The organism is Amycolatopsis arida (genome assembly GCF_900115565.1).
GTDB lineage: Bacteria > Actinomycetota > Actinomycetes > Mycobacteriales > Pseudonocardiaceae > Yuhushiella > Yuhushiella arida.
Genome location: NZ_FOWW01000001.1, coordinates 423,448 through 479,650, shown reverse-complemented (window position 1 = coordinate 479,650; position 56,203 = coordinate 423,448). Strand labels below are relative to the sequence as shown.

General features: G+C 70.3%; 58 protein-coding genes, 1 tRNA gene and 2 pseudogenes (2 of these 61 running past the window's edge). 48 read left to right on the top strand and 13 right to left on the bottom strand.

From position 1 onward, the window contains the following. The 4 genes from BM051_RS02315 to BM051_RS02305 all read left to right on the top strand — a co-directional run. Positions 1–312: the 3' portion of an ArsR/SmtB family transcription factor gene (locus tag BM051_RS02315; RefSeq protein ID WP_092527179.1), read on the top strand. The gene continues 51 nt to the left of window position 1, outside the view; only the last 312 of its 363 coding nucleotides appear in the window; its start codon lies beyond the left edge, outside the window; the stop codon is at positions 310–312. A gap of 101 nt (positions 313–413) precedes the next feature. After that, a complete protein-coding gene (locus tag BM051_RS29570) occupies positions 414–638 on the top strand; it encodes an SRPBCC family protein (protein ID WP_243859551.1) in 225 nt (74 codons plus the stop codon). After that, the gene (locus tag BM051_RS29565) at positions 538–765 is read left to right on the top strand and encodes an SRPBCC family protein (protein WP_243859508.1); all 228 of its coding nucleotides are present in this window, start codon (positions 538–540) and stop codon (positions 763–765) included. Before BM051_RS29570 ends, BM051_RS29565 begins: the two co-directional genes overlap by 101 nt. A 31-nt stretch (positions 766–796) precedes the next feature. Beyond that, complete coding sequence (locus BM051_RS02305) at positions 797–1,390, top strand: TIGR03086 family metal-binding protein (protein WP_092527176.1); 594 nt, start codon at positions 797–799, stop codon at positions 1,388–1,390. A 70-nt stretch (positions 1,391–1,460) separates the two neighbouring features. Here BM051_RS02305 and BM051_RS29560 read toward each other — a convergent pair whose 3' ends face one another. Further along, on the bottom strand, positions 1,461–1,823 hold the full coding sequence (locus tag BM051_RS29560) for a hypothetical protein (RefSeq protein WP_243859507.1): 363 nt from the start codon (positions 1,821–1,823) through the stop codon (positions 1,461–1,463). On the opposite strand from BM051_RS29560, the gene BM051_RS29555 reads away from it, so the two are divergent. Then, a complete protein-coding gene (locus tag BM051_RS29555; RefSeq protein WP_243859506.1) occupies positions 1,812–2,369 on the top strand; it encodes an ATP-binding domain-containing protein in 558 nt (185 codons plus the stop codon). The two genes, BM051_RS29560 and BM051_RS29555, sit on opposite strands and share 12 nt — an antisense overlap. Positions 2,370–2,531: 162 nt before the next feature. Here the strand turns inward: BM051_RS29555 and BM051_RS02295 are convergent, their stop codons facing one another. Then, a complete protein-coding gene (locus tag BM051_RS02295; RefSeq protein WP_092527170.1) occupies positions 2,532–2,939 on the bottom strand; it encodes a MerR family transcriptional regulator in 408 nt (135 codons plus the stop codon). 49 nt (positions 2,940–2,988) lie between these two features. On the opposite strand from BM051_RS02295, the gene BM051_RS02290 reads away from it, so the two are divergent. The 7 genes and pseudogenes from BM051_RS02290 to BM051_RS02260 all read left to right on the top strand — a co-directional run bounded on the left by BM051_RS02290 (position 2,989) and on the right by BM051_RS02260 (position 10,280). Further along, positions 2,989–3,873: an NAD(P)-dependent oxidoreductase gene (locus BM051_RS02290; RefSeq protein ID WP_092527167.1), complete on the top strand. Its 885-nt coding sequence runs from the start codon at positions 2,989–2,991 to the stop codon at positions 3,871–3,873. Between the two features lie 686 nt (positions 3,874–4,559). Next, positions 4,560–6,884, top strand: coding sequence for a tetratricopeptide repeat protein (locus tag BM051_RS02285; protein ID WP_279587047.1), 2,325 nt, complete (start codon positions 4,560–4,562; stop codon positions 6,882–6,884). Further along, positions 6,881–7,213 (top strand): annotated as a pseudogene (locus BM051_RS30590) (FAD-binding oxidoreductase); the annotation flags it as partial. The gene BM051_RS02285 and the pseudogene BM051_RS30590, both read left to right, overlap by 4 nt. A gap of 10 nt (positions 7,214–7,223) precedes the next feature. Next, positions 7,224–7,397: pseudogene (locus BM051_RS30585) on the top strand (FAD-binding protein); the annotation flags it as partial. A gap of 250 nt (positions 7,398–7,647) precedes the next feature. Next, a complete protein-coding gene (locus tag BM051_RS02270; RefSeq protein WP_092527159.1) occupies positions 7,648–8,328 on the top strand; it encodes a GGDEF domain-containing protein in 681 nt (226 codons plus the stop codon). Positions 8,329–8,751: 423 nt separating this feature from the next. Continuing rightward, positions 8,752–9,594 carry a helix-turn-helix domain-containing protein gene (locus BM051_RS02265; protein WP_092527157.1) on the top strand — a complete coding sequence of 281 codons (843 nt, stop codon included), beginning with the start codon at positions 8,752–8,754 and terminating at the stop codon, positions 9,592–9,594. Between the two features lie 74 nt (positions 9,595–9,668). Continuing rightward, positions 9,669–10,280 (top strand): dihydrofolate reductase family protein, encoded by a 612-nt coding sequence (locus tag BM051_RS02260; RefSeq protein WP_092527156.1) that lies wholly within the window; start codon positions 9,669–9,671, stop codon positions 10,278–10,280. 274 nt (positions 10,281–10,554) lie between these two features. On the opposite strand, the gene BM051_RS02255 is transcribed toward BM051_RS02260, so the two are convergent. Beyond that, the gene (locus BM051_RS02255; protein ID WP_166677693.1) at positions 10,555–11,808 is read right to left on the bottom strand and encodes a glycosyltransferase family 4 protein; all 1,254 of its coding nucleotides are present in this window, start codon (positions 11,806–11,808) and stop codon (positions 10,555–10,557) included. Between the two features lie 88 nt (positions 11,809–11,896). On the opposite strand from BM051_RS02255, the gene lpxA reads away from it, so the two are divergent. The 5 genes from lpxA to BM051_RS30245 all read left to right on the top strand — a co-directional run bounded on the left by lpxA (position 11,897) and on the right by BM051_RS30245 (position 15,496). Further along, complete coding sequence (lpxA, locus tag BM051_RS02250; RefSeq protein ID WP_279587042.1) at positions 11,897–12,727, top strand: acyl-ACP--UDP-N-acetylglucosamine O-acyltransferase; 831 nt, start codon at positions 11,897–11,899, stop codon at positions 12,725–12,727. Then, positions 12,714–13,766 (top strand): UDP-3-O-(3-hydroxymyristoyl)glucosamine N-acyltransferase, encoded by a 1,053-nt coding sequence (gene lpxD / locus BM051_RS02245; RefSeq protein WP_166677692.1) that lies wholly within the window; start codon positions 12,714–12,716, stop codon positions 13,764–13,766. Before lpxA ends, lpxD begins: the two co-directional genes overlap by 14 nt. Beyond that, the gene (locus BM051_RS02240) at positions 13,763–14,590 is read left to right on the top strand and encodes a UDP-3-O-acyl-N-acetylglucosamine deacetylase (protein WP_092527138.1); all 828 of its coding nucleotides are present in this window, start codon (positions 13,763–13,765) and stop codon (positions 14,588–14,590) included. Before lpxD ends, BM051_RS02240 begins: the two co-directional genes overlap by 4 nt. Before the next feature lie 108 nt (positions 14,591–14,698). Next, complete coding sequence (locus BM051_RS29550) at positions 14,699–15,049, top strand: hypothetical protein (protein ID WP_243859505.1); 351 nt, start codon at positions 14,699–14,701, stop codon at positions 15,047–15,049. A 321-nt stretch (positions 15,050–15,370) separates the two neighbouring features. After that, complete coding sequence (locus BM051_RS30245) at positions 15,371–15,496, top strand: hypothetical protein (protein WP_279587041.1); 126 nt, start codon at positions 15,371–15,373, stop codon at positions 15,494–15,496. 127 nt (positions 15,497–15,623) lie between these two features. On the opposite strand, the gene BM051_RS02230 is transcribed toward BM051_RS30245, so the two are convergent. Together BM051_RS02230 and BM051_RS02225 are read right to left on the bottom strand one after the other, a co-directional pair. Then, positions 15,624–15,696, bottom strand: a tRNA-Arg gene (locus BM051_RS02230). A 51-nt stretch (positions 15,697–15,747) separates the two neighbouring features. After that, positions 15,748–17,187: a phytoene desaturase family protein gene (locus BM051_RS02225; RefSeq protein ID WP_134046128.1), complete on the bottom strand. Its 1,440-nt coding sequence runs from the start codon at positions 17,185–17,187 to the stop codon at positions 15,748–15,750. A 199-nt stretch (positions 17,188–17,386) separates the two neighbouring features. Here BM051_RS02225 and BM051_RS02220 point away from each other — a divergent pair, with 199 nt between their 5' ends. Beyond that, on the top strand, positions 17,387–18,301 hold the full coding sequence (locus BM051_RS02220) for a cation diffusion facilitator family transporter (protein ID WP_092527135.1): 915 nt from the start codon (positions 17,387–17,389) through the stop codon (positions 18,299–18,301). Between the two features lie 461 nt (positions 18,302–18,762). Here the strand turns inward: BM051_RS02220 and BM051_RS02215 are convergent, their stop codons facing one another. Together BM051_RS02215 and BM051_RS02210 are read right to left on the bottom strand one after the other, a co-directional pair. Then, positions 18,763–19,467, bottom strand: a complete 705-nt coding sequence (locus tag BM051_RS02215) for a DUF305 domain-containing protein (RefSeq protein ID WP_243859504.1) — start codon at positions 19,465–19,467, stop codon at positions 18,763–18,765. A gap of 3 nt (positions 19,468–19,470) precedes the next feature. Next, the gene (locus BM051_RS02210) at positions 19,471–20,322 is read right to left on the bottom strand and encodes a thioredoxin-like domain-containing protein (protein ID WP_092527132.1); all 852 of its coding nucleotides are present in this window, start codon (positions 20,320–20,322) and stop codon (positions 19,471–19,473) included. A 128-nt stretch (positions 20,323–20,450) separates the two neighbouring features. On the opposite strand from BM051_RS02210, the gene argS reads away from it, so the two are divergent. From argS to rho, 6 genes are all read left to right on the top strand, one after another. Next, positions 20,451–22,106, top strand: coding sequence for an arginine--tRNA ligase (gene argS / locus BM051_RS02205; protein ID WP_092527129.1), 1,656 nt, complete (start codon positions 20,451–20,453; stop codon positions 22,104–22,106). Positions 22,107–22,109: 3 nt separating this feature from the next. After that, the gene (lysA, locus tag BM051_RS02200; RefSeq protein WP_092527123.1) at positions 22,110–23,549 is read left to right on the top strand and encodes a diaminopimelate decarboxylase; all 1,440 of its coding nucleotides are present in this window, start codon (positions 22,110–22,112) and stop codon (positions 23,547–23,549) included. Next, positions 23,546–24,847 carry a homoserine dehydrogenase gene (locus tag BM051_RS02195; RefSeq protein WP_092527121.1) on the top strand — a complete coding sequence of 434 codons (1,302 nt, stop codon included), beginning with the start codon at positions 23,546–23,548 and terminating at the stop codon, positions 24,845–24,847. The genes lysA and BM051_RS02195 overlap by 4 nt, the downstream gene beginning before the upstream one ends. 6 nt (positions 24,848–24,853) lie before the next feature. Beyond that, on the top strand, positions 24,854–25,927 hold the full coding sequence (thrC, locus tag BM051_RS02190; RefSeq protein ID WP_092527119.1) for a threonine synthase: 1,074 nt from the start codon (positions 24,854–24,856) through the stop codon (positions 25,925–25,927). Beyond that, positions 25,924–26,805: a homoserine kinase gene (gene thrB / locus BM051_RS02185; RefSeq protein ID WP_092527117.1), complete on the top strand. Its 882-nt coding sequence runs from the start codon at positions 25,924–25,926 to the stop codon at positions 26,803–26,805. The genes thrC and thrB overlap by 4 nt, the downstream gene beginning before the upstream one ends. 383 nt (positions 26,806–27,188) lie before the next feature. Then, the gene (rho, locus tag BM051_RS02180) at positions 27,189–29,294 is read left to right on the top strand and encodes a transcription termination factor Rho (protein ID WP_092527115.1); all 2,106 of its coding nucleotides are present in this window, start codon (positions 27,189–27,191) and stop codon (positions 29,292–29,294) included. Positions 29,295–29,386: 92 nt separating this feature from the next. Here the strand turns inward: rho and BM051_RS02175 are convergent, their stop codons facing one another. Beyond that, positions 29,387–29,941, bottom strand: a complete 555-nt coding sequence (locus BM051_RS02175; RefSeq protein WP_092527113.1) for a CHAP domain-containing protein — start codon at positions 29,939–29,941, stop codon at positions 29,387–29,389. A 221-nt stretch (positions 29,942–30,162) separates the two neighbouring features. Between BM051_RS02175 and rpmE the strand changes: the two genes are divergently transcribed. Then, positions 30,163–30,387, top strand: coding sequence for a 50S ribosomal protein L31 (rpmE, locus tag BM051_RS02170; RefSeq protein ID WP_092527111.1), 225 nt, complete (start codon positions 30,163–30,165; stop codon positions 30,385–30,387). Positions 30,388–30,492: 105 nt separating this feature from the next. Further along, positions 30,493–31,563, top strand: a complete 1,071-nt coding sequence (prfA, locus tag BM051_RS02165) for a peptide chain release factor 1 (RefSeq protein ID WP_092527108.1) — start codon at positions 30,493–30,495, stop codon at positions 31,561–31,563. Between the two features lie 82 nt (positions 31,564–31,645). On the opposite strand, the gene BM051_RS02160 is transcribed toward prfA, so the two are convergent. After that, positions 31,646–32,419, bottom strand: coding sequence for an alpha/beta fold hydrolase (locus tag BM051_RS02160; protein WP_092527105.1), 774 nt, complete (start codon positions 32,417–32,419; stop codon positions 31,646–31,648). Positions 32,420–32,622: 203 nt separating this feature from the next. Here BM051_RS02160 and prmC point away from each other — a divergent pair, with 203 nt between their 5' ends. From prmC to BM051_RS02095, 13 genes are all read left to right on the top strand, one after another. Beyond that, positions 32,623–33,507, top strand: coding sequence for a peptide chain release factor N(5)-glutamine methyltransferase (gene prmC, locus BM051_RS02155; protein WP_092527101.1), 885 nt, complete (start codon positions 32,623–32,625; stop codon positions 33,505–33,507). A gap of 4 nt (positions 33,508–33,511) precedes the next feature. Further along, positions 33,512–34,162 (top strand): L-threonylcarbamoyladenylate synthase, encoded by a 651-nt coding sequence (locus BM051_RS02150; RefSeq protein WP_092527100.1) that lies wholly within the window; start codon positions 33,512–33,514, stop codon positions 34,160–34,162. Positions 34,163–34,247: 85 nt separating this feature from the next. After that, positions 34,248–35,411 carry a glycosyltransferase family 4 protein gene (locus BM051_RS02145; protein ID WP_092527099.1) on the top strand — a complete coding sequence of 388 codons (1,164 nt, stop codon included), beginning with the start codon at positions 34,248–34,250 and terminating at the stop codon, positions 35,409–35,411. Next, entirely contained in the window at positions 35,408–35,881 is a 474-nt protein-coding gene (locus BM051_RS02140) for a Cg1360 family ATP-synthase-associated protein (protein ID WP_092527098.1), read from the top strand. Before BM051_RS02145 ends, BM051_RS02140 begins: the two co-directional genes overlap by 4 nt. A 293-nt stretch (positions 35,882–36,174) precedes the next feature. Beyond that, entirely contained in the window at positions 36,175–36,963 is a 789-nt protein-coding gene (gene atpB / locus BM051_RS02135) for a F0F1 ATP synthase subunit A (RefSeq protein ID WP_092527097.1), read from the top strand. 64 nt (positions 36,964–37,027) lie between these two features. Then, positions 37,028–37,279, top strand: a complete 252-nt coding sequence (locus tag BM051_RS02130; RefSeq protein ID WP_092527095.1) for an ATP synthase subunit c family protein — start codon at positions 37,028–37,030, stop codon at positions 37,277–37,279. A gap of 31 nt (positions 37,280–37,310) precedes the next feature. Further along, entirely contained in the window at positions 37,311–37,871 is a 561-nt protein-coding gene (locus BM051_RS02125) for a F0F1 ATP synthase subunit B (RefSeq protein WP_177216876.1), read from the top strand. A 6-nt stretch (positions 37,872–37,877) separates the two neighbouring features. Next, a complete protein-coding gene (locus tag BM051_RS02120; protein WP_092527090.1) occupies positions 37,878–38,699 on the top strand; it encodes a F0F1 ATP synthase subunit delta in 822 nt (273 codons plus the stop codon). Positions 38,700–38,755: 56 nt separating this feature from the next. After that, the gene (atpA, locus tag BM051_RS02115) at positions 38,756–40,396 is read left to right on the top strand and encodes a F0F1 ATP synthase subunit alpha (RefSeq protein ID WP_092527087.1); all 1,641 of its coding nucleotides are present in this window, start codon (positions 38,756–38,758) and stop codon (positions 40,394–40,396) included. 11 nt (positions 40,397–40,407) lie between these two features. Then, entirely contained in the window at positions 40,408–41,343 is a 936-nt protein-coding gene (locus BM051_RS02110) for a F0F1 ATP synthase subunit gamma (protein ID WP_092527075.1), read from the top strand. Between the two features lie 3 nt (positions 41,344–41,346). Next, positions 41,347–42,768: a F0F1 ATP synthase subunit beta gene (gene atpD / locus BM051_RS02105; RefSeq protein ID WP_092527072.1), complete on the top strand. Its 1,422-nt coding sequence runs from the start codon at positions 41,347–41,349 to the stop codon at positions 42,766–42,768. 125 nt (positions 42,769–42,893) lie between these two features. Further along, the gene (locus tag BM051_RS02100; RefSeq protein ID WP_092527069.1) at positions 42,894–43,259 is read left to right on the top strand and encodes a F0F1 ATP synthase subunit epsilon; all 366 of its coding nucleotides are present in this window, start codon (positions 42,894–42,896) and stop codon (positions 43,257–43,259) included. 25 nt (positions 43,260–43,284) lie between these two features. Next, positions 43,285–43,719, top strand: a complete 435-nt coding sequence (locus BM051_RS02095; protein ID WP_092527066.1) for a DUF2550 domain-containing protein — start codon at positions 43,285–43,287, stop codon at positions 43,717–43,719. A 714-nt stretch (positions 43,720–44,433) separates the two neighbouring features. On the opposite strand, the gene BM051_RS02090 is transcribed toward BM051_RS02095, so the two are convergent. Both BM051_RS02090 and BM051_RS02085 read right to left on the bottom strand, forming a co-directional pair. Beyond that, positions 44,434–45,027, bottom strand: coding sequence for a cob(I)yrinic acid a,c-diamide adenosyltransferase (locus tag BM051_RS02090; RefSeq protein WP_092527063.1), 594 nt, complete (start codon positions 45,025–45,027; stop codon positions 44,434–44,436). 67 nt (positions 45,028–45,094) lie between these two features. Continuing rightward, entirely contained in the window at positions 45,095–45,985 is an 891-nt protein-coding gene (locus BM051_RS02085; RefSeq protein WP_092527048.1) for a glycosyl hydrolase, read from the bottom strand. A 129-nt stretch (positions 45,986–46,114) separates the two neighbouring features. Here BM051_RS02085 and murA point away from each other — a divergent pair, with 129 nt between their 5' ends. From murA to BM051_RS02070, 3 genes are all read left to right on the top strand, one after another. Next, positions 46,115–47,389 (top strand): UDP-N-acetylglucosamine 1-carboxyvinyltransferase, encoded by a 1,275-nt coding sequence (gene murA, locus BM051_RS02080; protein WP_092527045.1) that lies wholly within the window; start codon positions 46,115–46,117, stop codon positions 47,387–47,389. A 58-nt stretch (positions 47,390–47,447) separates the two neighbouring features. Next, entirely contained in the window at positions 47,448–47,747 is a 300-nt protein-coding gene (locus tag BM051_RS02075; RefSeq protein ID WP_092527042.1) for a Uma2 family endonuclease, read from the top strand. Between the two features lie 145 nt (positions 47,748–47,892). Beyond that, on the top strand, positions 47,893–48,318 hold the full coding sequence (locus tag BM051_RS02070) for a pyridoxamine 5'-phosphate oxidase family protein (protein WP_243859503.1): 426 nt from the start codon (positions 47,893–47,895) through the stop codon (positions 48,316–48,318). 142 nt (positions 48,319–48,460) lie between these two features. Here BM051_RS02070 and BM051_RS02065 read toward each other — a convergent pair whose 3' ends face one another. Both BM051_RS02065 and BM051_RS02060 read right to left on the bottom strand, forming a co-directional pair. After that, positions 48,461–49,363 (bottom strand): trypsin-like serine protease, encoded by a 903-nt coding sequence (locus tag BM051_RS02065; protein ID WP_092526999.1) that lies wholly within the window; start codon positions 49,361–49,363, stop codon positions 48,461–48,463. A gap of 106 nt (positions 49,364–49,469) precedes the next feature. Continuing rightward, positions 49,470–50,096: a LysE family translocator gene (locus BM051_RS02060; RefSeq protein WP_092528405.1), complete on the bottom strand. Its 627-nt coding sequence runs from the start codon at positions 50,094–50,096 to the stop codon at positions 49,470–49,472. A gap of 131 nt (positions 50,097–50,227) precedes the next feature. Here BM051_RS02060 and BM051_RS02055 point away from each other — a divergent pair, with 131 nt between their 5' ends. The 6 genes from BM051_RS02055 to BM051_RS02030 form a co-directional block, all read left to right on the top strand. Beyond that, positions 50,228–52,243, top strand: a complete 2,016-nt coding sequence (locus BM051_RS02055; RefSeq protein WP_279587040.1) for a protein meaA — start codon at positions 50,228–50,230, stop codon at positions 52,241–52,243. 356 nt (positions 52,244–52,599) lie between these two features. Next, positions 52,600–53,451, top strand: a complete 852-nt coding sequence (ehuB, locus tag BM051_RS02050; RefSeq protein WP_243859502.1) for an ectoine/hydroxyectoine ABC transporter substrate-binding protein EhuB — start codon at positions 52,600–52,602, stop codon at positions 53,449–53,451. Between the two features lie 11 nt (positions 53,452–53,462). Further along, the gene (gene ehuC, locus BM051_RS02045) at positions 53,463–54,176 is read left to right on the top strand and encodes an ectoine/hydroxyectoine ABC transporter permease subunit EhuC (protein WP_177216875.1); all 714 of its coding nucleotides are present in this window, start codon (positions 53,463–53,465) and stop codon (positions 54,174–54,176) included. Continuing rightward, positions 54,176–54,835 carry an ectoine/hydroxyectoine ABC transporter permease subunit EhuD gene (gene ehuD, locus BM051_RS02040; RefSeq protein WP_092526991.1) on the top strand — a complete coding sequence of 220 codons (660 nt, stop codon included), beginning with the start codon at positions 54,176–54,178 and terminating at the stop codon, positions 54,833–54,835. Before ehuC ends, ehuD begins: the two co-directional genes overlap by 1 nt. A 29-nt stretch (positions 54,836–54,864) precedes the next feature. Then, positions 54,865–55,665: an ectoine/hydroxyectoine ABC transporter ATP-binding protein EhuA gene (ehuA, locus tag BM051_RS02035; RefSeq protein ID WP_092526988.1), complete on the top strand. Its 801-nt coding sequence runs from the start codon at positions 54,865–54,867 to the stop codon at positions 55,663–55,665. Positions 55,666–55,702: 37 nt separating this feature from the next. Then, positions 55,703–56,203, top strand: partial view of an enoyl-CoA hydratase-related protein gene (locus BM051_RS02030; protein WP_092526986.1) — the 5' portion only. It continues 273 nt past the right edge of the window; the window shows 501 of its 774 coding nt (coding positions 1–501); it begins with the start codon at positions 55,703–55,705; its stop codon lies beyond the right edge, outside the window.

The window sequence follows — 56,203 nt, the reverse complement described above, 5'->3', positions numbered from 1 at the left end:
GCCAACCCCACCCGGCGCGACGTGCTCGATCTGCTGCTGCACGGCCCGCGGACGGTGTCCGACATCGCCTCCCGCTTCGACATGGCCCGGCCCAGCGTGTCCGAGCATCTCAAGGTCCTCCGCGACACCGGTCTGGTCACCGAGACCAAGCGGGGCCGGCACCGCTACTACGCCGTCAACCCGGGCCCACTGTACGAACTGCGGCAGTGGCTCACGCCGTACGAACGCTTCTGGCGGGACCGGCTTGCCAGCATGGGTGACGTGCTGGACGAGCTCGGCGACAAGGAGCGGAGGAAAGTCCGCGAACCGTGACCGACGACCTGACGAGCATCCGCGTCGACCAGTTCTTCCCGCATCCGGTCGAGCGCGTGTGGCACGTCCTCACCACGCCGGAACTGATCGAACGGTGGCTCATGCCCAACGACTTCGTGCCCAGGGTGGGACACCGATTCACCCTCCGGTCGGTCCCCATCGGACCCGTGGATTTCTCCGGCGTGGTGGCGTGCGAGGTCCTCGAGCTCGTTCCGCCCCGAGCGGTTGAGCATCAGCTGGGCCGACGCCGCGGATGTCGACTCGTTCAGCACCACCGTCACCTGGAACCTCCAACCGGAGGGCCGGGGCACCAGGATGGTGCTTGAGCACACCGGGTTCGACCCGGACAACCCGACGCACCAGCTCTCCCGGCGCATCATGAACGGCGGCTGGCGCAGCCATGTCCTCCGCCGACTCACCCGGGTGCTGGACGACCGGTCCGTTGCCCCCTGAATCCTTTCGGACAGTCGAAGGTTGATCCACCATGTCACTTTCCCCTGCCGCGGACCGGTTCCGGCGAACCGCCGCGGGTTTCCTGGCCCGCGTCGAGGCCGTTCCGGCGGGCCGCTGGTCCGCCCCGACCCCGTGTCCCGGCTGGACGGCGCGGGACGTGGTCGCGCACGTCGTCAACGAGCAGCGGCGCATGCTCGCCGCGGTGACCAGGACGGAACCGCTCCCGCTGCACGGTGTCGACGTCGCCGAGATCGGGGCGATACCGGCGGTGGCGCCCGACGCCGACCTCGCGGCCGCGTGGCGGGAGATCGGCGACGGGCTGACCGCGGCGATCGACGATCCCGACTGCGCGGACGTCCCGCTGCCCATGCCGATGGGGGAGCAGCCCTTCGCCACCATCGTCGAGCTGCGCCCCGAGGACCCGCTCATCCACACCTGGGACCTGGCCAGGGCCACCAATCTCGACGAGCGGCTCGAGCCCGACGTCGTCGCGCACGTCTTCGAGCTGCTGAAGCCGCTCGACCAGCTGTTCCGGCAGCCGTGGGCGTTCGGCCCCAGGACACCCCCACCGGCCGGGACCGACCTGCAGACCGAGTTCCTCTGCTTCGTGGGACGCCGTCCCTGACCCTGCCGCACGCGAGCCGGACCTCGCCTCCGCGACGGTTCGCCGGCCGGCACGGGCCCCATGGCTGGGCCTAGCCGACGTAGGTCGCCAGACCGTTCTCCAGGAGGTCGAAGGCCGTCTCGGCACGGGCGACCGCCGCGGGGTAGGTGTCGTCGGCGCTGCGTCCGGCGCGGATGTCCCTGGCGTTGTGGTTGGCGAGGATGCGCTGCGTGCCGAAGACCTGCGCGGCCACGAGGCGTGCGACGAACTCGTCGCTCAGCCCGCCGGAGGTGAGCAGCTCGTCGGCGAGGTCTCGCTCCCGGTCGAGCATGTACCCGGTCAGGCGGGCCATCAGGGTCGGCGTGGTGTACAGCAGGTGGTGGAACGTGCTGGCTCGTGGGGTGTCGTTCAGCAGCCCGCCGCCGTCCAGGGCTGGGCGACGGTGCTCACGCACCTCGGCAGGCCGGACGGCCAGGTCGAGGAACTGACTCGCGGCTACCGGGTACCAGCCCAGGTCATCGACTACGCCGCCCGGCTCCTGCCACACATCACCCCGGAGCTACGCCGCCCGGCGTCGTTCCGCCACTCCGCTGACGCCCTGCGCCTCACCCGAACCACGCCCGAGGAGACGATCGCGGCGACCGTCACGGCCTGTGCGACCGCGCTGGCCGGGGAGGGTTCGGTCGGACTCACCGCCGTCGACGGCGACATCCCCGAACTCCATCGCGCCCTGTCCGGCAGCGGGTTCCGACACACCGTCCTGGGCAGCAACGGAGCAAGCCTCCAGGCAGAACGTCTCACTCTCACGCCGGTCAGCCTCGCCAAGGGACTCGAGTTCGACATCGTCCTCGTCGTCGAACCGGCCCGCATCGCCCGAGCGGAACACCGCGGTCTGCAGCGCCTCTACGTCGCCCTGACCCGAGCCGTCAGCAACCTGCACGTCATCCACGCCCATCCCCTGCCGGAACTCCGAGAACGGGAACCCGCGACGGCTCCCTAGCCCGACACGGGACTTCCGGATCGGCACGGCAGCGCGTGTGGGTGGCGCACGGCCATCGGCCGGAATGCTGGAGCCTGGCCACTCAGTGGCCACAACCAGTCGGTACTGGACCGCACACCGCCGGGCAACCGAGAAGGCCGCTCCGACTGGTGTTCGCGCTGCTCACGCGGGGGCGGCCTGCTGTTCGGCATCGTCGAAGGGTGGGTAGCTCTCGCTGCCCATTCGCTCGGCCGCACCGATGTAGCGGGCAAGAGCGTCGCGGGACTGAGCGAGCCTGTCCAGCTGCTCGTCCAGTCGTCGCAGCCGTGACCGCATCGCGGCCAGCAACTCGGGACACCCGGGCAGCTCCGGGGCCTCTCCCACCGCGCAGGGCAGCAGGTACGCGATGTCGTCGGAGGACAAACCGGCTCCGAGCAGGTGCCGGATCTGCCGCACCCGCAGTACGGCGGTCTCGCCGTACTCGCGGTAACCGTTCGCTCCGCGGTCCGCCTCCAGCAGGCCCTGGGCTTCGTAGTAGCGCAACTGGTGGGCGTTGACGCCCGTCCGGCGACTCAGTTCCCCGATCCGCACCGAAACCTCGCTTGACCTTCACACCGGTATCAACGTTGACGATGCTCCCATGAACCACAGCACCGACACACCCGTGGCAGTCATCGGACTCGGACTGATGGGCCAGGCACTCGCCGGCGCGTTCCTGAAAGCCGGGCATCCCACAACCGTGTGGAACCGCACGACCTCCAAGGCCGACCACCTGGTGGCGGAGGGTGCACGGCTGGCGCCAACGGTGGGCGACGCGCTCGAGGCCGGTTCCCTGACGATCATCTGCGTCACCGACTACCAGGCCGTGCGCGAGCTGCTCGGCGGGACTGGCATCGAGCTGAACGGCACGATGTTGATCAACCTGACCTCGGGCAGCTCGGCCCAGGCTCGGGAAGCCGCCCGGTGGGCCGAGCAGCGCGGTGCCCGTTACCTGGATGGGGCGATCATGGCGATCCCGCGGGCGATCGGGACCACCGAGGCGGTGATCCTGCACAGCGGGCCGCGGTCGGACTTCGAGGCACACAGGTCGACACTCGGCGCGCTCGGCACCGTCACCTACCTTGGTGCGGACCATGGGCTGGCGTCCCTGTACGACGTGGCAGGCCTGGCCATGATGTGGAGCGTCCTGAACGCCTGGCTCCAGGGCACTGCCCTGCTCGGGACGGCCGGTGTCGACGCCGCGACGTATGCGCCGTTCGCGCGGCAGATCGCCGCCGGTGTGGCCGAATGGCTGCCTGGGTATGCCGAGCAGATCGACAGCGGCTCCTTTCCGGCGGAGGTGTCGGCCCTGGAGACCGACGCGCGGGCGATGGCACACCTGATCGAGGAGAGCGAGGCGGTGGGTGTCAACGCCGAACTGCCCAAGTTGATCAAGGCGATGGCCGACCGCTCGATCGCCGCCGGACACGGTGGGGAGCAGTATCCCGTGCTGATCGACGAGTTCCGCACACTCCGCGACGACTGACCGATTCCACACCGAAATCCACCGTCTGGCATCCGGCTCGGCGAGCTGGGCCGAATCGGCCGAACTCCGGGTTCGCGGGCGGTCGGGCGTGGCGTGAACGAGACCACCAACAGCCAACCGGTAGAGGTCTTCGGGTGCCAGCGTTCAGGCGTTGGTGTTTCCCATGATCCGGGCGCTCTCGGCGGGGCACTACGCAGAAGGATGGCGGCTGACCAGGGAGTTCTTACCGGCCGATTGGTGATCGAGGGCGCTTTCGCCGTGGGTCCGCCGGGGGTGAGGCAACCGGGTCCGGCCCCTACCAGGGCCGACCCAACTTCCCTCATCCGGGGCATCGTGGCCAGACTAGCGGTGGCAATCAGAGGTACGAGGCTCTCCCTCAGACCGACTTTCGACGCCCCCACCGCACCATCCGGGATGCTCATGCAATCCCAGGACCACCAGGCTGATCAAGCACCGGAGTCTCTTACATGATCAGGACCAACCTCCCCCAACCGCGGCACACGATTCAACCCAGCAAGAATAGGGTACGATGACACAGGGGAACGGCTCTCCTCCACGGTCATGCGAATCCGACACTCACGTGATCAACAGAGCCACCCCGTCACGAGGATGATCGACTTTGCCGGACCCCTGGCTGGATAGGGTAGGGAAAACCCAAGTTCGTGGGTTTGTATCCGCCTCTCAACATGACAGGTGATAGGACGGAAGTTGTCGATAAGGTGACGACCGGCGCAGGAGACTCGGGTCGACGGCGGAGCGACGGTAGGCGGCCGTCCTTCGGTCGCGCGCTGCGGCAGGTTCGGACCGACCGGGGGATGTCGCTCACCGAACTGTCCCGCAAGGTCTCCTACAGCAAAGGCTACCTGAGCAAGATCGAGAACGGTGACAAGCCCCCGACCTACGAGCTGGCGCGGGCCTGCGACGCCGCGCTCGGCACCGGGGGGCAGCTGCTCGGCCTGGTTCCGCGCCTGCAGCGGGGGCTAATGACCTTCCTGCCTTCGCAACTCCCGGCCGAGGGCGCGGACTTCGTCGGCCGGGACCGCGAGCTGCGCCTGATGGAGTCCTTTCTGGCCGACGGATCGACCGTCGTGGTGGTCAGCGGAGCACCCGGAGTGGGCAAGACCGCGCTCGCGCTGCGCTGGGCGCATCAGGTGCGGGATCGGTTTCCGGACGGGAGTTTGTTCACGAACCTGCGTGGTTACGACCCGAGCAACGAACCGATCGAACCGACGGAGGTCCTCGACTCATTCCTGCGAGCGCTGAACGTCCCGCTGGACTCGATCCCCACCACCATGGAGAGTCGGGCTTCGCTGTTCCGGACGATCCTCGACCGGAAAAGGGTCCTGCTGGTGCTGGACAACGCCTACTCGGTGCGCCAGGTCCGGCCGCTGCTGCCGAGTTCACCGAATTGCCTGGTGATCGTGACCTCCCGGCGTTCCCTGCCCGGTCTGGTCGCCAGGGAGGGCGCGCGCCGGGTCGTGCTGGAACCCCTGCCCGAGCCGGAGGCCATCACCCTGCTCCGCCGTCGGATCGGCGCGACCAGGGCGGACAGCGAGCCAGAGGCGGTGGAGGCGCTCGCCGCGCACTGCGCCTACCTGCCGCTCGCGCTGCGGGTGGCTTCCGAGTGGGTGGGCAGCCGGCCACGTCGGCACCTCACGGACATGGCGCAGGACCTGGCCAGCGCCCGCACCAGGCTGGACGCGCTGTCGGTCGAGGACGACGCCACCACTGCGGTCCGGTCGGTGTTCTCCTGGTCGTACCGCGCCTTGCCGACCGAAGCGGCCCGCCTGTTCCGGTTGCTGGGCCTGCACGGCGGCGCGGAGTTCAGTGTCGGTGCCGCGGCCGCCCTGTTCAATTCCACACCGCGCGAGGTACGACGCTGGCTGGACACGTTGAGCAGCATGCACCTGGTCAGCGAAGTCGCGGCCACCAGGTTCCGCTTCCACGACCTGCTCTGGCTTTACGCCCGGGAGCGCGCCCAGGCCGAGGAATCGGCCGAGTCGCGCAAGGCGGCGGTGGGCCGGTTGGTCAGCTGGTACCTCCGTTCGGCCACCGCCGCCAACAAGCTGCTGGCCCCCGCCTGGCATCCCCCACTGGTCGAAGGCCCCTGTCCTGAAACAGAGCCAGAACAGTTCACCGATTACCGGGAAGCGTTGAACTGGTGCGAGCTGGAATGCGACAACCTGGTGGCCGCCAGCCGGTTGGCCTACGACCACGGGTTCGCCGCGCTGGCCTGGAAATTGCCCGTCACCAACTGGGACTATTTCCACCTGCGCAAGCGATGGGCCGCGTGGATCGACGCACACGAGGTGGCCCTGCTGTCCACCCAGCGCATCGGGGACAGACGGGCCGAGGCATGGGTGCGCAACAACCTCGGAATCGCCTACTGCGACCTGCGCAAGTTCGACCAGGCATTCTCCCACCTGCGCGAGTCGTTCATAGTGCGGGAGCAGCTCGACGACGACTGGGGGCGCGCCTGGTCCAGCTACGGGCTGGCCACGACCCACCAGGCGGCGGGGGAGCTGGAGCGGGCCACGGTGTACTACGAGAACTCGCTGGTGTTTTTCGAGGAAACCGACGATCTGCTGGGCAAGGGGCTGTGTCTGGCCGGGCTCGCCGACCTCCACCGGGTGCGCGGCGAGGTCGATCAGGCGCTGGCCACGTTACGCCGAGCGGTGAGACTCTTCCGCGCTCTCGAGGACCGACACGCCGAGGGCTACGCCGCCACGAAGCTGGGCGCGACGCTTCGGGAGGCGGGGCGTACCCAGGAGGCGTTGGACTATTTCCGCCAGTCGCTGGCGATCAGTCGGCAGGCCGGGGACCGCCAGGGCGAGGCCTTCGCCCTGGACAACCTCGCCCTGGTCCTGCACGAGTCGGGCCAGCGCGAGCAGGCGCAAGATCACTGGCTACGCGCGCTGCGCATTCTCGACGAGCTCGGCGATCCGCGGGTCAACGATATTCGCGCTCGGCTCTCCACCACCGATGGTGTTCCTCCGGTAGGCGAGCAGTGAGGAGAACGCGATGCCGGCGCCGTGGATTTTGGTTCGCTCCCACGCCTGGACGGGCAACTCCTGACGGTCCGGATGCGCGTGCCCAGGTTGCTGACGGCTTCGGCCACGTGGTCCGCGAGCTTCCCGCCGCGGTGCTGCGCCCGGGCTCGGCCGAGGACGTGGTCACGGTCGTGCGGTGGGCCGCCGAGCACCGGATGCCGGTGGTCGCCCGCGGAACCGGGCACTCGATGACCGGGCAGAGCCAGGCCGCCGGCGGGATCGTGCTCGACCTGCGCCCGCTGAATCGGATTCGGCTGGCCGGACGGAATCGGGTGGTGGTCGAGGCGGGCTCTCGCTGGAGTGCTGGCGGTCACCGTGCCCCAGGGGCTCATCCCACCGGTGCTGACCGACTACCCGGAGACGACGATCGGGGGCACCCTGTCGATGGGCGGGGTCGGTGGCACCTCGCACCGTTACGGGGCGCAGGCGGACACCGTGCTCGAATTGGAGGTCGTGACCGGCGCGGGTGAGCGAGTGAACTGTTCGGCGGATCGCGGCCGCGAGTTGTTCGACCTGGTCCGGCGGGCTCCGGGCAGTTCGGGGTGGTCCTCTCGGCGACCCTGCGCCTGGTGGAGGTCGGGATCGCGGTGCGCTGGTTCCGGCTCGGATACGACGACGCGCGGACGTTTACCACCGACCAGCGCCAATAGGGTCGTCGCCCGTTTCCCAAGAGGCAACGGGGAAACCATCGCTCATACCGCCGCCACTGCCGATAGTGGGTCGTATGCAACTCGTTACGACGCACGCCCCGCCACCGGTCCAGTGGCCGCCGGACGAGTCCACCCCGCCCCGCCGGGCGGCGGCAGTCGTCGGTCGGGTCGCCCCCACGCGGCCGGTCGGTCGCTGGGCGGTGGACTTCCGCACCGGCCTACTCAACCGTTGGGGATGGGACGAGCAGGCAGATCGGGCGTTCCGGTACGCCAGGGATCGCGGCAAGCGGCTCGCTCTGCTCGTGCTCGACCTCGACGAGTTCACCTGCATCAACCGGGTCTACGGGAGAGCGGTCGGCGACGCCACGCTCTGGGCGGCGTCCGAGGCGCTGCGTGCCGGCACCCGACAGGGCGACGTGCTCGGCCGGTACGGCGGAAGTGGCGGCGACGAGCTGCTGGCCCTCCTGCTGGACACCACGCCGACCGAGGCCGACCGCACCGCCCGGGCCGTGCTGGACGCTCTCGCCGCGTCGACGATCAACGCGGGTTACCCGCACGGCCCCCGCCGATCGGGCCTCGCCCTCGCCGGGGTGACCGCCTCAGCCGGGCTGGCCACCACGGATGCCGACCATTGGAAAACACTGGCGGGCCTGCTCAGAGAGGCCGACAAAGCCCTCCGGAACGCCAAGCTCAACGGCCGGGGACGGCTGCGGCTGGCCACCCAGCCTGCCGCCGGGCGGGAGCTGGCCTCGTAGCAGCCGATTGATCGGGAGATCTGTTCCTCGGTCCGGCACCGCCACACAGCCCGACACTGAATCGTCCTGGCTTCTGTAGAGGCCGGATTAGTTGAACGCTGTGCCTGCGGTGAGGCCGGTGATGAGGGTAGTTGCCTCCTTCTCTGCTGGGTGATCATGCCGATCTCGCCGTGGAGTCGGCGGTGGTTCCACCAGTCGATGTATTCGAAGAGCGTGAACCCCGACTACGGCCGCAACCCCGACTACTGGATCGAAACCATCACGCACGACACACGCTGAGCCAGCCTTGGCTCGGGGTAGTATTCCTCGTCACTTGGTGCTGGCTAGAGATCTTCACTGGCCGAGGTTGCGGCGGAGAGACGATCGCTGGCAGGCCCGGAGGCGTCCCTCGCGAACTGGGCCCTCGTCGGCCACACTGAATCCATGGAATACGTCGGCCGGGTGCCCGCCCCGCCGCTCGACCGGTTCATCGACGACATCTACTGCCTGACCGGGGAGCCGAGCCACCGCCGGATGAACGTCCCGCCGATGCCGTCGGCACACCTGTTCGTCAACCTGGGCGGACCCGCCCGTCTGTGGGACTCCGACCCTTCGGTGCCGCCGGCAGTGTTTACCGATGGGTGGTTCATGGGTGTATGGACCAGGCGTTTCCTCGTCGAGTACCCCACCCGGGTGCGGCTCGTCGGGGTGCACTTCAAGCCTTGGGGGATTTCGCCGTTCGTCGACCTGCCAGCGACCGAGCTGCGGGACCGATGGGTGCCGGTCGACGCCGTCTGGCAACGGTCCTTGGACCGGATTCGCAACCAGGTCGGTGACATCGCATCGGCCACCGAGACACTGCGGGTGTTGGAGGACGAGCTGCGATCGCGACTTGCCGAGGCACCGTCGCGCGGTCTCGACCTGGTACTGCACACAGGCGGGCTTGTGGAGACGTTCCACGGCGCGGTCCCGGTCGGTGCGCTGGCCGATGCCGCCGGGGTGAGTGGCAACCACCTGGCCACGCAGTTCAAATCTCATGTCGGGGTCACCCCGAAGCGCGTGGCGCGGATATACCGCTTTGCGCGGCTGATCCTGTCCGTAGACGCCCTGCGCCCGGTCGACTGGTCGGAGCTCGCTCACCCGGCGGGCTACTTCGACCAGGCCCACCTCAGCAGGGAGTTCAAGGACTTCACCGGCCACACCCCGACGGAATACCTGGCTCTGCGGCGCCGATTCCCCGGCGAGCAGGGGTTCCCGCCGGACAGGGGCCCGATGCCCGCTGAGTGATTTTTTTACAAGCACACTCACCCCCGGGGCGACAAGATCGGGGGCGAATGCGCAAGGAGACTCGAGGAGAAACCGTGGGCACAGTGATCATGCACAACGTGGTGTCGGTGGACGGCTTCATCGCCGACGAGAACGACGACGTCGGGCCACTCCACGATTGGTACTTCAACGGAGACACCCCGATCACCGAAGCTGGTGACCAGCAGTACGATCATTCCGGAGCTGGAAGCGGCTTCAAGGTCTCAAGTGCATCGGCGAAGTACGTCCGGCCGATGTGGGAGGAGATCGGCACCATTGTGATGGGCCGCAACCTGTTCGACCTGGTGAACGGCTGGGAGGGTCAGCCGCCCGCGGGCGATCACGTGGTCGTGGTGTCCCACCGGCCCAAGCCCGAAGGCTGGCACCCCGAGGCGTCGTACCATTTCGTCGACGACGTGACGGCTGCGATCGACAAGGCCCAGGAACTCGCCGGGGAGCGAACCGTCGCGGTGAACGCCGGCGAAGTGGGCAGCCAGATCTTCGCGGCCGGCCTCGTGGACGAGGTGGCGATGGACGTGGTGCCGGCGGTGTTTGGGTCGGGCAAACGCTACTTCGGCAGCATCGATGGGCAGCATCTACTGGAGGATCCCCACGTGGTCATCCAGGGCGACCGGGTGTTACACCTGAAGTTCAAGGTACGCCGCTAGTTTGGTAGGCCGTAGCCGATCGCACCGGAGCGAACGGCCCGACCCGGCATGGCGGCTCAGGCGAACGCGCTCGGCGAGGAACAAGCTGAGCGAGGCCAAGGCACGGTGGGCGGCGACCTGCGCCGTCGGCCCGAGCTCGGCGACAGTTCGCCGACGTGCGCCGGCTAGGCACAGTCGGAACGGTCACCGGTCTGCTCGGTTTCACCGAGGACAGTCCGGTGTGGCGTGCTACCGGCCGCACCGAGCCCTGGTTGGTGCCGTGGCCGGGGTTTCGTCATCTGGCGGTATGACGGCCGTTTCTGGTGAGGTCGTCCATCAGCGCGAGGTACTGGGCACTGATCGAGGACATGTCGGCGTGGTCGCGCACCCATTGCTGCCCGCACTCGCCAATTCGCTCGGCACGAGCGGGATTGTCGATCAAGTGGTTGATCGCGCGGGCCAGTGCGGTGTGGTCCGCCGGTTCGATCAGCAAGGTGTGCTCGCCGTCGCGCAAGGTCGCCTGCGGGAAGTAGTCCGATCGCTCACCCAACACGGTCGGGGTGCCCGCGGCCATGGCCTCCAGGGTCGCGACACCGATACCGAGGCCACGCAGGTCGTGGACCTCCATGTCGGCCGCCGCGAGAAGCCCGGGAATCTCGTCGGGCGGCACGGTGCCTGCGCATACGATCGCGTCGGCCACGCCCAGATCGTCTGCTCGACGGCGGAAACGGTGGTCGTAGACACCGCCGATCACGAGCACCCTGGTGTCCGGGTGGCGCGCGAGCACCTCGGGTAACGCCTCGATTAACGCCAGCCGGTCACGACCAGGGACAACGTGTCCGAGTGAGGCGATCACCGGGCCGGCACCCAGCCCCCACCGCCGTGCCAGGCACGCACGTGCGGCCGAGACATCCACGCCCTGAAAGCGGTCGAGCTCTACCCCTGCGCTCACCGACACGATCTGCTCGTCACGCACGCGGTACCGCTGGATGAGGTATTTCCTGAACATGGTGTCGATCGCCACCACCCGCGCCGGGCGAAGGTAGGCGAGGATCGGCCGTACCACCAGCATGTCGAACCCGCACAGTGCCACGTTGAGCAGCCGCATCGGAGTGCGGAGCCGGGTGTGCGGAGTGAGGACCGTGGGCACCTGGTGGCGGCGTGCCCACAGGCCGGCTAGCCAGGTCAGGTAGAACTGGCCGTGCTGGTGAACGATATCCGGCCGGAAGGTATTGAGTATCCGGTCCACACGCTGACCGTTGCCCCACCGAAGCGCGAACGCGAGGTCGAAGTTCGACACGATCGTGTTGTCCGGCAACGCCCGTGCCGGTAATCGGATCACCCGAATGCCGTCGGCGGTTTCCTCGGCCGGGGCCCGCTGATACGCCAGGGTGATGGCGAGAACGTCGTGACCTGCTGCGGCGTGATGCCGGGCAAGGGTGCCCGCCATCACGGAAGTTCCGCCGGCTCGTGGCGGGAAGTGGGTGCTCACGACGGCGATGCGCAGCGGGCACACCTCCCGATGATTGTCGGTGAGATCGTTTGTCACACGAGTGGCTGCTTGCATGGACAATGCTGTTGTAGCATAGTAACAGCCGCTCAGGTTTGGGTCGCGGCCAACGGGGCCGCAGTGAACTGTGTTATTGCTCATAGCGCTGCAGGAGGGAGCGCGGTTGGTTCGGATACATCCCACCGCGGTCGTGTCCTCGCAGGCGAATCTGGCTGACAGTGTTCTGGTCGGCCCCTACGCGATTATCGAAGCGCAAGCCGAGTTGGCGGCCGGCGTGCGCATCGGTCCCCATGCGGTCGTGCGCAGCCATGTGCTCCTCGCCGAAGGTGTGCGGGTCGACGCGCATTCCGTGCTCGGCGGCGAACCACAGGATCTCTCGCACCAGGGCGCGTCAACCCGGCTCGAGGTGGGGCGGCGCACCGTCATCAGGGAATCGGCCATCGTGCACCGGGCGACCAGGACGGATAGACCGACCCGTATCGGCGCCGGCTGCTTTCTCATGGGACACAGCCATGTCGGCCACGACTGCCAACTCGGCGACCACGTCATCCTCAGCCACGGCGCGGTTCTGGGTGGGCACGTCACGGTCGATGCCCACGCCGTGATCGGCGGAATGGCCGGTGTGCACCAACGTGTCCGTATCGGGCGGCAGGCCATGGTAGGCGGGATGGCCAAGGTCGTGCGCGACGTCCTGCCGTTTTCGGTGGTCGACGGGAATCCAGGCAGCCATCGCGGCTTGAATACGGTAGGGCTGCGGCGCAGCGGTATCGACATGGACGACTACCGCGCCCTCCGCGCCATTTTCCACCAGCTGCGAGATAAGCGCCACCCGGCGGGTACCAGCGAGAATGGCATGGTTGCCGAGGTCACGGCTTTCCTCACCGCGCCGTCCCGGCGAGGGATCAGCCCGTTCCACGTCCCGCCATCGACAGAGAGGGCAGCAGATGCCGACAGGTGAGTACAGCGATCGCCGATGGACCCTGGCCGACCTTGCGTCACTGCTGCACGCGACCGTGGGCGCCGCACCCGACTTCGTCGTGCAACGGCCCGCATCCGCCGATTCGGACGACCCGCATGGCCTGGCCTTCTGCGAAAGCGAACGATACCTGAAGATCGCCGAGCACGCGTCCGTCGGCGCCGTCATCCTGCCCACCGGGTCAGCCATCGACGGCAAGCCCTACCTGACGGCAGACGACCCGCGCACAGCATTCGAGAAGTTCCTCACCCTGTGCAAACGTCCCCTCCCGCTGGCCACGGGAATCCACCCGACGGCCATCATCCATCCCGACAGCCACATCCACGACACAGCGGCCATCGGCGCCTACGTGGTGGTCGAGCGGGCGGCCGTGATCGAGCCCGGAGCCAGGATCTTTCCGTTCTGTTATGTCGGGGAGAGTTGCCTCGTCGGCACCGGCAGCGTGCTCTATCCCCATGTGGTCCTCTACCAGGATGTCGCGCTCGGGCAGCACTGCACGATGCACAGCCACGCGACACTCGGCGCGGACGGCTTCGGATTCTCCTGGGACGGCAACACCTGGCGGAAGGTCGAGCAGATCGGTCGGGTGACCATCGGTGACAACGTGGAGATCGGGGCGGGCACCACCATCGACCGCGCGACCACAGAAGCCACGACGGTGGCGGCGGGAACAAAGCTGGACAACCTCGTCCACATCGCCCACAACGTCTCGATCGGCCCACACTCGGCCCTCGCCGCCCAAGCCGGCATCGCCGGAAGTGCCGTCCTCGGCCAGCGGGTGACCCTGGGCGGGCAGACCGGTATCGCAGACCACACCGTGGTGGGCGACGACGTCACCCTCGCCGGCCGGACGGCCACAAGCCGCGACCTGCTCCGTCCCGGCGCCTACTACGGGAACCCCGCCATGCCACTGCCCGAGGGACTGCGCGTCGCCGCGCTGCTGGCGCAGCTACCCCGGCTCCATGACCGAATCCAAGCGCTGGAAACGGCGCTGGCCGAGCGGGGCGACAACACCGGATGACCACCTACCCCCGCCGCACACCAGCCGAGCCCGTCCGGCTCACCGGATACGGGCTCCACTCGGGCAACCCCGTGCGGGTCGTGATCCGGCCCGGCAGTGACGGCATCGCGTTTCACCACGGCCGATCCCGCACGCCCGCAGAGCCACGCCTGGCCACCAACACAACCCGCGGAACCCAACTCGGCGACATCGCCACCGTCGAGCACCTCATGAGCGCCTTCGCCTGCCTGGGCATCACCGACGCCGAAATCGAACTTTCCTACCCGGAACTGCCCGCACTTGACGGCAGCGCCGCGGAATTCGTTCTGGGACTCGATCAAGCCGGAACACATCACCTCGGTTCCGCGCGACTACGCCTGCCACCCAAGCCCATCCACCTCCGCAGCCAGGACGCCTCCATTCGCATCCGACCTGGAAGCGGACAGTGGTCCTATACCTTCCACTGGAAACGGCAGCCGCCACAGAGCCAAACTATTCGTTGCCACCTGCCCGACGACTACCGTGGCGCAGTAGCGCCCGCCCGCACCATCGCCATCGCCGGTCAGATCCCCACCCTCCTGGCACAAGGAATCGGCCGAGGACTCGACGAACAATCCGTCGTGATCCTCGGAACCCACGGCTACCACAACACACCCCGATACCCCGACGAACCCGCCCGTCACAAACTGCTCGATCTCGTCGGAGACCTCTACCTCGCGGGCGTGCCCGTCCACCTCCTCGATGTCACCGCACACCACAGCGGACACACGATGGCCACACACGCGGCACGTCGCCTGGCCGTGGCTGTAGCTTCCCAAGATCGTTCGCGCTCTTGCTGGTGCTGACCTGGTTGTATCGCGGTTTCCCTCGGCGTTGCGCTCACGCTGTTCTCGCCGACCGTCGCCCGAAAGAAGCACTCTGTCCTGTGGAACCGCTCTGTCCTGTGGAACGTCGTGGACTACGCCGTCGAGCTGGACGCCTTGGACGAGAACCCGCTGGTCGGTGCCAAGTGGACGGCGATGCCGAAAGGTAAGCGCAAGGTGGACAAGCGGGCCGTGCCGAACCCGATCCAGGCGCGAACGTTGCTGGGGCGGTGGCAGACGTCGAGCGCGGTGGGCCGAGACTGGTCGCATACTTCGGGGACGATGCACTCCGCCGCATTGCGGCCCGAGGAAGCGGCGGCGCTGAACAAGCGAAACCTGGCACGGCCGGAACCGGTATGGGACGAGGAGAAGCGGGATTACGAGTATGGATGGGGCGAACTCCACCTCGGCCAGGCGACCCCGCACGTCGGCGCACGCTGAACCGATGGTGGAAACCGGCGTGATCAACGGCAGCTCAAGTCCCGGGCGGCAGGGGAGGGGCGGACAGTGCCCTGTCCGCCCGAGCTGACTGCGCTGCTCTGGCAGGCATCGCGGTCTACGGGTATGGGCCGGATGGCCGACTGTTCCGCGGCGAGCGCGGCGGTGACGTTCCGATGATCACTGACACGCGGGTGTGGCGGGCGGCCCGGAAGAAGGCGCTGACCGAGGAGGCGCAGGCGACGCCCCTGGCGCGGCGATCTGTACGACCGTCGGTACGCTGCGGCGAGTACCTGGCTGGCCGGGGGAGTGGACCCGGCGACGGTGGCCGAGTGGGCAGGGCACTCGTTGTCGGTGCTCCTGGAGATCTCCGCCGCCTGCGTGCACGGGCAGGACGTGGTAGCGCGGCAGCGTGCGCAGGCGGCACTCGGCCACCGGCTGGATCACTGAAGCCTGGCCACGCCTTGGCCACAACTAGCCGTAGATCTTCGGTATCGGCCGGACAACGCCGACAATCGGGAAGGCCCCCGACTGGTATTGCTACTGGTCAGGAGCGGTTTTCCGGCTCCGACGTGGGCGCCCTCGGCAGGATTCGAACCTGCGACACCTGCCTCCGGAGGGCAGTGCTCTATCCCCTGAGCTACGAGGGCCCGCCGCTTTCGCGACTGCGCAAGCTTAGCGCACCCCGCGCGGCGGCCGTGTCACCGGGGTCCGAGCGGGGGGAGCGACCGCACACCGAACTCGCGGCGCAGCGCCGACGCCGCCGCGTGGTAGCCGGCCATTCCGTGCACCCCCGCGCCCGGTGGCGTCGCCGCGGAGCAGAGGTACACGCCGCGCAACGGCGTCGGGTACGGGTCCAGCCGCGGTACCGGCCGGAAGAACGTCTGCCGCAGCGTCACCGCGCCGGCGCCGATGTCCCCGCCGACGTAGTTCGGGTTGTACGCGGCGAGCTCCGGCGCCGGGGTGCTGCGCCGCGCCACCACCGTCTCGCCGAACCCGGGCGCGAACTGCTCGATCCGGGCCTGCACCAGCTCCCCGGGGTCCACCGGGTCGCCGTTGGGCACGTGGCAGTACGCCCACACCGGCCGCCGGCCCGGCCTCGCCCGCGTGCCGTCCACCACCGCCGGGTCGGCCAGCAGCACGAACGGCCGCTCGGCCCGCCGTCCCGCGGCCACCGCTGACTCCGCGGCGAACGTCTCCGCCGCGGTCCCACCCAGGTGCACGGTCCCCGCCCGGCCCACCTCGGGGTCCGCCCACGGGATCGGCTCCGACACCAGGAAGTCCACCTTCGCCGCCGCCGGCCCGTAGCGGTACGCGGCCAGCCTCCGCCGGTAGCGTTCGGGCAGCACCCGGCCGGCGATCCGCAGGAACTCCGTCGGCCCGACGTCGAGCAGCACCACGGTCGCGTCCCGCAGCTCGCGCAGGTCGTCGATCCGGACGCCCGGGTGCAGGGTGCCGCCATGGGCCACCACGTCGACCACCAGCGCCTCGGCGATCCGCCGGCTGCCGCCGCGCGGCAACGGCCATCCCGAGGAGTGCGCGAGGTGCCCGAGCAGCAGGCCCACCGCCGCGCCGGGCAGGCTCGGCAGCCGGCCCACCGCGTGGGCCGCCACCCCGGCCAGCAGGGCGGGTGCCCGCTCGCCGTCGAACATCGCCCGCGGGCCGAAGTGCACCGGGAGCCGCGCGGCCAGCGCCGCCGCGGCCAGCGGGTCCCGCGGCGGCCGCCGCTGGTCGGCCAGCAGCAGGTCCACCACGCCCTGGCTGCGCCGCACCAGCGGCTCCATCAGCCACCGCCAGCGGGCACCGTCCCGGCCCAGGCGCGCGCACGTGGTGTCCAGGTCCCGGTAGGCGACGCCGGCGGGCCCCTCTGACAGCGGCTGCGCGTACCCGGCCTCCGGCTGGAGCAGCTCGACCCCGCGCGCGGCGAGGTCGAACTCCCGGAAGAACCGGGACGCCGCGGCCATCGGGTGCACCGCGGAGCACCGGTCGTGCACCACGTCGGCGTCGAACAGCGGTGTCGACCGCAGCCCGCCGCCCAGTTCCTCGGCCGCCTCGTACACGTGCACCGACAGCCCCGCCCGCGCCATCAGCACCGCGGCGGCCAGCCCGTTCGGTCCGGATCCCACGACGGCGACGTCCACCGGCCCGACGCTACCGGCCGGCGCAAGGTTTCCGGTCCCGCCGCTCGGGAAGTCCACGAATGCCGCGGGGAAGGCTCGCTCGGGGGATCGCGGGGACCGCCTTCTCGTCGTAGTGTTAGGCGAGCCAAACCTGTATTGCAGTTATGCGAATATCACTATATGTTCCCCCGGCGGCGGGACGACCGACGGGAGGCAGCCGATGGGACACGGGCACGGACACGGGCAGCTGACCCAGGGCAGCGCGTCCGGACGGCACGTCGGGCGGCTCACCGTGGCGCTGGTGCTGGCCGCCGCGGTGATGGTCGTGGAGCTGGTGGTCGCGCTCACCACCTCGTCGCTGGCCCTGCTCTCCGACGCGGCGCACATGCTCACCGATGTCCTCGGCCTCGGCATGGCGCTCACCGCGATCCTGCTCGCCCGCCGCAGCGGCCCCACCTACACCCGTACCTTCGGCCTCTACCGCGCCGAGGTGCTCGCCGCGCTCGGCAATGCCGTGCTGCTCTTCGGCGTGGCTGGTTACGTGCTCGTCGAGGCGGTCGATCGGGTCACCGACCCGCCGGCCGTGCCCGGGCTGCCGGTCCTGCTCGCCGCGACCGCCGGTCTGGTCGCCAACGTGGTCGCCTTCCTGTTGCTGCGCTCCGGGGCCAAGGAGAGCCTCAACGTCCGCGGCGCCTACCTGGAGGTGCTCGCCGACCTGCTCGGCTCGCTGGGCGTGCTGGTCAGCGCGGTGCTCACGCTGACGACCGGCTGGCGCTACGCTGACCCGATCATCGGTGTCGCGATCGGGCTGTTCGTGCTGCCCCGCACCTTCACGCTCGCCCGCCGCGCGTTGCGCATCCTCTTCCAGCACGCCCCGCACGGCGTCGACGTGCGCCGGATCAGCGACGAGTTGGCCGCGCTGCCCGGCGTGGTCGACGTGCACGACCTACACGTCTGGACGCTCACCTCCGGCATGGAGGTCGCCTCCGCCCACCTCACCGTCGAGGCGGACACCGAGCCCGCCGACGTGCTGCACGCCGCGCAGGCGCTGCTGGCCGGCCACACCATCGAGCACGCCACCCTGCAGGTCGAGCCCCGCGAGTCGGCCCGCCGCTGCGCGGAACTGAGCTGGTAGAGGTCCGGGTCCCGCCGGCCCAGTGATCCTGGGGGCGCGGTGCCGCGTCGGGGGTTGGGTCCCCATCCCGAAGCCTGATTGTGTTGACCGCAAGGTGGCTTCGGATCGGATTGGGAAGGGGGTATGGCTGGAGCCCCTTGCCCCATAGAAGTGGGGTGCCCCGAGACGGGTGGAACCGGGTGTGCCCCCACCGGCGTTGCGCTCGGGGAGCCACCCGAGGCGGGGGCCCTTGGTTCTCCCCCGTCCCCTTCGTCCTTGCCGGCTTTGGCGGGGTGGGGCTCGGGTCCAGGGTGAGCGAAGCGAATCGCGCAGCGACGCCGAAGGCGCCCTGGACGCGAGCCCCACCCCGTAACACAATGCCGGCCCCAGAAGGGGACGGGGACGGTGCACCCGAAGCGACGAGGCTCAACCCGCCACGGTCGAACCCAGGTGCACCGACCCGAATCCCGGACGTGCCCGTCCTACGGGAACGGCAGTGGCTGGGCGTCGCGCTCGGCGAGCATCTGGCGCATCAGGTCCGCCTCCGGCCCCTGGGTACGCAGCATGCTCGACGCCAGGGTGACCACGGCCGGCACGGTCGCGTGGTCCCGCGCGTACCGGGCCATCTCCGTGCCGCCCTGGTGGTGGCGCAGCATCAGTTGCAGGAAGTACACGTCGAGCTCGGTTCCGGACAGCGAGCGCAACCGGGTCAGCTCCTCGTTGGTCGCCATCCCCGGCATCGGCACCCGCGAGCCCGCGTCGGCCTCCGAGGCGGCCGGGGCGCCGTGGTCGTGCCCACCCGGCTCGGCCATCCACGCCATGTGGTCGCCGACCGGCAGCTCCGGCTGGTCCCACAGCATGAGCCAGCCCTTCATCCGGCCGATCTGCTCGAGTTGCGTGCTGGCGATGTCGAACGCGAGCTGCCGGACCCGCCGGTCCTCGCTGTGGTCGCGGGCCCAGTTCGCCATGGTCACCGCCTGCAGGTGGTGCACCGACATGTCCTGGGCGAAGCCGACCTCCACCGAGCCGGCGCCCGGCGAGGGCGGCGGCTCGTCCCGCAGCGTTTGGGTGAGCAGCATGCCGACCGTCGCGCCGACCAGCAGCACCGCGAGCGTCGCGGCGCCGATGATCACCACGCGGGACCAGGCGGGCGGCCGGGTCCCGGCCGCGCCGGCGTCGTCGGTCACCGGTCAGCCTCCCTGCGGCGGCGCCGGCTCGCCGGTGGGCAGCTGGCCCTGGCCGGCGCCCATGTCGTCCGGCGTCGCGCCCTCGGTGCCCTGGTAGTCCATCGGCTTGGCGTCCGGTCCGGGCGGCGTCGGGTCGAACGGCGGCGGGTTGTCCGGGTCGAACTGGCCGGGGCCGAGCGCGTCGCAGGTGGCGCCGACCTCGGGGTAGGTGTTCTGGTTCAGCCGCAGCGCGGCGACGAACTGGTCGATCCGCTCGTCGTCGACGCTGTCGACCTTGAGCTGGTGGCCCCAGGACTGCAGCGAGATCGGCGTGTCCAACCCCGGGTAGGGCGACATCATCATGTACGGCTTGCCCTCGACCCGCAGCTTCAGCTTCTCCAGCGCCTCGCCGGTGACCAGGTCGGGGCTGTAGGCGATCCACACGGCGCCGTGCTCCAGCGAGTGGACCATGTTCTCGGTGCGCACCGCGCTCGGGTAGACGATGCCGGTGCACGCGGCCCAGAAGCTGTCGTGCGGCCCGCCGAACGGCGGCGTCCTGTCGTAGTCCACCCGCTCGGTCGGCAGGACGTGCATGCCCGCGTTGTACCCCTGGATCACGATGCCCGGGATGTTCTTGGCCGGGTCGGGGTTGTCCTTCGACGGTTGGAAGGCGGCCGCGGCCTCCTCGCGCGACTTCTGCGCGCGCTTGTCCGCCGAGGCCACGAAGTAGTAGCCGAACACCCCGCCGGCCAGCGCGAGCACCGCGACGACCGCGATGATCGTGCCCCACGGCGTCTGCTTCTTGGTGACCACAGAGCCGCGGGCGGCCTTGACGGCCTTGCTCGACGTGCCCTTCTTCTTGCTGCCGCTAGCCATGTTCCCGCGTTTCGTCGAGTGGTAGGAGCCGAACCAGTCTAAGGACCGCGTGTCGGATCGCTGTCAACGGGCATGCACCGCTCACCCGCTCGCCGGCCCCCGACCAGGGCACACCTAGAATTCTCCGGGTGACTCCCGCCGCGCTCGCCGACCTCGTCCGCACGTCCGCCGTCCAGGTGCTCTCCGCCCGTGGCCTGGACCACGGGGTGCTGCCCGACCCGGTGACGATCGAGCGTCCGCGCAATCCCGAGCACGGAGACTACGCGACCAACCTGGCCCTGCAGGTAGCGAAGAAAGTAGGGCTGGCGCCCCGCGAGCTCGCCCAGGCGATCGCCGACGTGCTCGTCGCGGCCGACGAGGTCGCGGCCGCCGAGGTCGCCGGCCCCGGGTTCCTCAACCTGCGGCTGGCCGCCGACGCGCAGGGCGCCCTGGTCCGCCAGGTGCTCGCCGCCGGTGACGCCTACGGCCGCGGCGACGGCCTTGCCGGCCGGAGGGTCAACCTGGAGTTCGTCTCGGCCAACCCGACCGGCCCGATCCACCTGGGCGGCACCCGGTGGGCGGCGGTCGGCGACGCGCTGGGCCGGCTGCTGGCCGCGCAGGGGGCCGAGGTCGCCCGCGAGTACTACATCAACGACGCCGGCGCGCAGATCGACCGGTTCGCCCGGTCGCTCATCGCCGCGGCGAAGGGCGAGCCCACCCCGGAGGACGGCTACGCCGGCGCCTACATCTCCGACATCGCGGCCGAGATCCTGCGCAAGGAGCCCAGCGCGCTCTCGCTGCCGGAGGAGGAGCGGCAGGCGACGTTCCGCCGGCTCGGGGTCGACCTGATGCTCGACGAGATCAAGCGCACGCTGCACGAGTTCGGTACCGACTTCGACGTGTGGTTCTCCGAGAGCTCGCTGCACGACGGGGGCGCGGTCGAGGCGGTCGTCGAGGAGCTCAAGTCCGCCGGGACGCTGTACCCCGCCGAGAACGCGTGGTGGCTGCGCTCGACGGACTACGGCGACGACAAGGACCGCGTCGTCCTCAAGTCCGACGGCCGGCCCGCCTACATCGCGGCCGACATCGCCTACCTGAGGGACAAGCTCGAGCGCGACTTCGACCTGTGCATCTACATGCTGGGCGCCGACCACCACGGTTACATCGCCCGGCTCAAGGCCGCGGCGGCCGCGCTCGGTCACGACCCCGACGAGGTCGAGGTGCTGATCGGCCAGATGGTCAACCTGGTCAGCGGCGGCAAGCCGGTGCGGATGAGCAAGCGCGCCGGCACGGTCGTCACGCTGGAGGACCTGGTCGAGGCGGTGGGCGTGGACGCGGCCCGCTACGAGCTGTCGCGCTACTCGGTCGACTCGGTCGTGGACATCGACCTTGACCTGCTGCGCAAGCACAGCAACGAGAACCCGGTGTACTACGTGCAGTACGCGCACGCCCGGCTGGCGTCGCTGCAGCGCAACGCCGCGGAGCTGGGCCTGCGGGCGAGCGCCGACGCCGACCTCAGCCTGCTCACCCACCCCCGGGAGGGTGACCTCATTCGCACGATCGGGGAGTTCCCGACCGTATTGCGCAAGGCGGCCGAGCTGCGCGAACCGCACCGTGTCGCCCGCTACCTCGAGTCGCTCGCGTCGGCCTACCACAAGTTCTACGACGTGGCGCGGGTGCTGCCCCAGGGCGACGAGGAGGCCACCCCGCTGACCCACGCCCGGCTGGCGCTGTGCGAGGCCGCGCGCCAGGTGCTGGCCAACGGGCTGTCGCTGCTCGGGGTCTCGGCCCCGGAACGGATGTAAGCCATGTGCGCTCACCCCGCGGGGCCCCGGCACGCCGAGGTCTACCCGCACGCCGACCATGCCGGCTTCCCGCCATCCACTTCGGACGAGCTGGACCGGCTGTACCCGAAGGTGTGGCCGCGCAACGCCTACCGCGCGCCGGACGGGGTCGTCCGGATCGCCGGCTGCGACGTGCGCGACCTCGCGCAGACCTACGGCACCCCGCTGTTCGTCATCGACGAGGCGGACTTCAAGACCCGGTGCGCCGAGTACGCCAACGCCTTCGACGACCCCGCTCTCGTGCACTACGCGGCCAAGGCGTTCCTGTGCACGGAGACCGCCCGGTGGGTGGCCGACCAGGGGCTGAGCCTGGACGTGTGCAGCGGCGGCGAGCTGGCCATCGCCCGGCGCGCGGAGTTCCCGCCGGAGCGGATCACCTTCCACGGCAACAACAAGTCGGTCGCCGAGCTCGAGCTGGCCGTGGAGGCCGGGGTGGGCACGGTCGTGCTCGACTCGTTCCACGAGATCGCCCGGCTGGCCGACCTCGCCGCCCGGCAGGGAATAAGGCAGCGGGTGCTGGTGCGGGTGACCGTGGGCGTGGAGGCGCACACGCACGAGTTCATCGCCACCGCGCACGAGGACCAGAAGTTCGGCTTCTCGCTGGCGGGCGGCGACGCGGCCGAGGCGGTGCGCAGAGTGCTCAACGCGCCCTCGTTGGAGCTCGTCGGCCTGCACAGCCACATCGGCTCGCAGATCTTCGACCCGGACGGCTTCGAGGTCGCCGCCCGCCGGGTGGTCGGGCTGATCGCCGAGCTGGCCAAGGAGCACGGCTCGGAACTCCTCGAGCAACTGTCCATAGTGGACCTCGGAGGCGGGTTCGGCATCGCCTACACGGAGAAGGACAACCCACCACCACCGGCGCAGATGATCACCCAGATCCGCGAGATGGTGCGTAAGGAGTGCGAGTTCGCCGGGCTGCCGGTGCCGCGGATCGCCGGTGAGCCCGGCAGGGCCATCGCCGGCCCCGGCACGGTGACCCTCTACGAGGTCGGCACCATCAAGGACGTCGCGCTGGGCGACGACCAGGCGCGCCGCTACGTCAGTGTGGACGGTGGGATGAGCGACAACATCCGCACCGCGCTGTACGACGCCGCCTACGACTGCCGGCTGGTCTCCAGGGCCGGGGACGACGGCCAACCGCGACCGGTGCGCGCCACCCTGTCCCGGGTGGTGGGAAAGCACTGTGAGTCCGGCGACATCGTGGTCCGCGACTGCTGGCTGCCCGACACCCTGGCACCCGGCGATCTGCTCGCGGTGGCCGCGACCGGCGCCTACTGCTACTCGATGGCGAGCAACTACAACCGCCAGCCGCGCCCGGCGGTGGTCGCCGTCCGCAACGGCACCGCGCGCCTGCTGCTGCGGCGGGAGACGACCGAGGACATGCTGCGGCTGGAGGTGTCGTGATCGCGAACGACCGCCGGATACGGGTTGCCCTGCTCGGCCACGGGACCGTGGGCGCCGAGGTCGCCCGACTGCTCGACGAGCAGGCCGGCGAGCTGGCGGCCAGGGTCGGCGCGCCGCTCGAGCTGGCCGGGATCGCCGTGCGCCGCCCGGACAAGCATCCCGACCTGCCGCGGCACCTGGTCACCGCCGACGCCGCCGGGCTGGTCGACTCCGACGTCGACGTGGTGGTCGAGCTGATCGGCGGGATCGAGCCGGTGCGCGGCTGGCTGCTCTCCGCGCTGCAGAAGGGCAAGTCGGTGGTCACCGCCAACAAGGCGCTGCTCGCCGAGCACTCGGCGGAGCTGGCCGAGGCGGCCGACGCCGCCGGTGCCGACCTGTACTTCGAGGCCGCGGTCGCCGGCGCGATCCCGCTGCTGCGCCCGCTGCGCGAGTCGCTGGCCGGCGATCGGATCACCAGGGTGATGGGGATCGTCAACGGCACCACCAACTACATCCTGTCCGCGATGGACGCCACCGGCGCCGGCTACGCGGAGACGCTGGACGAGGCCAGCCGGCTCGGCTACGCCGAGGCCGACCCGACGGCCGATGTGGACGGTTACGACGCCGCGTCGAAGGCGGCGATCCTGGCGTCGCTGGCGTTCCACACCCGGGTCACCGCCGCCGACGTGCACCGCGAGGGCATCGCCGGGGTGAGCGCGTCGGACATCGTCGCGGCCAAGGTGCTCGGCCGTACGGTGAAGCTGCTGGCGATCTGTGAGCGGGTCACCGACGCCGACGGCGGCGAGTCGGTGTCGGCCAGGGTGCACCCGGTGATGATCCCGCGCGGCCACCAGCTCGCCGGGGTGAACGGCGCGTTCAACGCCGTCTACGTGGAGGCCGACGCCGCCGGCGAGCTGATGTTCTACGGCCAGGGCGCCGGTGGCGCGCCGACCGCCAGCGCGGTGCTCGGCGACCTGGTCGCGGTGGCCCGCAACCGGGTGCTCGGCGGGCGCGGGCCGCGCGAGTCGGCGCACGCGGCGCTGCCGATCCGGTCGATGGGCCAGACCCCCACCCGGTACCACATCAGCCTCGACGTCGCCGACCGCGCGGGCGTGCTCGCCCAGGTGGCGCAGGTGTTCGCGGTGCACGACGTGAGCATCGCCGCGGTCCGCCAGCGCGACCGGCACTCCACGGCGAGCCTGGTGATCGTCACGCACTCCGCGCCCGACGCGGCGCTGCGCGCCACGGTGGACGAGATCTCCCGGCTGGACGTGGTGCACGAGGTGGTCAGCGTGATGCGGGTGGAAGGCGAGGACTGACACGGCATGGCAGTCAGGTCAGGTACAGCCGGCTGGCCGGGCATCATCCGGGCCTACGCCGACCGCATCCCGATCCCCGAGGGCGCCAGGGTGGTCTCCCTCGGCGAGGGCAACACGCCGCTGATGGCGGCGCCACACCTGTCCGAGCTCACCGGCTGCGAGGTGTACCTCAAGGTCGAGGGCGCCAACCCGACCGGCTCGTTCAAGGACCGCGGGATGACTGTGGCGATCACCCACGCGCTGGCCAGCGGGCTGCGCGCGGTGATCTGCGCGTCCACCGGCAACACCTCGGCCTCGGCGTCGGCCTACGCGGCGCGCGCCGGGCTGACCTGTGCGGTGCTGGTGCCGCGGGGCAAGATCGCGCTCGGCAAGCTCGCCCAGGCGGTGCTGCACGGGGCGCGGATCCTGCAGGTCGACGGCAACTTCGACGACTGCCTCGAGCTGGCCCGCAAGACCGCGGCCGACCACCCGGTGACCCTGGTGAACTCGGTGAACCCGGTGCGCCTCGTCGGGCAGAAGACCGCGGCGTGGGAGATCTGCGACGTGCTCGGCCGCGCACCCGACGTGCACTGCCTCCCGGTGGGCAACGCCGGCAACATCACCGCCTACTGGGCCGGCTACGCCGAGTACGCCGCCGACGGCGTGGTGGACGGCACACCCCGGATGTTCGGGTTCCAGGCGGCCGGGGCCGCGCCACTGGTGCACGGCGAGCCGGTGGCCGAGCCGGAGACCGTGGCGACCGCGATCCGGGTGGGCAGCCCGGCGTCGTGGGAGCCGGCGGTCAAGGCGAAGAACGCCAGCGGCGGGCTGTTCGCGGCCGTCACCGACGAGCGGATCCTCCACGCCTACCGGCTGCTCGGCCAGCGGGAGGGTGTGTTCGTCGAGCCTGCGTCGGCCACCAGCGTCGCCGGCCTGCTGGCCACCGCCGCGGACGGGCGGCTGCCGCGCGGCTCCACCGTGGTGTGCACGGTCACCGGCCACGGGCTCAAGGACCCGGCCACCGCCCTGGAGGGCAACGTGGAGGTGGAACCGCTCGCGGTCGATCCCAACGCCGTCGCGGCGGCGCTGGAGTTGCCGTGACCACCCTGCGGGTGACGGTTCCGGCGTCCACCGCCAACCTCGGCCCCGGCTTCGACGCGCTGGGGCTGGCGCTGGGACTGCACGACGTGGTGGAGGTGTCGGTCACCGGCGGCGGGCTCGACGTCGAGGTGCTCGACGCCGGCGCCGGCGGGGTGGCCGACGTACCCACCGACGAGTCGCACCTGGTGGTGCGGGCGTTGCGCCGGGCCTGCGCGCACCTCGGCGTGGACGTGCCCGGCCTGCGGTTGCGCTGCCACAACGTCATCCCGCACGCCAGGGGGCTCGGCTCGTCGGCGGCCGCCGTGGTGGCCGGGATCGCCGCCGGATACGCGCTCGGCGGGCGGGAGCGCGACGACGCCGCGCTGCGGCTGGCCGCCGAGTTCGAGGGCCACGCGGACAACGCCGCGGCCAGCCTGCTCGGCGGGCTGGTGATCGCGTGGTGCGACGGCGGCCGGTTCCGTGCCGAGCGGCTCGACCCGCACCCCGAGCTGCGCCCGGTGCTCGCCGTGCCGGCCGAACGGTCCTCCACCGAGGCGACCAGGGGGCTGCTGCCCGAGAACGTGCCGCACGTCGACGCGGCGTTCACCGCGGGGAGGGCGGCGCTCGCGGTGCACGCGCTCACCGCGCGGCCGGACCTGCTGCTCGCCGCCACCGAGGACCGGCTCCACCAGGGCTACCGGGCCGCCGCGTACCCCGCCAGCGCCGCCCTGCTGCGCACGCTGCGTGATCACGGGCTGCCCGCGGCCGTCTCCGGCGCGGGCCCCTCGGTGCTCGTGCTGACCCGGGACGGAATAATTCCGGACACGGTCGACGTTGACGGATTCGAGGTCTCCGAGTTGCCGGTTGACCTGGCAGGCGTGCGAGTGGTCACTCGTTGAGCACGGCGCGCCGAACGGGGGGTGGTTGTTGCACCTCGTGCCTGGTCGGTCTACCCTCGGGGGCGTTCGATCACCGAGCGCATCCGCACCCGGTGCCTGTCCCGGGGTTCGTCTCCCGGATGGCACCGGCCCGGATGACACCGCCGAGCAATCCGATCATTCCGTCTTCGGGATCAAAGGGTTGGTTCGGCGGAGCTACGGTGACCGATTCCGTGGACTCCACCGGGAGTTCGCAACTCCCGTGCTGGCGGCTTCGCCGCTGTGACTCGCACGTCTCAGCCGAACCTGTCCGCACCGGGACAACAACGCCGTCGCGCAATTCGGACGCGGGCGGCGGTCCGCTGATCCACCGTGGAGGCGTGGATCGGTAAGGAAGGACTTGTGTGAGCAACACCGATCTCTTGAGCGGCGACGCGGACACCCAGGCCACCCAGCCGTCGGAAGGCACGGGTGGCGGGACGTCCGGAGATGAGACGTCGCAGGCCGACGGCACCACCACGACGCCACGCCGGCGCACCGGCGGCCTGTCCGGCATGGTCATCGCCGACCTGCGGGAGCTCGCCGCCGAGCTGGGCGTGACCGACACCTCGGGCATGCGCAAGGGCGACCTGATCGCGGCGATCCGCGAGCGCCAGGGCAAGGTGACGCGGCGGCGCGCCGACAGCGGCGAGACGCTGCCCCTGGAGGGTGTCGGCGCCGACCAGCAGGGCACCGACCAGCAGGGCGCCGACCAGCAGGGCACCGAGCGGCCGGACCGGGCGAAGGCCGAGCAGCCGGCTCCCGCCGAGCAGGCCCCGGCGCAGCCGGCGCAGCAGCCGCCGGTGCGGCCGGACACCACGCCGGCGCACGGTGCCCCGTCCGCCGGTGCCGACCAGGCCACCCAGCCGCAGGCCGGCCAGTCGACGGACACGCCGCGGGCCGGCGCGAAAGACCCCGCACAGAAGGACCCTGGGGCGAGGGACACCGCTGGCAAGGACATCGCCGAGAGCCAGCAGGGCGAGGATGGCGGCCGGCGCGAGGGCGGCCGCCGGCGTCGCGGCGGCTCCGGCCGGCAGGGCGGCGGCGACAACGCCGGCCAGCGCGGCGGCGAGGACAAGGACTCCTCCGGCGACCAGCAGCGCGGCGGTGACCAGCAGCGCGGCGGTGACCAGCAGCGCGGCGGTGACCAGCGTCGCCAGCAGAACAACCAGCGCAACCAGGGCCAGCAGGGTCAGCAGGGCAACCGCGGTGGCCAGGACGACGACGACGATGAGCGCGGCGGCCGGCGGAGCCGCCGGTTCCGGGACCGTCGCCGGCGTGGCGGCCGCGGCGAGGGTGGCGGCGGCGCCGACACCGAGATCCGCGAGGACGACGTCCTGCTTCCGGTGGCCGGCATCCTGGACGTGCTGGACAACTACGCGTTCGTCCGCACCTCCGGCTACCTGCCGGGGCCCAACGACGTCTACGTGTCGCTCTCCCTGGTGCGCAAGTACGGCCTGCGTCGCGGCGACGCCATCACCGGCGTGGTCCGCCAGCCGCGCGAGGGTGAGCAGCAGCGGCAGAAGTTCAACCCGCTGGTGCGGGTGGACTCGGTCAACGGCTTCGACCCCGAGGTCGCCAAGAAGCGCCCCGAGTTCACCAAGCTCACGCCGCTGTACCCCAACGAGCGGCTGCGCCTGGAGACCACGCCGAACAAGCTGACCACCCGGGTGATCGACCTGATCATGCCGGTCGGCAAGGGGCAGCGTGCCCTGATCGTGTCGCCGCCGAAGGCCGGCAAGACCACGATCATGCAGGACATCGCGAACGCGATCACCACGAACAACCCCGAGTGCCACCTGATGGTCGTGCTGGTCGACGAGCGCCCGGAGGAGGTCACCGACATGCAGCGGTCGGTGCAGGGCGAGGTCATCGCCTCGACCTTCGACCGGCCGCCGTCGGACCACACCACCGTGGCCGAGCTGTCCATCGAGCGGGCCAAGCGGCTGGTGGAGATGGGGCACGACGTGGTGGTGCTGCTCGACTCGATCACCCGCCTCGGCCGCGCCTACAACCTGGCGGCCCCGGCGTCCGGGCGGATCCTGTCCGGTGGTGTCGACTCGACGGCGCTGTTCCCGCCGAAGCGGTTCCTCGGCGCGGCGCGCAACATCGAGAACGGCGGCTCGCTGACGATCTTCGCCACCGCGATGGTGGAGACCGGCTCGACCGGCGACACGGTGATCTTCGAGGAGTTCAAGGGCACCGGCAACGCCGAGCTCAAGCTGGACCGCAAGATCGCCGAGCGGCGCGTCTTCCCGGCGGTCGACGTCAACCCGTCCGGTACCCGCAAGGAGGAGCTGCTGCTCTCGCCGGACGAGCTCGGGGTCACCCACAAGCTGCACCGGGTGCTGCACGCGCTGGACTCGCAGCAGGCCATCGACCTGCTGCTGGACCGGCTGCGCAAGACGAAGACCAACACCGAGTTCCTGATGCAGGTCTCCAAGACCGCCCCGGGCCAGGACGACGACTGACCCACCGCGGGCAGCGTCCCCAGCCTGCCATGAAGGCCACCTTCATCGCGTCGAGCGCGATGAAGGTGGCCTTCATGGCGTTTCGGGGCGGGTCAGCGGCGGGGGACGGCCGCGGGGGTCCAGCCGCGGTAGTTGCGGTAGTAGCTGTAGCCGCCCTGCGCCTTGGTGACGTGGCCGATCGCGCCGCGCACGCTGGTGGCGTAGAAGCCGCCGGCGCCGTCGGAGATGCCGACGTGGCCGTAGGAGCCGATGTTCCAGTACACGAACGCGCCCAGCGGCGGGTTGCGGTCGCCGTGGTGCTTGGGGCCCGCGCCGTTCCAGTGCGCGTTGGCGGAGGCCCACACCCCGGTCACCCCGTAGGCGTTCTCCACCGCCTTCTCGCAGTAGCCCTGGTAGGCCGTGCTGCCGATGCGCTGCTTGAACCACTGCACGGCGCCGGCCGGCGTGCCGTCACCGGCGCCGAGGATCGAGACGTCGGACCCGACCGCCGTGGCCGGTGCGGCGCCGTCGAGGGTGCCGGCGTGGCCGGCGGGAGGGGCCACCAGCACGGTCGTCAGGGCCAGTGCGGCGACGGTGGCCGGCCTGCCGAGTCGGGCCAGCAGTTTCCTGGCGGAGTTGCGCACGATGCCGCCTTCTTTCTTCCGCATCCCGGGAGTTCGGGATGATCGGTGCTCCGGACGTGGCCAGCGTCACGCCGGCGCGTACAAAAGCCGTATACCCGGGAACATTCGGTGGCCCGAAGGCGTTGCACCCCTGGTCGGCGCGCCGTGCGGCGTGTCTGGCAGAATCAACCGCTGACGTCCGGCTCCGGTTCACCTGGTGGAACGCACGCCACGCAGGACCCGGCGGCCAGTGCAGAGAGGACCCCATGAAGAGCGGCATTCACCCCGAGTACGTGGTCACCGAGGTGACCTGTGGCTGCGGCAACACCTTCACCACCCGCAGCACCAAGGCCTCCGGCCAGATCCACGTCGAGATCTGCTCGAAGTGCCACCCCTTCTACACCGGCAAGCAGAAGATCCTGGACACCGGTGGCCGGGTGGCGCGGTTCGAGGCGCGCTACGGCAAGCGGAAGAAGTCCGACGCCAAGTAGCTTCGCCGACGGCGCCCATTCCCTTGCTCGGGAGTGGGCGCCGTCGTCGTGTTCCCAGCCGGTCGCGGGCAGCCGGCCCCGGCCGCGTGACGAGTGAGGTGACCGGTGGAATCGGACTCCCTACGGGCGTTGCTCGACGAGCACGCCGAGTTGGAGCAGCGGCTCGCCGACCCGTCTGTGCACGCCGACCAGGCCCACGCCCGCAAGCTCGGCCGGCGCTACGCGGAGCTGACGCCGGTGGTGAAGACGATCCGGGAGCTGGACGCGACGCGCGCCGACCTGGCCACCGCCCGCGAGTTGGCCACCGAGGACGCCGGGTTCGCCGTCGAGGCCGACGAGCTGGCCGCCCGCGTTCCCGCGCTGGAGAGCCGGCTCACCGAGCTGCTGCTGCCGCGCGACCCCTACGACGCCTCCGACGTGGTCATGGAGATCAAGTCGGGGGAGGGCGGCGAGGAGTCCGCGCTGTTCGCCGGTGACCTGCTGCGGATGTACCTGCGCTACGCCGAGCGGCGGGGCTGGAAGGCCGAGGTGCTCGACGCCGTGCACTCCGACCTCGGCGGCTACAAGGACGTGACGCTGTCGATCCGCGGCCGTGGCGCGGAGGCCGAGGGCGTGTGGGCTCGGCTGAAGTTCGAGGGCGGCGTGCACCGCGTGCAGCGGGTGCCGGCCACCGAGTCGCAGGGCCGGATCCACACCTCCGCCGCCGGGGTGCTGATCTACCCCGAGCCGGAGGAGGTCGAGGTTGAGATCGACCCGAACGACCTGCGGATCGACGTGTTCCGCTCCTCCGGCCCCGGCGGGCAGAGCGTGAACACCACCGACTCGGCGGTGCGGGTGACCCACCTGCCCACCGGGATCGTGGTGTCCTGCCAGAACGAGAAGTCGCAGATCCAGAACCGGGCCAGGGCGATCCAGGTGCTGCAGGCCCGGCTGCAGGCGATCGCCGAGGAGGAGGCGGCCGCGAAGGCCGCCGACGCCCGCCGCTCGCAGGTGCGCACGGTGGACCGCTCCGAGCGGGTGCGCACGTACAACTTCCCGGAGAACCGGATCTCCGACCACCGGGTGAACTACAAGGCGTACAACCTCGACCAGGTGCTCGACGGCGACCTGGACGGGGTGCTCGACGCCCTCGCCGAGGCCGACCGCACCGAGCGCCTCGCCGCCCAGGCCGGCTGACTCCGCCCAGATCCGCCCAGACCCGCCCGTCGCTGCCCGGTCTCAGCGCGGAACTTGCGGTCCCGAACGTGGAACTCGGGGGTTACGGGCTGAGGCGGGCCAGGAAGGGGCGGACGGTGGCCAGCCACTCGCGGGTCCGCTCCATGGTGACCGAGTGGCCGGCGGCGATCTCCATCAGCTCCGCGCCGGGGATGCCGGCGGCGAGCTCGCGGGACAGGTGCGGCGGGGTGAGCAGGTCGTCGGTGGTGGCCACCACCAGGGTGGGCACGCCGACGCGGGGGAGCTCGGCGCGGGTGTCCACGGTGGCCAGCAGGTCGAGGTGGTCGGCGGTGCCCTCCGGGACGAGGTCGCCGATGAACTCCGCCAGGTCGTCCAGCCCCTCCCGGTCCAGCGAGTCGAGGTAGGCCGAGCCGACCGCCACCGCGATGAGGAACTTCGCCAACGTCGTGCGGTCGCCGTCGAGCAGGCCGCGCCAGACGTCGGCCAGCAGCGACACCCGGTGGTCCGGCCGGGCCAGGCCGGACGTGAGCACGAGGCCGTTGACCCGGTCCGGGTGCCGGGTCGTCAGCCGCACCGCCACCGCCGTGCCCATCGAGTAGCCGAGCACGGTGAACCGGTCCAGCCCGGCGTCGTCGGCCACCGCGACCAGCCCGTCGGCGAGCCCGTCCAGGGTCAGCGGCTCGGTGTCGCGCGGCGTCTCGCCCGAGCCGGGGTAGTCGGCGCCGACGACGGTGTGCGTCGCGGCGAGGTCGCCGAGGACGGGACGGAAGTTGTCGGCGATGCTGCCGCCGGCGCCGTGGGCGAGCAGGAGCCCTGGCCCGTTGCCCAGCACGACGTGCGCGAATCGATCGGTCATACGACGACGCTAAACAGTGCCACCGGTGTGAAGGTCAACGTGAACACCCCCACACCGTGTCCGCGCTCTGTGCACGCGTGTCCGCGCTTCCCGTACACGTGTCCGCGTCGCGGGGCGCGGACACGTGGTCACCACGCGCGGACACAGGCGGGCTCGGGGCGGATCTCCGCGGTCGACACCGGGGGTTGTGCCAGTCTTGACGTGTGAAGAGACAGCCGCTGCGCCTGGCGATCCTGGAGGCCACCCGGATCCTCACCGACGCCGGGGTGGCGTCACCGCGGTCGGACGCGGAGCTGATCGCGGCGCACGTGCTCGGCGTGGAGCGCGGCAGGCTGCCGCTGGTGCCGTTGGTCGACGCGGCGGTGGTGGACGCGATCGGGCAGCTCGTCGCGCAGCGCGCCAAGCGAGTGCCGTTGCAGCACCTGCTCGGCTGGGCGGCGCTCGGCGGCATCACCGTCGACGTCGGCGCCGGGGTGTTCGTGCCCCGGCCGGAGACCGAGTTGCTGCTGGAGTGGGGCCTGTCGCTGCTGAAGGGCCGCGAATACCCGATCGTGGTGGATCTGTGCACCGGATCGGGTGCCCTCGCGCTCGCCCTGGCGCACGCCCGCCCGGACGCGGTGGTCTACGCCGTCGACGTCGATCCGCACGCGCTGGCCTGGGCCCGGCACAACGCCGACGCCCGCGCCGCCGCCGGGGACACCCCGATCCGGCTGTACTCCGGCGACATCGCCGACTCGCACGTCTTCGCCGAGTTGGAGGGCCTGGTCGACCTCGTGCTGTGCAACCCGCCGTACGTGCCGGAGGGCACCGCGGTGCCGCCCGAGGTGGCCGACTACGACCCGCGCCACGCGGTGTTCGCGTCCGAGAGCGGGCTGGCGGTGATCCGGCACGCGGTGGCCGCCGGCGCCCGGCTGCTCCGCCCCGGCGGTGGGCTGGCCATCGAGCACGACGACACGCACGCCGCCGCCGTGCCGGCGCTGCTGCGCGCCCGGCGGGTGCTCAGCGACGTCCGGGACCACCCAGACCTGGCCGGCCGGCCGCGGTTCGTGACGGCGCGCAGGGCCGATCCGGCGGGCGTGCCAGGATGACGGTATGAGCGCGGTGTACGACTGCAGCAAGCGGGAGAGCAGGGTCGACGGGCTGACCGCGGCGGCGGCCGCGGTGCGGTCCGGCCGGCTGGTCGTGCTGCCCACCGACACGGTGTACGGCATCGGCGCGGACGCCTTCGACGCGGGCGCCGTGCGGGCACTGCTGGCCGCCAAGAACCGCGGGCCGGACATGCCGGTCGGCGTGCTCGTCGGGTCGTGGTCCACGGTGGACGGCCTCGTGCTGGGCGTGCCGCCACAGGCGCGCGCGCTGATCGAGGCGTTCTGGCCGGGTGACCTGTCGGTGGTGTTGCCGCACGCGCCGAGCCTGAACTGGGACCTGGGCAGCACCAGGGGGACGGTGATGTTGCGGATGCCGCTGCACCCGGTGGCGCTGGAGCTGCTGCGCGAGGTCGGTCCGATGGCCGTGTCGAGCGCCAACGTCTCCGGCCGGCCGCCGGCCAGCAATGTGGACGAGGCGAGGGAGCAGCTCGGCGAGTCGGTCGCGGTGTACCTCGACGGCGGTCCGAGCGGCGACCCGGTGCCGTCCACGATCGTGGACCTCACCGGTGACGAGCCGGTGCTGCTGCGCGAGGGTGCCGTTCCGGCCGCGGCGGTGTCCGAGGTGCTCGGCGTGCCGGTGGCGCCCAAAGCCTGATGGCACGTTCGGCCTCACCCGCGCGGAGGGTAGCGTTGCGCCCCGTGTCGCAGGGTTTCCAGCATTCGGCGGGGGCGACCGCGCCGTGACCCCTTCGGTCAACGCCGGCCTCCCCATCCGGGAGTACCTGCTCGTCGCGCTCACCGCCGCGGCGGTGACCTTCCTGCTCACCGGCCTGGTGCGCCGGTTCGCGGTCAGGATCGGCGCCGTCGCCACCCCACGGGCCCGCGACGTGCACGTCATCCCCATCCCCCGGATGGGCGGCATCGCGATGTACTGCGGGGTCGTCGGCGGCATGGCGCTGGCGCACCAGCTGCCGGTGCTGCGCCGGGCGTTCGAGTACTCGCTGGACCCGCAGGGCGTGCTGCTCGGCGGCGCGGTGATCGTGCTGATCGGCGCGCTGGACGACCGCTTCGAGCTGGACGCCTGGACCAAGCTGGCCGGGCAGGTGATGTGCGCCGGCATCCTGGTGATCTTCGGCGTGCAGTGGAACTCGTTCTGGGTGCCCTGGGGCGGCAACGGTGACGTGCTCGGCTCGGTGCTGGTGCTGGACAAGAACCAGGGCGGGTTGCTGGCCGTGCTGCTCGTCGTGGTGATGGTCAACGCGATGAACTTCGTCGACGGGCTCGACGGCCTGGCCGGCGGGCTCGGGCTGATCGCCGCCAGTGCCACCCTCGCGTTCTCGCTCGGCCTGCTGGCCGGAGCGAACAACGACGTGAACAGCTACCCGCCGGCGCTGATCGCGGCCACCCTCGCCGGCGCGTGCCTCGGCTTCCTGCCGCACAACTTCCAGCCGGCCAGGATCTTCATGGGCGACTCCGGGTCGATGATGATCGGCCTGATGCTCGCCGCGGCCAGCACCTCGGCCTCCGGCAAGATCAACTACACCCGGCTCGGGCCGTCCAACACGCTGGCGCTGCTGTCCCCGCTGTTCGTCGTCGCGGCGGTGCTGTTCCTGCCGCTGCTCGACCTGTTGCTCGCGGTGATCCGGCGAACCCGGCGTGGGGAGAGCCCGTTCGCCGCGGACAAGATGCACCTGCACCACCGGCTGCTGGAGATCGGCCACTCGCAGCGCCGCGCGGTGCTGCTGATCTACCTGTGGGCCGGGTTGCTGGCGTTCGGTGCCGTCTCGGTCACCCTGGTGGACAGCGTGGCGATGCTCTGGGTGGTCGGTGCTGGGCTGGTGCTCGCGGCGGTCATCTCGGCGGTGCCTAGACTGAAGTCGAGGAACCAGCAGGGAGCGACATGACCAACACCGACACCGAGACCGAGGCCACCGAGAAGGCCGAGGCGCGGAACCCGCACGCCGAGTCCGTGCTCGCGCTGGCCCGCGCCATGCTGCGGGACACGCTGGTCGCCGGCGGGGTGACCGTGGCCGTGGCCGCTGTCGTCGCCACCGTGTGGGTGGGGGTGTCCGGGCTGCTCGGCGCGGTGGTCGGTGGCGCCGTGGCGATGGGCTCCGCGCTGGCCACCGTCCTGATGATGCGCAAGACGGCCGACCTGCCGCCGATGTTCGTCATGGTGGTCGCGCTCGGCGGCTACGTCGGCAAGATCATCGTGTTGTTCGGGGTGATGGCCGCGCTGCGGCACGTCGACGCGCTGCACACCATGGCGCTGGCGGTGACCATGCTGGCCGTCATCCTGGTCGCGGCCGGCGCCGAGCTGCGCGCGTTCAAGCGCACCAAGATCCCCACGTTGATCATCACCGACGGCCGGTAGGCCGCTTAGGAGTACGCCTGTACGGCGTTCGGGTACCGGCTGGTATCGTCCGCGGCAGGGAGGCGGCTCCAGCCGCTCTCCCGGGGTGGTGACCTTCCGGACAGCAGCGTGGCGCCTGGTGAACTGGCCCGCGCGCTCGGTAAGGAGCGCCGGCCCCGGGTCACTCGGCTGGGGGGCTACGCGCAGTGGTATCCGCTTCCAGGTACCTGATCCGTATCAGGTACGTTTGGTCCAGATCGTGACGATTCCCCCGGCGGAGTGAACGCCGGCCGGGAGAACCGGAAGGAGCCCAGTTGGGCGCGCTGGTACGAGCCCAGGGCGAGTTCGTCGCCCCAGGCGCCGAAGACTTCGTGTTGCCGCCACTGTTCGGCGAGGGCACGGTCGTCACCAAGCCGATGGTGCTCGTGGTCCTGTCGGTGGTCATCGTGGCGGGGTTCTTCATCATCGCCTCGCGCAATCTGAAGATCGTGCCGGGCAAGTTCCAGTTCATCGCCGAGTCGGTGTACGACTTCGGGCGCAACAACATCGCCCGTGAGCAGATCGGCTCGAAGGACTTCCGCCCGTTCGTACCGCTCATTCTCGCGTTGTTCACCTTCATTCTGGTGAACAACCTCTTCGGGATCATCCCGCTGGTCCAGTTCCCGACGATGTCGCACATCGGCTTCCCGCTGGCACTGTCGGTGCTGGTGGTGTACCCGGTCTACCACTTCGTCGGCTTCCGGCGGCACGGCTTCGCCGGGTACCTGAAGAAGGAGACGGTGCCCGCGGGTGCCCCGGCATTCGTCCTGCCACTGCTGATTCCGATCGAGTTCCTGCAGAAGTTCGTCATCAACCCGATCACGCTGGCGCTGCGGGTGTTCGCCGCCATGTTCGCCGGCCACCTGCTGCTGCTGGTGTTCACCCTCGGCGGCACGTTCCTGCTGACCGAGGCGAGCGCCGCCCTCAAGCCGGTGTCGATCGTCAGCTTCGCGTTCGCGATCCTGCTGACCTTCCTGGAAGCGTTGATCCAGGTGTTGCAGGCCTACATCTTCGCGCTGCTGTCGGCCAACTACATCGGTGCCGCACTGGCGACCGAGCACTGAGAAACCCCGATAACCACAAGCCCCCGATCCGCACGGTTGCGGACCGAGTGAAAGGGAAACGCACGTGAGCAACATCGTTCTTGCGCAGGCCGCCGAGGCCGCGGTGGACATCAACCCGGGTCTGGCCGCGATCGGCTACGGTCTCGGCGCCGTCGGCCCCGGTATCGGCGTGGGTCTGATCTGGTCGGCCGTCATCCAGGGCACCGCGCGCCAGCCGGAGGCCCAGGGCAAGCTCATGACGATCGCCTGGACCACGTTCGCCCTGGTCGAGGTGCTCGCGCTGTTCGGCATCGTCGTCTTCTTCATGGCCTCCTGAGCTGGTCCCCTCCTAGCACTAGGGAGATGTCGTGCTGAACACCCAACTGGTGCTGGCGGCCGAAGGGGAGATCAACCCGGTCCTCCCGCACCGCGAGGAGATCATCCTCGGCCTGGTCGCCTTTCTGATCCTGCTGTGGCTGCTCCGCAAGTACGCGGTGCCGCGCTTCGAGAAGCTGTACGAGGAGCGCGCGGCCAAGATCGAGGGTGGGATCGAGAAGGCCGAGAAGGCGCAGGCCGAGGCCGAGCGGGCGCTGGCGCAGTACAAGGCGCAACTGGCCGAGGCCAGGTCCGAGGCGGCCAAGATCCGCGACGACGCCCGGCTCGAGGCCGAGCAGATCAAGGAGGAGCTGCGAGCCCAGGCCCAGGAGGAGTCCCGGCGCATCGTGGCCCAGGGCGAGGCCCAGCTGCAGGCACAGAAGGCGCAGATCGTCGCCGAGTTGCGGGCCGAGCTCGGCCGCAACGCGGTCGAGCTGGCCAGCCGGATCGTCGGTGAGGCGCTCGAGGACGAGGCCCGCCGCCGCGGCACGGTCGACCGGTTCCTCACCGAGCTGGAGACCAGTGGCAACGGCGCGGCCGGAGCGAGGAAGTAGACCTAGATGACGCTGCATGCTGCGAGCCGGGAGGCTCTCGATCTCGCCGAGTCCCGCCTCGCCGAGGTGCTCGGCGACGCAGGGACGGACCCGTCCGCCGTCGGTGAGGAGCTGCTCGCCGTGGTCGGCCTGCTCAGCAGGGAGGTCGGGCTGCGCCGGGCGGTCGGCGACGCCTCGTCCGACCCGGAGGCGCGCAGGCGGCTGGTCCGCGCGGTGCTCGCGAACAAGGTCTCCGAGCCCACCCTCACGGTGCTCGACGCCGTGGTCGGCGCCCGGTGGTCGAACCCGCGGGAGCTGGTCGACGGCGTGGAGTCGCTGGGCCGGTCGGCCCTGTTGACCAGCGCGGAGCGGGCCGGCGAGCTGGAAACCGTTGAGGACCAGCTCTTCCGGATCTCCCGTATCGTGGAAGGCGAGCCCGAGCTGGAGCGGGCGCTGTCCGACCAGGGCGCGCCGGTCGAGGCGAAGCGCTCGCTGGTCCGCAACCTCGTCGGCGACAAGGTCACCCCGGTCACCCGGATCCTCGCTGAGCAGGTCATCGAGCGGTCCCGCGGGCGCAACGTCGGTGACGGTCTGGAGGAGCTGGTCGAGCTGGCCGCCGAGCGGCGGTCCCGGTCGGTGGCGCACGTGACCAGCGCGACCGAGCTGACCGAGGAGCAGCGCGAACGGCTCACCGAGAAGCTGAACCGGATCTACGGGCGGCCGATCGCGCTGCACGTGGAGCTCGACCCCTCGATCGGCGCGGGACTCGTCGTGCGGGTCGGCGACGAGGTGATCGACGGCAGCGTGGCGGGGCAGCTCGCGGCGCTGCGCCGGCGACTGGCCAGCTGAGCAGCGGCAACAGGTACTTCACAACACTGGCAACAGACAGCGAGAGCGGGAACACAATGGCGGAGCTGACGATCTCCTCGGATGAGATCCGCAGTGCGATCGAGAACTACGTCTCGAGCTACACCCCGGATGTGAGCCGGGAAGAGGTCGGCACGGTCCTCGACACCGGTGACGGCGTCGCCCACGTCGAGGGGCTGCCCTCGACGATGGCCAACGAGCTGCTGGAGTTCCCCGGCGGCATCCTCGGGGTGGCCCAGAACCTCGAGCCGCGCCGGATCGGTGTCGTCATCCTCGGCAACTACGAGCAGATCGAGGAAGGCCAGGAGGTCAAGCGGACCGGCAAGATCCTGTCCATCCCGGTCGGCGACGCCTTCCTTGGTCGGGTCGTCGACCCGCTCGGCCACCCGATCGACGGGCTCGGCGAGATCGAGACGCACGAGAACCGGGCGCTGGAGCTGCAGGCCGCGTCGGTGGTGCAGCGGCAGCCGGTGTCCGAGCCGCTGCAGACCGGCATCACCGCGATCGACGCGATGACCCCGATCGGCCGCGGCCAGCGCCAGCTGATCATCGGTGACCGCAAGACCGGCAAGACCGCCGTCTGCGTCGACACGATCATCAACCAGAAGAAGAACTGGGAGACTGGCGACCCGAAGCAGCAGGTGCGCTGCATCTACGTCGCGGTCGGGCAGAAGGGCTCCACCATCGCCGCCGTGAAGACCGCGCTGGAGGAGCACGGCGCGATGGAGTACACCACCATCGTCGCGGCCCCCGCCTCCGACTCCGCCGGCTTCAAGTGGCTGGCCCCGTACTCCGGCTCGGCCCTCGGGCAGCACTGGATGTACCAGGGCAAGCACGTGCTGATCGTGTTCGACGACCTCACCAAGCAGGCCGAGGCCTACCGCGCGCTCTCGCTGCTGCTGCGCCGCCCGCCGGGCCGCGAGGCGTTCCCCGGCGACGTCTTCTACCTGCACTCCCGGCTGCTGGAGCGGTGCGCGAAGCTGTCCGACGAGCTGGGCGCCGGCTCGCTGACCGGCCTGCCGATCATCGAGACCAAGGCCAACGACATCTCGGCCTACATCCCCACGAACGTGATCTCGATCACCGACGGGCAGTGCTTCTTCCAGTCCGACCTGTTCAACTCGGGCCAGCGCCCGGCGATCGACGTCGGTGTGTCGGTGTCCCGGGTGGGCGGTGACGCCCAGATCAAGGCGATGAAGACGGTCTCCGGCTCGCTGCGGATCGACCTGTCGCAGTACCGGGAGCTGGAGGCGTTCGCCGCGTTCGCCTCCGACCTGGACGCCACGTCGAAGGCGCAGCTGGACCGCGGTGCCCGGCTGTACGAGATGCTCAAGCAGCCGCAGTACTCGCCGGTGCCGGTCGAGGAGCAGGTGGTGTCGGTGTACCTGGGCACCAACGGGCATTTCGACACCGTGCCGATCGAGGACGTCCGCCGGTTCAACGCCGAGCTGTTGGAGAACATCCGGCACAAGCACGAGGGCATCCTGGCGGAGATCCGGGACACCGGTAAGTGGAGCGACGAGCTGGCCCAGCGGGTCACCGAGGCGGCCGAGGAGTTCAAGAAGAACTTCACCACCTCCTCCGGCCAGCCGCTCGTCGAGCACGAGGCCGAGGCAATGGAAGCCGAGAAGGTCGGGCAGGAGACCGTGAAGGTCGCCAAGCCCGCCCCGAAGAAGTAGTCGGGTAGCTGATGGCCGCACAACTTCGTGAACTCCGCCAACGGATCCGGGCGACCAAGTCGGTCGGCAAGATCACCAAGGCGATGGAGCTGATCGCGACCTCGCGGATCAGCAAGGCACAGGCGCGGGTGGAGGCGTCCCGGCCCTACGCCGAGGAGATCACCAACGTGCTGTCCGCGCTGGCCGGTGCCGCGGCCAACCTGGACCACCCGTTGCTGGTCGAGCGTCCCAACCCGCGGCGGGTCGCGGTGCTGGTGGTGACCAGTGACAAGGGCCTGTGTGGTGGCTACAACGCCAACGTGCTGCGGGCCACCGAGGAGCTGCTGTCCCTGTTGCGCGAGCAGGGCAAGCAGCCCGAGGTCTACGTGATCGGCCGCAAGGGGTTGAACTACTACCAGTTCCGTCGGCGGGAGGTGGCCGGCAGCTGGTCGGGCTTCTCCGAGCAGCCGCGCTACACCGACGCGGCCGCCGCAGGCGAGGCGCTGGTCGAGGCGTTCATGGCCGGCGCGGACGACGAGGGCGACGCGCCCGGCGCGGACGGCATTCTCGGCGTCGACGAGCTGCACATCGTCTACACCGAGTTCCGGTCGATGCTGTCGCAGGTGCCGGTGGCCCGGCGGATGGCGCCGCTGGAGGTGGAGTACACCGACGAGGAGCCCACCACCGTGCCGCCGGCCTACGACTTCGAGCCGAGCGCCGAGACGCTGCTCTCGGCGCTGCTGCCGAAGTACATCAACACCCGGATCTTCGCCGCGCTGCTGGAGTCGGCGGCCTCCGAGCTGGCGGCCCGGCGGACGGCGATGAAGTCGGCGTCGGACAACGCGAGCGAGCTGGTCAACACCCTGACCCGTGAGGCCAACCAGGCTCGCCAGGCCCAGATCACCCAGGAGATCAGCGAAATCGTCGGTGGCGCCGATGCGCTCGCCGCCGCAGGAAGTGATGTGTAAGCGATGACTACCACGGAAGCTGCCAAGGGCCGCATCGTGTCGGTGACCGGCCCGGTCGTCGACGTCGAGTTCCCGCGCGGCGCGGTGCCCGAACTGTTCAACGCGCTGAAGACCGAGATCACCTTCGAGGAGCTGCGCAAGACGGTGACCCTCGAGGTCGCCCAACACCTCGGCGACAACCTCGTGCGCACCATCTCGATGCAGCCGCAGGACGGCCTCGTCCGCGGCACCGAGGTGGTCGACACCGGCGGGCCGATCTCGGTGCCCGTCGGCGACAAGGTGAAGGGCCACGTCTACAACGCGCTCGGCGAATGCCTGGACGACCCGGGCTACGGCGCCGACCTGGAGCGCTGGCCGATCCACCGCAAGGCGCCGGCGTTCGACCAGCTCGAGGGCCGCACCCAGATGCTGGAGACCGGCCTGAAGGTGATCGACCTGCTCACCCCGTACGTGCAGGGGGGCAAGATCGGCCTGTTCGGCGGTGCCGGCGTGGGCAAGACGGTGCTGATCAAGGAGATGATCACCCGTGTCGCCCGGAACTTCGGTGGCACCTCGGTGTTCGCCGGTGTCGGCGAGCGGACCCGTGAGGGCACCGACCTGTTCCTGGAGATGAGCGAGGACGGCGTCATCAACGACACCGCGCTCGTGTTCGGCCAGATGGACGAGCCGCCGGGCACCCGTATGCGGGTGGCGCTGTCCGCGCTGACGATGGCGGAGTACTTCCGCGACGTGCAGAACCAGGACGTGCTGCTGTTCATCGACAACATCTTCCGGTTCACCCAGGCGGGCTCGGAGGTGTCGACGCTGCTCGGCCGGATGCCATCGGCGGTGGGCTACCAGCCGACGCTGGCCGACGAGATGGGCGAGCTGCAGGAGCGGATCACCTCGACCAAGGGCCGGTCGATCACCTCCATGCAGGCGATCTACGTGCCCGCGGACGACTACACCGACCCGGCACCGGCCACCACGTTCGCCCACCTGGACGCCACCACCGAGCTGTCCCGGTCGGTGTTCCAGAAGGGCATCTTCCCGGCGGTGGACCCGCTGGCCTCCACCTCGACGATCCTCGACCCCTCGATCGTCGGCGAGGACCACTACCGGGTGGCCTCCGAGGTCATCCGGATCCTGCAGAAGTACAAGGAGCTGCAGGACATCATCGCGATCCTCGGGATGGACGAGCTGTCCGAGGAGGACAAGCTCACGGTGAACCGGGCGCGGCGGATCGAGCGGTTCCTGTCGCAGAACATGCTGGTCGCCGAGCAGTTCACCGGCCAGCCGGGCTCGACCGTGCCGGTGTCGGAGACCATCGAGGCGTTCGACCGGATCGCCAAGGGTGACTTCGACCACTACCCGGAGCAGGCGTTCCTGGGCATCGGTGGCCTGGAGGACCTGGAGAAGAAGTACAAGGAACTCACCGGCAAGTGACCGGCCGCGGACGGCGGGGCTGTGGTCCTTTATGGACTTCGGTCCCGTCGTTCGTGTAGCGGTACCCGGTACCGGCGGCGCACCGACTACACTGCCGGGAAGCGCCCGAGGTGAAGGAGAGCAACGTGGCTGACATGTCCGTGGAGCTGGTCGCGGTCGAGCGTCGCCTCTGGTCGGGCAAAGCCACCTTCGTGGTCGCGCAGACCACCGAGGGTGAGATCGGCGTGCTGCCGGGACACGAGCCGGTCCTCGGCCAGCTCGTCGAGGGCGGCGTCGTCAAGATCACCACCACCGACGGTGAGACCGTCACGGCCGCGGTGCACGGCGGCTTCCTGTCCGTCACCGCCACCGGCGTGAGCGTGCTGGCGGAGTCGGCCGAGCTCGGCGAGGAGATCGACGTCGAGGCCGCGAGGGCCGCGCTCGCCGCCGAGGACGAGGCGGAACGCGCGAGGGCGGGAGCGAGGCTGCGCGCGGCCGGACAGTCGGCCTGAGGCGAGCGGCGAGCGGGAGCCGGTCGTGGACGTCGCACTGGTGGTCCTGGCGCTCCTGCTGGCTCTGCTCGTCGTCGCGGTCTGGTACGTGCTGCGGTGGCAGCGCATGCGCCGGTTCGGCGGCGTGAGCGTGGCACTGCGCTGGCAGCCGGACAAGGAGCGGTCCGGCTGGCACCTGGGGATCGGACGGTACCGGGGCGAGGAGTTCGTCTGGTATCGGGTGTGGAGCCTGCGGAGCGGACCGGACCGCGTGTTCTCCCGGGACAGCCTGCAGATCGCCGACCGGCGTGACCCGATCGGGACGGAGTCGTACGCCGTGCCGTCCGGGGCGACCGTGCTGCGCTGCGAGTCGGACCGCCAGGAGGCCATCGAGATCGCCATGGGCCCCGACGCGCTCACCGGCTTCCTCTCCTGGCTCGAGTCCGCACCCCCCGGCCGCCGCATCCCCCGCGCCAGCTGACCCCCGCCGCGCCTTCCCCGGCGTGTTCGCCGGTCGCGTCGCCGTGTTCGCCGCTCGCGTCGCCGAGGGACGGCCGGCCGGTCGACCTGGTGTCCCGGCGGTCACTGCACCCGTTGCTCCGGGACACGGTCCTGACCGAGTCGAGGCCGCTGTATGCGGCGTGATCGTCTGTTCCTCGAGGAGAGGGTCAACTCGGCGGAACAGGCCCGCTCCTGGTCGCGGACCTGACGCCCGAAGATCTCGAGCAAGACCGGCTCCGCCAAGACGTGCTGTTGTGGAGGATTCGCCAGATGTCGGCGATGGCCTTCCGTTCCGCTCGGTCGAAGGCGTAACCCGCACTCTTGGAGTGTTGTCGGTCATCCACAGGATGGTGCCGTCGGACAGCCACCTCGGCACCACGTCCGGCGCCGGCGCGGGTAAGTCGGCCTGCCGCGGTGGAACGTAGATCTGGGATCGGACACGGCGTGCCCCCTGATCTCCCTGCCCACCCGACCGACCCCCTGGTCGCCCCTGGTAATCAGTTGGATCGCCAGAGTAATAGGCGATGATGGGCTTCGGAACAGTTCGGGGAGAACTTGCTCCAGTCGGGCTGTTCGTTGCGACTCTGGCAATCAAGATCGGTAAACAAGATCGCTGCCCATCGAAAGATCACCTGGGCTGGCGAAATCGCCATCGCTTGTCGATCTCTCGCGAGGCTGATTCCAGGCGAAACCTTCACCGGGTGGGCCGGTCGGGGTGGCGGTCGCCGCCGGGGCGCCAGAGGACGTCGCCGTCGGGGTTGGCCAGCCGGGCGAGGATGAACAGCAGGTCGGACAGCCGGTTCAGGTACTTCACCGCCAGCACGTTGGTCCGCGCCTCGTCGGCTTCGACGAGTGCCCAACCGGCGCGCTCGGCCCGGCGGCACACCGTCCGCGTCTGGTGCAGCAGTGCCGCCCCCGCGCTACCACCCGGGAGGATGAACGATGTCAGTTTGGGCAACCGGGCGTTGAAATCGTCACACCAATTCTCCAGCCGCTCGACGTACGACTCAGTGATCCGCAGGGGAGGGAACTCCGGGTTCTCCACCACCGGCGCGCACAAGTCGGCGCCGACGTCGAAAAGATCGTTCTGTACCGCGCGCAGGACGTCAGCCACCTCGTCGGAGAGGTCGCCGAGCGCGATCGCCACACCGATCACCGAGTTGGTCTCGTCCACGTCGGCGTAGGCGCCCAGCCGTGGCGACGTCTTCGGCACCCGCGAGCCGTCCCCCAGCGCGGTGGTGCCGCTGTCGCCGACCCTGGTGTACACGCGATTGATCCTTACCGGCATACCGCGCAGTCTACGGCCGGCCGCGCCCGATCGACCGAACCCGACCGAGCCCGGCCGGCCGAGCCGCTCAGCGGGCGCAGAACTCCCGCCACGCCCGCTGTGAGGCGGCGTCGCGCAGCCGGTAGTCGCTGTGGCCCTGCGCCCGGAAGTCGATGTCGAAGTACTGCACCCACCGCGCGCCGTGCCGGGTCAGGTAGTCGGTGACCTGCCGCAACCAGGCCGCGCGACCTCGACCGTCGTCGCCCTCGGCGATGGCGCTGCCGGTCTCGGCGATCGCGAACGGCTTGCCGGCGTCCCTGCTCACCGCCACCACGCGCCCGAAGATCTCCTCGGCGGGGCGGTACCGCCTAGTCACGCCCGTGACCTGGTTGTAGGCGTCCCAGGCCAGCACCTCGACATAGGCGTCGCCGGGGTAGTAGTCCCGCCAGTTCCGCTGGGAGCGAGGGTCGACGGTCCAGTCCATCAGGATCAGTGTCGGGTGCAGCCGCGGGTTGCCGGCCGCCGCGGCGAGCCGGTGCAGGTACCGCCACGCCGCGCGGTAGTCGGCCGCGGTGAACTCCCCGCGGGCGATGTTGTCCTCTGGCTCGTGGAAGTACGTCCAGTTCACGTCCACGTCCCTGGGTGCGTCGGCGAACCAGGTGCGGAAGTGCGCGTCGTGCCGGCCGGCGAGGATGTCCTTCGGGGCGGCCTTGAACGACACGGTCAGCGGCCGCCGACCGGCGTCGACCTTGCCCGGCCACGGTTTGGGCAGGGTGTAGAACACCCGGACCGACTCCAGGCGGTAGTAGCCGTTCACCCGCTCGAACGCCTGCTGGTAGGTCTCGTTCGGCGACTCCGGCAGGAACGAAGCACCGCACAGCGGCCCCGCCACCTGCGCCGGCGCCGGCGCCGGCGCCGGCGAGATCACCACCGCCAGCACGCCGGCGAGTGTCGCCGTGCCCGTCCGCCCCAGTCCCATGTTGCTTCCCTTCGTGTTCGAACGAAAAAGGGGAAATTAGTAACATAACGGAGTGGGGGCGGCTTCGCACCAGCCCACCAGCCCACCTGCCGGCCGGCCGCCGCGGTGCGGCAGGCATGATTGGCGGCCATGAGCGAGCACTTCGACGTGCACGGTGGTGCGCGACTGGTCGGCGAGGTCGGGGTCGTCGGAGCCAAGAACAGCGTGCTCAAGCTGATGGCGGCGGCACTGCTGGCCGAGGGCACCACGACGATCACCAACTGTCCGCAGATCCTCGACGTGCCGCTGATGGCCGACGTGCTGCGCAGCGTGGGCTGCGCGGTGTCGATCGACGGCGACACGGTACGGATCACCACCCCGACCGCGCTGTCGCACCGCGCGGACTCGCCGGCGATGGGCAAGCTGCGCGCGTCGGTGTGTGTGCTGGGGCCGCTGGTGGGCCGGCTCAAGCGGGCGGTGGTGGCGCTGCCCGGCGGTGACGCGATCGGGTCGCGGCCGCTGGACATGCACCAGAACGGGCTGCGCAAGCTCGGCGCCACCAGCTCCATCGAGCACGGTTGCGTGGTGGCCAAGGCGGACCACCTGCGCGGCGCGCAGATCTGGCTGGACTTCCCCAGCGTCGGGGCGACGGAGAACATCCTGATGGCGGCGGTGCTCGCCGAGGGCACCACGGTGATCGACAACGCGGCGCGCGAGCCGGAGATCACCGACATCTGCACGATGCTCACCCGGATGGGGGCGCACATCGAGGGCGCCGGGACGTCGACCCTGACCGTGCGCGGCGTGGACGAGCTGCACGCCGTGGAGCACCGGGTGATCGGCGACCGGATCGTCGGCGCGACGTGGGCCTTCGCCGCGGCGATGACCCGCGGCGACATCACCGTGCGCGGGGTGAACCCGCACCACCTGGAGCTGGTGCTGGAGAAGCTGCGGCTGGCCGGCGCCGAGGTCACCACGTTCGACGGCGACGGGTTCCGCGTGGTGCAGCCCGACCGGCCGCGGTCGGTGGACTTCGTGACACTGCCCTACCCGGGGTTCGCCACCGACCTGCAGCCGTTCGCCGTGGCGCTGTCGTCGGTGTCCGACGGCACGTCGATGATCACCGAGAACGTGTACGAGGCGCGGTTCCGGTTCATCGAGGAGATGGTTCGCCTCGGGGCCGACGCCCGTACTGACGGCCACCACGCGGTGGTGCGCGGCGTCGAGAGGCTGTCCAGCGCGCCGGTGTGGGCCTCCGACATCCGCGCCGGCGCCGGGCTGGTGCTGGCCGGGCTGTGCGCCGACGGCGTGACGGAGGTGTGGGACGTGTTCCACATCGACCGCGGCTACCCGCACTTCGTGGAGAACCTGAACCGCCTCGGCGCCCGCATCGAACGCGTCGCCACCGACCCCACCCGCGCATGACGACTCCGGTCGGCCGCTACCGGGCTGTCCTGGGGACACCTGACGAGTAAGGGGTTCCATGACGGCCCTGCCCGACTGGATGATGCTCCCCCCGGAGGGGCTCACCGCGGCGGAATACGAAGCCCTGCCCGAGGAGATCTGCCGCCGGGTCGAGGTCGTGGGCGGAGCCATCGTCGTGAACGTGGCGCCACGCCGGCCGCACCAGACCATCGTTTGCCGGCTGGCCAACGTGCTCGAAGCCGCTTGTGGCCCGCAGCACGCGGTTGATTTCGACGTCGACCTCCGCTTGCGGGACGTCCCGTTGCTCAACCGCCGTCCTGACATCGTGGTCTACGACTGGGAAGCTCAGCGTTGCTGAACCGCTGTAAGTTCGGCTCGACCTGGCCGACCTGGTCTGAGCGCGATCGGTGCGTCGGAAATATCCGGTCCACCGGTCGAGTTGGGCAGCGGTAGAGCCCGCTGGGGCGGGCGCCGACGAAGGGTGAGACCTCATGATGGCGGCCATGACCAAGGACGAGCGCCAGGCCTTCCTCGCCGAGCGGCGGATCGGCGTGATCACGATGAACCGGCCCGAGCGGGCGCCGCTGGCGGTGCCCGTGTGGTACGGCTACGAGCCGGGCGGCGACCTCGTGGTGTGGATGGAGGTCGGCTCGCTCAAGGACCGCCTGCTGCGCGAGGCGAAGCGGTTCAGCTTCGTGGTGCACCGGGACGAGATGCCCTACCAGTACGTGATGCTGGAGGGCTCGGTGGTCGCGTTCGACGAGTCGCCCACCACCGAGGAGATGGTCGCCATCGCCGCCCGGTACTTCCCGGAGGACGAGGCCAAGGCCTACGTCGACGGCATGGCCGGCGCGAGGAACGAGTTGGTCCGCATGCGCCCCGAGCGCTGGCTGACCTGGGACAGCAGCAAGGACTCCTGGAACACGTGAGTCCGACGTTCGGAACGGCGAGTTCGACGTTCGGGACCGTGAATCCCGCACCGGGGCGCGTCCGGTCCCACGCCTGGGAGCCGCCCCGGCGCCCGTGCCCTCCCGGCCACGCGGGAAGCCGGAAGGGGCACGGGCCAACACCTCAGGGCAGGGCCACGAACGGGCGCAGGAAGGCCCGCGCACCCGGCGTGTCCAGCCGGTACGTCACGTTGGTGGCGTAGCAGGGCACGTCGCCGGTGATGGTGGTGGACACCAGCACCCGCGCGCCGTCGATCGTCGCGAAGTTCGGTCCGCCGGAGTCGCCGTAGCAGGCACCGCCGTTGCCCTGCGGCTCGGTCATCGCCAGCCGCACCCACGTCTTGTTCAGCGCGTTGAACGTCACCGGCGCCCGCATCCGCATCCCGCCACCCGGGTGGGTGTGCCCACCGGGACCGCGCCGCGCCTCCTGCGTACCGTAGCCGACCACGGTGAACGGCGTGCCGTTCAGCCCGCGCGGCCCGAGCCGGTCGAGCGCGCCGGCCGCGGGCAGCGTCGCCGGGGTGAACGACCACCTCGACGCCATGGCGCCGGCCGGCACCTCGACCACCGCGATGTCGTGCGAGTCGGCCGAGTTGCCGGGGTAGCCGGGGTCGGAGTGGGCCACCCCGCCGACGCCGACCGCACTCGCGACCGCCGCCGGATCGCCGGGGAAGCGCTCCGCCGCGGCGTCGAGGCCGGCCTGCACGTCCTGCGCCAGCGACACGAAGAAGCGCGCACCTTCCGGCCAGCCGGTGGTGCAGTGCGCGGCGGTGAGGAACGTGTCCGCGTCGACCATGGTGCCCGAGCACACCCAGTCGACCCGGTCCGGCGTGCCGGGGTCGCGGTCGTGGTCCCAGGTCGCGACGAGCGCACCGACCTCGGTGCGCTCGGGCGCCGGGACGGCGTTGTAGGAGTTGATGGCCGCGGCGGGGGTGGCCGCCGCGGCCAGCAAACCTGCGGCCAGTGCGGTGACGCCGAGTGCCCGCCATAGCGCGGACGGGCGAGGCACGAAGGAGTGAAGTGTCATGGCGGGAGATTCAAACACCGCACCGCCCGCCGTGCCAGGCCTCGAGCATCGCCGAATCGAACCCGCGCCCGGTGGCGAGCCAGCCGCGTTCGGCGGGCTCGGACCCTCAGGACTCGGCGGCCAGCGCCGCGCCGAACCCGAGCAACGCCGTGCCGGTGACGGCGTCCAGCGCGCGGCGCACCGTCCGGCGGCGCAGCCACGCCCGCACCCGGTGCACGAACAGCAGCATGAGCAGCAGCCACACCCCGCCCAGCACGGCGACCGTGTAGGCCAGCACCAGCGCGTCGAGCGTCGTGGTCACACCGGGAGTGAGGAACTGCGGCAGCACCGACAGGTACAGCACCAGCACCTTCGGGTTGGTGACGTTGGACAGGAACCCCTCCCGCCAGCTGCGGAAGCCGCCCGCGTGGCCGCGGCTCGCCTCGTCCGGCGTCGGGTGGTTCCCGCGCCACGCCCCGCGCAGCGCCTGGACGCCGAGGTAGCAGAGGTAGGCGACGCCGAGCCAGCGCAGGGTGTGGAACAGCGGTTGCGAGTGGGCGATCAGCGCGCCGAGGCCGAGCGCGGCGGCGGTGCCCTGCACGAGGTTGCCGGCCGCGATGCCGAGGATGGCCAGCAGCCCACCGCGCCCGCCACGGGCCAGCGCGTTCTTCAGCATCACCATGGTGTCCGGGCCGGGCGCGAGGACCACCAGGATCACCACGGCGAGATAACTGCCGTACACACTCCACGTCACGACCTTCACGCTAACGGGTGCACGCGTGCTCGACCGGCGGATTTCCGTCACAGCGCTGCCGCTCGCGCGACGCTAGGCGGGCGATGTTACCGACGAGTATGCTGGGTCGGTCGTCAATCGGGAGGTGGCCCGTGCCCTATCCAACGGACCGCGAGCGCGACCGGCCCTGGGTGATGCGCACCTACGCCGGGCACTCGTCCGCCGCCGCCTCCAACGAGCTCTACCGGCGCAACCTCGCCAAGGGGCAGACCGGCCTCTCCGTCGCCTTCGACCTGCCCACACAGACCGGCTACGACCCCGACCACCCGCTCGCCAGGGGCGAGGTCGGCAAGGTCGGCGTCCCGGTCGCCCACCTCGGTGACATGCGCCAGCTCTTCGCCGGCATCCCGCTGGCCGAGGCCAACACGTCGATGACCATCAACGCCCCCGCCATGTGGCTGCTGGCGCTCTACGTGACCGTCGCCGAGGAGCAGGCACTCGCCGGGGACCGGGATCCCGCCGAGGTGCGCGCCCAGCTCACCGGCACCGTCCAGAACGACATCATCAAGGAGTACCTCTCCCGCGGCACCCACATCTTCCCGCCGGGACCGAGCCTGCGGCTGACCACCGACGTGATCGCCTGGACGGTCCGCCACGTTCCGAAGTGGAACCCGATCAACATCTGCAGCTACCACCTGCAGGAGGCGGGCGCGACGCCGACGCAGGAGGTCGCCTACGCCATGGCCACGGCGATCGCCGTGCTCGACGCGGTGCGCGACTCCGGCCAGGTCGCCGAGGCGGACATGGCCCGCGTGGTCGGCCGCATCTCCTTCTTCGTCAACGCCGGCGTGCGGTTCGTCGAGGAGATGTGCAAGATGCGCGCGTTCGCCGCGCTGTGGGACGAGATCACCCGTGACCGGTACGGCGTCACCGACGCCAAGGCCCGCCGGCTGCGCTACGGCGTGCAGGTGAACTCCCTCGGCCTCACCGAGGCGCAGCCGGAGAACAACGTGCAGCGGATCGTGCTGGAGATGCTGGCCGTCACGCTGTCCCGCGACGCCAGGGCGCGGGCCGTCCAGCTCCCGGCGTGGAACGAGGCGCTCGGCCTGCCCCGCCCGTGGGACCAGCAGTGGTCGCTGCGGATGCAGCAGGTGCTCGCGCTCGAGACCGACCTGCTGGAGTACGAGGATCTCTTCGCCGGCTCCCGGGTGGTCGAGGCCAGGGTCGCCGAGATCATCGAGGGCGCGCGGGCGGAGATCGACCACGTCCTCGAGCTCGGCGGTGCGGTCGCCGCGGTGGAGAGCGGCTACCTGAAGTCCCAGCTCGTCGCCTCGCTGGCGGAGTACCGGCGGGCGATGGAGGCCGGCGAGCGGGTGCTGGTCGGGGTGAACCGGTTCGCGACCACCGAGCCGAGCCCGCTGCAGGCCGAGGGCGCGAAGCCGATCGAGACCGTCGACCCCGAGGTGGAGAAGCAGGCGGTCGCCGCGATCGAGGAGTGGCGGGCCCGGCGCGACGCTACCGCGGCGGAGCGGGCGCTGGACCGGTTGCGCGCGGCCGCGGGGACGGCGGAGAACCTGTTCGAGGCGACTCTGGAGTGCGCGAGGGCCGGGGTGACCACCGGCGAGTGGGCCGGGGCGCTGCGCGAGGTGTTCGGCGAGTACCGCGCGCCCACCGGCGTGTCGGCGGCCTCCCTCCCGGGCTCGAGCTCGGCGGAGCTCGAGCGGGTGCGGGAGCGGGTCCGCGCCACCGAGGCGGAGCTGGGGGAGCGGCTGCGCATCCTGGTCGGCAAGCCCGGGCTGGACGGGCACTCCAACGGCGCCGAGCAGGTGGCGGTGCGGGCCCGCGACACCGGGTTCGAGGTGGTGTACCAGGGCATCCGGCTCACCCCGGAGCAGATCGTGGCCGCCGCCGTACAGGAGGGCGTGCACGTGGTGGGCCTCTCGGTGCTGTCCGGCTCGCACCTCGAGTTGGTGCCCGAGGTGGTGGACGGCCTGCGGGCGGCCGGCGCCGGCGACATCCCGGTGGTCGTCGGTGGGATCGTCCCACCCGACGACGCGCGGCTGTTGCTCGACCGCGGGATCGCCCGGGTCTTCACGCCCAAGGACTACGAGCTCACCGAGATCATGGACGAGATCGTCACCGTGGCGCGGCAGGCCAACGGCCTGTAACGGCTAACGGCCTGTAACGATTGCGCACAGTATTTGACCCGCACGTGCGACACCTCTAACTTCGTGCACCACGACGAGTGAGAAGACGAGAGAGCGCGCACGCGAGGGGACGGGTGGGCGCTCCGGCCTCGTACGTTCCTCCTCTGTGGACGAGAAACTCGTCCACAGTGGAATCTGGCGGACCGATTGCGAACGATCGGGTGAACTGCCTAGTGTCTTCCCCCATGAGATCACTCCCAGCTGCTTGGGTGGGCCGGGAGCCGATTGAGCACGTAGGGAGCTAGGGTCGCGTGAAACCTGCAGATGTGTCCCGGCGCGGATTCCTCCGCGGGGCCGGGGGAGCGCTCGCCGTCGTCGTGGGCGGCGGCCTGGTGACCAGCGGATGCACCCGGATCAACGTCGCCGCCGGCGAGGAGGGCGGCGACCTCCTGGAGCGGTTGCGGGACCGCGGCCGGGTCCGGATGGGCTTCGCCAACGAGCGACCGTTCGGGTTCATCACCAAGGACGGCAAGTTCACTGGCCAGGCGCCTGAGGTCGGCAAAGCCGTGTTCCGGCGGTTGGGCATCGACTCCTTCGAGCCTAGGTTCGCCGACTTCAGCTCGCTGATCCCAGGCCTGAAGGCCGGACTGTTTGACGTGATCGCTGCCGGCATGTACATCACACCTCCACGGTGCAAGGAGGTCGAGTTCACCAACCCGGACTACAATGCGCCAGAAGCTCTCTTGCTACCGATGGGTAACCCGCTCGGTCTGACTGACCTGCAGAGCGTGGTCGACCATCCCACCGCACGGATTGGCGTGCTGACCGGGTCCGTCGAGGAACGGTACTCCCTCGCGCTTGGCATACCGTCTAGCAGGGTCGTCGTGTTTCCGGATCAGGCTTCCGGCGTGGACGGTGTGTTGGCGAACAGGGCGGACTGTCTGATGTTGACGCGCCTCTCCTTGCTGTCAGCCTTGGAGCAACGTCCGGGCGCGCCGCTCGAGATCGGCGAGACCTTCGTTCCCGTTGTGAACGGGGTGGAACAGTACGGCGCGGGAGGGTTCGCCTTTCGCACGGGTGAGACCAAGATCGTGCGTGAGTTCAACCGCGTGCTGGCCGACATGAAAGCGCACGGGGAGGTGCTGGAGATCGTGCGGCCGTTCGGATTCTCGGAGGCCGAGATGACCGACCTAACAGCCGAGTTCCTTTGCCAAGAGCGGGAAAGCTGAGGAACGAACTGATGACACCTTATCTGTTCGGCCGGTTGCTGGAGGGGCTGTGGGTGACTCTCCAGCTCACAGTGCTCGGTGCATTGCTCGGGCTCGTGTTCGCGTTCGTCGCTGGCCTGGCTCGACTGAGCACTCGCAAGTGGGTTCGCGCCATCGCCTTCGCCTACACTGAGATCTTTCGTGGCTTCCCGGCGCTTGTGCTGCTGTTCTGGCTCATCTTCGTGGTCCCTCAGTTTGGGTACGCGCTGGACACACTGGTCGCCGGCGTGCTCGCGCTCGCGCTGAACATCGGCGCCTACGCCGCCGAGGTGGTGCGCGGCGCGGTGCGGTCCGTCCCGGTCGGACAGACCGAGGCGGCGATCGCGCTAAACTTCACACCGTCGCAGCGGATGCGCAAGGTGATCCTGCCGCAGGCGGTCGTGGCGATGATCCCTCCGTTCTCCAACAACCTGATCGAGTTGCTCAAGGCCACCGCGCTGGTGTCACTGGTCTACATCTCCGACCTTACATTCGCAGGACGGTTGGTGCGCGACACCACGGGTGAGACAGCGACGGTCTACCTCGGATTGCTCGTGGGCTACGGAGTGGTCGCGCTGGCGTTCACGGCGCTAATGCGCTATCTCGAGCGGGTCGCGGCACGATCGCTCGGTCGCGAGGTGCCGCCGGGGATAGCCACCCGACTGTTCAAAGGTAAGCGTGGCAACGAGACGGTGGGGGTGGCCTGATGGATTTCCGGTGGAGCCTCGTGTGGGAATCCGTTCCCACGTTGCTCGACGGTTTGGTCGTCGCACTCATTGCGACCGTTTTTGGTTATCTCATCGCGCTTGTGCTCGGCCTTGTCTTCGCGCTGCTGCGGCGTAGTCGATCGCCGTGGCTCAGCGCGCCTGTCGGCTTCTTCATCGAGTTCATCCGATCTACGCCGTTGTTGGTCCAGCTCTTTTTCTTCTTCTACGTGCTGCCGCTGATTGGGATCAGCGCACCACCGCTGGCGACCGGCGCGTTCGCGCTCGGTCTGCACTACGCCACCTACACGTCCGAGGTCTACCGCTCCGGCATCGACAACGTGCCGGTGGGCCAGTGGGAGGCGGCCAGGGCACTGAACCTGTCCACCCGGCGGACGTGGACCAGCGTGATCCTGCCGCAGGCCATCCCGCGGGTCATCCCCGCGCTGGCCAACTACGTGATCGCGATGTTCAAGGACACTCCGCAGCTGCTGGCGATCACCGTATTGGAGATGCTCGGTGTCGCGCTCAGCATTGGCTCGGACACATTCCGCTACGCAGAGCCGGTCACCGCAGCAGGCTTGATGTACCTGGTCGTCGCTCTGGTCATGGCCTGGGGCGGGCGGATCGTCGAGCGCCGATTCGGCACCGTGCGGGGTTGACCATTCGTGATGGAGAGAGGAACCTGGGAATGAGCGAGGCAACCGCCGCGGGACGCAACGGTGACTTCATCGTCTTCGACAAGGTCGACAAGCGGTTCGGCAGGAACGTGGTGCTCGACGACCTGTCGTTCTCGGTCGGGTCGGGGGAGCGGGTCACCCTGATCGGGCCGAGCGGGTCGGGCAAGACCACGATCCTGCGGCTGCTGATGACGCTGACCAAGCCCGACGGGGGCACCATCAAGGTGGACAGGGACTACCTGTACCACGAGGAGCGCGACGGCCGGTTGGTTCCGGCGAGCGAGGGACACATCCGCAAGGTGCGCAGCCGGATCACGATGGTGTTCCAGCACTTCAATCTCTTTCCGAACATGCGGGTGCTGCGCAACGTCACCGAGGCGCCCATCCACGTGCTCGGCAAGTCCAAGGACGAGGCCGAGGCCCGCGGCCGAGAGCTGCTGGAGATGGTGGGCCTCGGCGACAAGCTCAACGCCTACCCCTCGCAGCTCTCCGGCGGGCAGCAACAGCGGGTGGGCATCGCGCGGGCGCTGGCGGTGGACCCGGACGTGCTGTTGCTGGACGAGGTGACCTCGGCGCTGGACCCCGAGCTGGCCGCCGAGGTGCTCGACGTGCTGCGCGACCTCGCCAGGACCACCGACATGACGATGCTGCTGGTCACCCACGCGATGAAGTTCGCCCGCGACGTGTCGCACCGGGTGCTCATGTTCAACGAGGGCAACATCATCGAGGACGGCACCCCGGAGAAGATCTTCAACGAGCCGGAGAACGACCGGACCAGGACGTTCCTGCGCTCTGTGATCGACGAGTCGTGACTTCCGGCGCGGCGGTCGGTCGCAGTACCGTCGGGGGATGGGCGAGTACGAGCACATTCTGCTGAAGCGGGACGGCGACACGGCCACCGTGACGATGAACCGGGCGGCGCGGCGCAACTCGCTGTCGGCCGAGCACCTCGCGGAGCTGCTGGCGGCGTTCCGCGAGGTCGGCGAGTCCGACGCGACCGGTGTCGTGCTGGCTGGGGCCGGGCCGGTGTTCTCCGCCGGGCACGACTTCGCCGACGTGGCCGCGCGGGACCTGATGGAGGTGCGCGCGCTGCTGCGGCTGTGCACCGACCTGATGCGGACCATCCAGTCGGTGCCGCAGGTGGTGGTCGCCAGGGTGCACGGGCTGGCGACGGCCGCGGGGTGCCAGCTGGTGGCCTCGTGCGACCTGGCGGTGGCGGCCGAGTCGGCCGGGTTCGCCCTGCCCGGCGGCAAGGGAGGCTGGTTCTGCCACACGCCGGCGGTGCCGGTGGCGCGGGCCGTGGGGCGCAAGCGGCTGATGGAGCTGGCGCTCACCGGCGACCCGATCGAC

Coding starts and splice junctions, on each gene's coding strand:
- BM051_RS02110 (WP_092527075.1), top strand. CDS start 40,408: ATGGCCGCACAACTTCGTGAACTCCGCCAACGGATCCGGGCGACCAAG.
- BM051_RS02240 (WP_092527138.1), top strand. CDS start 13,763: ATGACCACCTACCCCCGCCGCACACCAGCCGAGCCCGTCCGGCTCACC.
- BM051_RS02285 (WP_279587047.1), top strand. CDS start 4,560: ATGACAGGTGATAGGACGGAAGTTGTCGATAAGGTGACGACCGGCGCA.
- BM051_RS02270 (WP_092527159.1), top strand. CDS start 7,648: ATGCAACTCGTTACGACGCACGCCCCGCCACCGGTCCAGTGGCCGCCG.
- BM051_RS02075 (WP_092527042.1), top strand. CDS start 47,448: ATGACGGCCCTGCCCGACTGGATGATGCTCCCCCCGGAGGGGCTCACC.
- thrC (WP_092527119.1), top strand. CDS start 24,854: ATGGCAGTCAGGTCAGGTACAGCCGGCTGGCCGGGCATCATCCGGGCC.
- BM051_RS02150 (WP_092527100.1), top strand. CDS start 33,512: ATGAGCGCGGTGTACGACTGCAGCAAGCGGGAGAGCAGGGTCGACGGG.
- lysA (WP_092527123.1), top strand. CDS start 22,110: ATGTGCGCTCACCCCGCGGGGCCCCGGCACGCCGAGGTCTACCCGCAC.
- BM051_RS02120 (WP_092527090.1), top strand. CDS start 37,878: ATGACGCTGCATGCTGCGAGCCGGGAGGCTCTCGATCTCGCCGAGTCC.
- BM051_RS02065 (WP_092526999.1), bottom strand. CDS start 49,363: ATGACACTTCACTCCTTCGTGCCTCGCCCGTCCGCGCTATGGCGGGCA.
- BM051_RS02290 (WP_092527167.1), top strand. CDS start 2,989: ATGAACCACAGCACCGACACACCCGTGGCAGTCATCGGACTCGGACTG.
- BM051_RS02210 (WP_092527132.1), bottom strand. CDS start 20,322: ATGGCTAGCGGCAGCAAGAAGAAGGGCACGTCGAGCAAGGCCGTCAAG.
- BM051_RS02160 (WP_092527105.1), bottom strand. CDS start 32,419: ATGACCGATCGATTCGCGCACGTCGTGCTGGGCAACGGGCCAGGGCTC.
- BM051_RS02070 (WP_243859503.1), top strand. CDS start 47,893: ATGACCAAGGACGAGCGCCAGGCCTTCCTCGCCGAGCGGCGGATCGGC.
- rpmE (WP_092527111.1), top strand. CDS start 30,163: ATGAAGAGCGGCATTCACCCCGAGTACGTGGTCACCGAGGTGACCTGT.
- BM051_RS02220 (WP_092527135.1), top strand. CDS start 17,387: ATGGGACACGGGCACGGACACGGGCAGCTGACCCAGGGCAGCGCGTCC.
- BM051_RS29570 (WP_243859551.1), top strand. CDS start 414: ATGCCCAACGACTTCGTGCCCAGGGTGGGACACCGATTCACCCTCCGG.
- BM051_RS02265 (WP_092527157.1), top strand. CDS start 8,752: ATGGAATACGTCGGCCGGGTGCCCGCCCCGCCGCTCGACCGGTTCATC.
- BM051_RS02090 (WP_092527063.1), bottom strand. CDS start 45,027: ATGCCGGTAAGGATCAATCGCGTGTACACCAGGGTCGGCGACAGCGGC.
- BM051_RS02085 (WP_092527048.1), bottom strand. CDS start 45,985: ATGGGACTGGGGCGGACGGGCACGGCGACACTCGCCGGCGTGCTGGCG.
- ehuA (WP_092526988.1), top strand. CDS start 54,865: ATGAGCGAGGCAACCGCCGCGGGACGCAACGGTGACTTCATCGTCTTC.
- ehuD (WP_092526991.1), top strand. CDS start 54,176: ATGGATTTCCGGTGGAGCCTCGTGTGGGAATCCGTTCCCACGTTGCTC.
- lpxD (WP_166677692.1), top strand. CDS start 12,714: ATGCCGACAGGTGAGTACAGCGATCGCCGATGGACCCTGGCCGACCTT.
- atpA (WP_092527087.1), top strand. CDS start 38,756: ATGGCGGAGCTGACGATCTCCTCGGATGAGATCCGCAGTGCGATCGAG.
- murA (WP_092527045.1), top strand. CDS start 46,115: ATGAGCGAGCACTTCGACGTGCACGGTGGTGCGCGACTGGTCGGCGAG.
- BM051_RS02175 (WP_092527113.1), bottom strand. CDS start 29,941: ATGCGGAAGAAAGAAGGCGGCATCGTGCGCAACTCCGCCAGGAAACTG.
- ehuC (WP_177216875.1), top strand. CDS start 53,463: ATGACACCTTATCTGTTCGGCCGGTTGCTGGAGGGGCTGTGGGTGACT.
- atpD (WP_092527072.1), top strand. CDS start 41,347: ATGACTACCACGGAAGCTGCCAAGGGCCGCATCGTGTCGGTGACCGGC.
- BM051_RS02305 (WP_092527176.1), top strand. CDS start 797: ATGTCACTTTCCCCTGCCGCGGACCGGTTCCGGCGAACCGCCGCGGGT.
- BM051_RS02140 (WP_092527098.1), top strand. CDS start 35,408: ATGACCAACACCGACACCGAGACCGAGGCCACCGAGAAGGCCGAGGCG.